The 55,073-nt window shown below is 68.8% G+C and carries 54 protein-coding genes (1 of these 54 running past the window's edge); 12 read left to right on the plus strand and 42 right to left on the minus strand.

Annotation, left to right across the window (positions count from 1 at the left end):
* Positions 1–5: 5 nt before the first annotated feature.
* A complete protein-coding gene (locus AC6LJ5_RS06520) occupies positions 6–464 on the plus strand; it encodes a VOC family protein (protein ID WP_498140108.1) in 459 nt (152 codons plus the stop codon).
* A gap of 9 nt (positions 465–473) precedes the next feature.
* On the opposite strand, the gene AC6LJ5_RS06525 is transcribed toward AC6LJ5_RS06520, so the two are convergent.
* The 3 genes from AC6LJ5_RS06525 to AC6LJ5_RS06535 form a co-directional block, all read right to left on the minus strand.
* Positions 474–998 (minus strand): DUF1993 domain-containing protein, encoded by a 525-nt coding sequence (locus AC6LJ5_RS06525; protein ID WP_498140071.1) that lies wholly within the window; start codon positions 996–998, stop codon positions 474–476.
* Between the two features lie 161 nt (positions 999–1,159).
* On the minus strand, positions 1,160–2,239 hold the full coding sequence (locus AC6LJ5_RS06530; RefSeq protein ID WP_103273732.1) for an extracellular catalytic domain type 1 short-chain-length polyhydroxyalkanoate depolymerase: 1,080 nt from the start codon (positions 2,237–2,239) through the stop codon (positions 1,160–1,162).
* A 127-nt stretch (positions 2,240–2,366) separates the two neighbouring features.
* On the minus strand, positions 2,367–2,555 hold the full coding sequence (locus AC6LJ5_RS06535; protein ID WP_103273731.1) for a hypothetical protein: 189 nt from the start codon (positions 2,553–2,555) through the stop codon (positions 2,367–2,369).
* 310 nt (positions 2,556–2,865) lie between these two features.
* On the opposite strand from AC6LJ5_RS06535, the gene trhA reads away from it, so the two are divergent.
* Complete coding sequence (trhA, locus tag AC6LJ5_RS06540; RefSeq protein ID WP_103273730.1) at positions 2,866–3,513, plus strand: PAQR family membrane homeostasis protein TrhA; 648 nt, start codon at positions 2,866–2,868, stop codon at positions 3,511–3,513.
* Between the two features lie 110 nt (positions 3,514–3,623).
* On the opposite strand, the gene AC6LJ5_RS06545 is transcribed toward trhA, so the two are convergent.
* Positions 3,624–4,391 (minus strand): AraC family transcriptional regulator, encoded by a 768-nt coding sequence (locus AC6LJ5_RS06545; RefSeq protein ID WP_392409027.1) that lies wholly within the window; start codon positions 4,389–4,391, stop codon positions 3,624–3,626.
* A 151-nt stretch (positions 4,392–4,542) separates the two neighbouring features.
* Between AC6LJ5_RS06545 and AC6LJ5_RS06550 the strand changes: the two genes are divergently transcribed.
* A complete protein-coding gene (locus AC6LJ5_RS06550) occupies positions 4,543–5,358 on the plus strand; it encodes a sulfite exporter TauE/SafE family protein (RefSeq protein WP_103273728.1) in 816 nt (271 codons plus the stop codon).
* A gap of 56 nt (positions 5,359–5,414) precedes the next feature.
* Here the strand turns inward: AC6LJ5_RS06550 and AC6LJ5_RS06555 are convergent, their stop codons facing one another.
* A complete protein-coding gene (locus AC6LJ5_RS06555) occupies positions 5,415–5,858 on the minus strand; it encodes a GNAT family N-acetyltransferase (RefSeq protein WP_103276409.1) in 444 nt (147 codons plus the stop codon).
* A gap of 295 nt (positions 5,859–6,153) precedes the next feature.
* Between AC6LJ5_RS06555 and AC6LJ5_RS06560 the strand changes: the two genes are divergently transcribed.
* Both AC6LJ5_RS06560 and AC6LJ5_RS06565 read left to right on the plus strand, forming a co-directional pair.
* Positions 6,154–6,552 carry a DUF4168 domain-containing protein gene (locus tag AC6LJ5_RS06560; protein WP_103273727.1) on the plus strand — a complete coding sequence of 133 codons (399 nt, stop codon included), beginning with the start codon at positions 6,154–6,156 and terminating at the stop codon, positions 6,550–6,552.
* Positions 6,553–6,650: 98 nt separating this feature from the next.
* Positions 6,651–7,355: a glutathione S-transferase family protein gene (locus AC6LJ5_RS06565; protein ID WP_392409028.1), complete on the plus strand. Its 705-nt coding sequence runs from the start codon at positions 6,651–6,653 to the stop codon at positions 7,353–7,355.
* Positions 7,356–7,386: 31 nt separating this feature from the next.
* Here AC6LJ5_RS06565 and AC6LJ5_RS06570 read toward each other — a convergent pair whose 3' ends face one another.
* The 6 genes from AC6LJ5_RS06570 to AC6LJ5_RS06595 all read right to left on the minus strand — a co-directional run bounded on the left by AC6LJ5_RS06570 (position 7,387) and on the right by AC6LJ5_RS06595 (position 13,453).
* Positions 7,387–8,148, minus strand: a complete 762-nt coding sequence (locus AC6LJ5_RS06570; protein ID WP_103273725.1) for an ABC transporter permease — start codon at positions 8,146–8,148, stop codon at positions 7,387–7,389.
* Positions 8,145–9,068, minus strand: a complete 924-nt coding sequence (locus AC6LJ5_RS06575) for an ABC transporter ATP-binding protein (RefSeq protein WP_498140072.1) — start codon at positions 9,066–9,068, stop codon at positions 8,145–8,147. Before AC6LJ5_RS06575 ends, AC6LJ5_RS06570 begins: the two co-directional genes overlap by 4 nt.
* A 168-nt stretch (positions 9,069–9,236) precedes the next feature.
* The gene (locus AC6LJ5_RS06580; RefSeq protein WP_103273723.1) at positions 9,237–10,166 is read right to left on the minus strand and encodes a dihydrodipicolinate synthase family protein; all 930 of its coding nucleotides are present in this window, start codon (positions 10,164–10,166) and stop codon (positions 9,237–9,239) included.
* 7 nt (positions 10,167–10,173) lie between these two features.
* Positions 10,174–11,346: an L-rhamnonate dehydratase gene (locus AC6LJ5_RS06585; protein ID WP_103273722.1), complete on the minus strand. Its 1,173-nt coding sequence runs from the start codon at positions 11,344–11,346 to the stop codon at positions 10,174–10,176.
* Positions 11,347–11,408: 62 nt separating this feature from the next.
* Positions 11,409–12,470, minus strand: coding sequence for a 4-hydroxythreonine-4-phosphate dehydrogenase PdxA (locus AC6LJ5_RS06590; protein ID WP_498140073.1), 1,062 nt, complete (start codon positions 12,468–12,470; stop codon positions 11,409–11,411).
* An 8-nt stretch (positions 12,471–12,478) separates the two neighbouring features.
* The gene (locus tag AC6LJ5_RS06595) at positions 12,479–13,453 is read right to left on the minus strand and encodes a Bug family tripartite tricarboxylate transporter substrate binding protein (protein ID WP_103273721.1); all 975 of its coding nucleotides are present in this window, start codon (positions 13,451–13,453) and stop codon (positions 12,479–12,481) included.
* A 135-nt stretch (positions 13,454–13,588) separates the two neighbouring features.
* Here AC6LJ5_RS06595 and AC6LJ5_RS06600 point away from each other — a divergent pair, with 135 nt between their 5' ends.
* Positions 13,589–14,524, plus strand: a complete 936-nt coding sequence (locus tag AC6LJ5_RS06600) for a LysR family transcriptional regulator (RefSeq protein WP_103273720.1) — start codon at positions 13,589–13,591, stop codon at positions 14,522–14,524.
* A 59-nt stretch (positions 14,525–14,583) separates the two neighbouring features.
* Here the strand turns inward: AC6LJ5_RS06600 and AC6LJ5_RS06605 are convergent, their stop codons facing one another.
* From AC6LJ5_RS06605 to AC6LJ5_RS06650, 10 genes are all read right to left on the minus strand, one after another.
* The gene (locus tag AC6LJ5_RS06605) at positions 14,584–14,820 is read right to left on the minus strand and encodes a hypothetical protein (protein ID WP_103273719.1); all 237 of its coding nucleotides are present in this window, start codon (positions 14,818–14,820) and stop codon (positions 14,584–14,586) included.
* Between the two features lie 42 nt (positions 14,821–14,862).
* Positions 14,863–15,066 (minus strand): FixH family protein, encoded by a 204-nt coding sequence (locus AC6LJ5_RS06610; protein ID WP_103273718.1) that lies wholly within the window; start codon positions 15,064–15,066, stop codon positions 14,863–14,865.
* Between the two features lie 38 nt (positions 15,067–15,104).
* Positions 15,105–16,598, minus strand: coding sequence for a cytochrome c oxidase accessory protein CcoG (ccoG, locus tag AC6LJ5_RS06615; RefSeq protein WP_392409031.1), 1,494 nt, complete (start codon positions 16,596–16,598; stop codon positions 15,105–15,107).
* Between the two features lie 169 nt (positions 16,599–16,767).
* Positions 16,768–17,718: a cytochrome-c oxidase, cbb3-type subunit III gene (gene ccoP, locus AC6LJ5_RS06620; protein ID WP_103273716.1), complete on the minus strand. Its 951-nt coding sequence runs from the start codon at positions 17,716–17,718 to the stop codon at positions 16,768–16,770.
* A complete protein-coding gene (locus tag AC6LJ5_RS06625; protein WP_103276407.1) occupies positions 17,715–17,891 on the minus strand; it encodes a cbb3-type cytochrome oxidase subunit 3 in 177 nt (58 codons plus the stop codon). The genes ccoP and AC6LJ5_RS06625 overlap by 4 nt, the downstream gene beginning before the upstream one ends.
* Complete coding sequence (gene ccoO, locus AC6LJ5_RS06630; protein WP_103273715.1) at positions 17,891–18,613, minus strand: cytochrome-c oxidase, cbb3-type subunit II; 723 nt, start codon at positions 18,611–18,613, stop codon at positions 17,891–17,893. Before ccoO ends, AC6LJ5_RS06625 begins: the two co-directional genes overlap by 1 nt.
* A gap of 10 nt (positions 18,614–18,623) precedes the next feature.
* On the minus strand, positions 18,624–20,108 hold the full coding sequence (gene ccoN / locus AC6LJ5_RS06635) for a cytochrome-c oxidase, cbb3-type subunit I (RefSeq protein WP_212313797.1): 1,485 nt from the start codon (positions 20,106–20,108) through the stop codon (positions 18,624–18,626).
* A 222-nt stretch (positions 20,109–20,330) separates the two neighbouring features.
* A complete protein-coding gene (gene ccoS, locus AC6LJ5_RS06640) occupies positions 20,331–20,492 on the minus strand; it encodes a cbb3-type cytochrome oxidase assembly protein CcoS (RefSeq protein WP_103273713.1) in 162 nt (53 codons plus the stop codon).
* Complete coding sequence (locus tag AC6LJ5_RS06645; RefSeq protein WP_103273712.1) at positions 20,489–21,457, minus strand: P-type ATPase actuator domain-containing protein; 969 nt, start codon at positions 21,455–21,457, stop codon at positions 20,489–20,491. The genes ccoS and AC6LJ5_RS06645 overlap by 4 nt, the downstream gene beginning before the upstream one ends.
* A 122-nt stretch (positions 21,458–21,579) precedes the next feature.
* Positions 21,580–22,848, minus strand: a complete 1,269-nt coding sequence (locus tag AC6LJ5_RS06650; protein ID WP_103273711.1) for an adenosylmethionine--8-amino-7-oxononanoate transaminase — start codon at positions 22,846–22,848, stop codon at positions 21,580–21,582.
* Between the two features lie 153 nt (positions 22,849–23,001).
* On the opposite strand from AC6LJ5_RS06650, the gene AC6LJ5_RS06655 reads away from it, so the two are divergent.
* Genes AC6LJ5_RS06655 through bioD form a run of 3 tightly spaced genes read left to right on the plus strand, consistent with a single transcriptional unit; the run spans position 23,002 to position 26,289 of the window.
* Positions 23,002–24,192 (plus strand): aminotransferase class I/II-fold pyridoxal phosphate-dependent enzyme, encoded by a 1,191-nt coding sequence (locus tag AC6LJ5_RS06655; RefSeq protein ID WP_392409033.1) that lies wholly within the window; start codon positions 23,002–23,004, stop codon positions 24,190–24,192.
* Between the two features lie 2 nt (positions 24,193–24,194).
* A complete protein-coding gene (locus tag AC6LJ5_RS06660) occupies positions 24,195–24,845 on the plus strand; it encodes an alpha/beta fold hydrolase (protein ID WP_498140074.1) in 651 nt (216 codons plus the stop codon).
* Position 24,846: 1 nt separating this feature from the next.
* On the plus strand, positions 24,847–26,289 hold the full coding sequence (gene bioD / locus AC6LJ5_RS06665) for a dethiobiotin synthase (RefSeq protein ID WP_498140075.1): 1,443 nt from the start codon (positions 24,847–24,849) through the stop codon (positions 26,287–26,289).
* Between the two features lie 49 nt (positions 26,290–26,338).
* Here bioD and AC6LJ5_RS06670 read toward each other — a convergent pair whose 3' ends face one another.
* The 6 genes from AC6LJ5_RS06670 to AC6LJ5_RS06695 form a co-directional block, all read right to left on the minus strand.
* A complete protein-coding gene (locus AC6LJ5_RS06670) occupies positions 26,339–27,214 on the minus strand; it encodes an SMP-30/gluconolactonase/LRE family protein (protein ID WP_103273707.1) in 876 nt (291 codons plus the stop codon).
* Positions 27,215–27,230: 16 nt separating this feature from the next.
* Positions 27,231–28,160 (minus strand): 3,5-dioxohexanoate:acetyl-CoA acetone transferase, encoded by a 930-nt coding sequence (kce, locus tag AC6LJ5_RS06675; RefSeq protein ID WP_212313783.1) that lies wholly within the window; start codon positions 28,158–28,160, stop codon positions 27,231–27,233.
* Positions 28,161–28,240: 80 nt separating this feature from the next.
* Positions 28,241–29,191, minus strand: coding sequence for a 3-hydroxyacyl-CoA dehydrogenase (locus AC6LJ5_RS06680; RefSeq protein WP_498140076.1), 951 nt, complete (start codon positions 29,189–29,191; stop codon positions 28,241–28,243).
* 68 nt (positions 29,192–29,259) lie between these two features.
* Positions 29,260–31,338, minus strand: a complete 2,079-nt coding sequence (locus tag AC6LJ5_RS06685) for an ABC transporter permease subunit (RefSeq protein ID WP_498140077.1) — start codon at positions 31,336–31,338, stop codon at positions 29,260–29,262.
* Positions 31,335–32,984 carry a sugar ABC transporter ATP-binding protein gene (locus AC6LJ5_RS06690; protein WP_498140078.1) on the minus strand — a complete coding sequence of 550 codons (1,650 nt, stop codon included), beginning with the start codon at positions 32,982–32,984 and terminating at the stop codon, positions 31,335–31,337. Before AC6LJ5_RS06690 ends, AC6LJ5_RS06685 begins: the two co-directional genes overlap by 4 nt.
* An 8-nt stretch (positions 32,985–32,992) precedes the next feature.
* Positions 32,993–34,120 (minus strand): sugar ABC transporter substrate-binding protein, encoded by a 1,128-nt coding sequence (locus AC6LJ5_RS06695; protein ID WP_498140079.1) that lies wholly within the window; start codon positions 34,118–34,120, stop codon positions 32,993–32,995.
* 341 nt (positions 34,121–34,461) lie between these two features.
* Here AC6LJ5_RS06695 and AC6LJ5_RS06700 point away from each other — a divergent pair, with 341 nt between their 5' ends.
* Positions 34,462–35,124, plus strand: coding sequence for a GntR family transcriptional regulator (locus AC6LJ5_RS06700; RefSeq protein ID WP_199770831.1), 663 nt, complete (start codon positions 34,462–34,464; stop codon positions 35,122–35,124).
* Between the two features lie 351 nt (positions 35,125–35,475).
* On the opposite strand, the gene aceA is transcribed toward AC6LJ5_RS06700, so the two are convergent.
* Positions 35,476–36,804 carry an isocitrate lyase gene (gene aceA / locus AC6LJ5_RS06705; protein ID WP_212321335.1) on the minus strand — a complete coding sequence of 443 codons (1,329 nt, stop codon included), beginning with the start codon at positions 36,802–36,804 and terminating at the stop codon, positions 35,476–35,478.
* A 339-nt stretch (positions 36,805–37,143) separates the two neighbouring features.
* On the opposite strand from aceA, the gene queF reads away from it, so the two are divergent.
* The gene (gene queF / locus AC6LJ5_RS06710) at positions 37,144–37,968 is read left to right on the plus strand and encodes an NADPH-dependent 7-cyano-7-deazaguanine reductase QueF (protein ID WP_103273700.1); all 825 of its coding nucleotides are present in this window, start codon (positions 37,144–37,146) and stop codon (positions 37,966–37,968) included.
* A gap of 77 nt (positions 37,969–38,045) precedes the next feature.
* On the opposite strand, the gene AC6LJ5_RS06715 is transcribed toward queF, so the two are convergent.
* The 14 genes from AC6LJ5_RS06715 to AC6LJ5_RS06780 all read right to left on the minus strand — a co-directional run bounded on the left by AC6LJ5_RS06715 (position 38,046) and on the right by AC6LJ5_RS06780 (position 54,810).
* Positions 38,046–39,053, minus strand: coding sequence for a cytochrome-c peroxidase (locus AC6LJ5_RS06715; RefSeq protein ID WP_498140080.1), 1,008 nt, complete (start codon positions 39,051–39,053; stop codon positions 38,046–38,048).
* Positions 39,054–39,131: 78 nt separating this feature from the next.
* Entirely contained in the window at positions 39,132–39,299 is a 168-nt protein-coding gene (locus tag AC6LJ5_RS06720) for a hypothetical protein (RefSeq protein WP_158658392.1), read from the minus strand.
* A 58-nt stretch (positions 39,300–39,357) separates the two neighbouring features.
* A complete protein-coding gene (locus AC6LJ5_RS06725) occupies positions 39,358–40,641 on the minus strand; it encodes an MFS transporter (protein WP_498140081.1) in 1,284 nt (427 codons plus the stop codon).
* A gap of 199 nt (positions 40,642–40,840) precedes the next feature.
* The gene (pgsA, locus tag AC6LJ5_RS06730) at positions 40,841–41,413 is read right to left on the minus strand and encodes a CDP-diacylglycerol--glycerol-3-phosphate 3-phosphatidyltransferase (RefSeq protein WP_103273697.1); all 573 of its coding nucleotides are present in this window, start codon (positions 41,411–41,413) and stop codon (positions 40,841–40,843) included.
* Between the two features lie 286 nt (positions 41,414–41,699).
* Positions 41,700–43,526: an excinuclease ABC subunit UvrC gene (gene uvrC / locus AC6LJ5_RS06735; RefSeq protein WP_212320769.1), complete on the minus strand. Its 1,827-nt coding sequence runs from the start codon at positions 43,524–43,526 to the stop codon at positions 41,700–41,702.
* Positions 43,489–44,550: a beta-N-acetylhexosaminidase gene (gene nagZ, locus AC6LJ5_RS06740; RefSeq protein WP_498140082.1), complete on the minus strand. Its 1,062-nt coding sequence runs from the start codon at positions 44,548–44,550 to the stop codon at positions 43,489–43,491. Before nagZ ends, uvrC begins: the two co-directional genes overlap by 38 nt.
* Positions 44,551–44,602: 52 nt before the next feature.
* Positions 44,603–45,064: a holo-ACP synthase gene (gene acpS / locus AC6LJ5_RS06745; RefSeq protein ID WP_498140083.1), complete on the minus strand. Its 462-nt coding sequence runs from the start codon at positions 45,062–45,064 to the stop codon at positions 44,603–44,605.
* Between the two features lie 60 nt (positions 45,065–45,124).
* Complete coding sequence (locus tag AC6LJ5_RS06750; protein ID WP_103273694.1) at positions 45,125–45,868, minus strand: pyridoxine 5'-phosphate synthase; 744 nt, start codon at positions 45,866–45,868, stop codon at positions 45,125–45,127.
* Complete coding sequence (locus AC6LJ5_RS06755) at positions 45,865–47,352, minus strand: efflux transporter outer membrane subunit (protein WP_498140084.1); 1,488 nt, start codon at positions 47,350–47,352, stop codon at positions 45,865–45,867. The genes AC6LJ5_RS06750 and AC6LJ5_RS06755 overlap by 4 nt, the downstream gene beginning before the upstream one ends.
* On the minus strand, positions 47,349–50,567 hold the full coding sequence (locus AC6LJ5_RS06760; RefSeq protein WP_498140085.1) for an efflux RND transporter permease subunit: 3,219 nt from the start codon (positions 50,565–50,567) through the stop codon (positions 47,349–47,351). Before AC6LJ5_RS06760 ends, AC6LJ5_RS06755 begins: the two co-directional genes overlap by 4 nt.
* A 67-nt stretch (positions 50,568–50,634) precedes the next feature.
* Positions 50,635–51,897 (minus strand): efflux RND transporter periplasmic adaptor subunit, encoded by a 1,263-nt coding sequence (locus AC6LJ5_RS06765; protein ID WP_498140086.1) that lies wholly within the window; start codon positions 51,895–51,897, stop codon positions 50,635–50,637.
* A 406-nt stretch (positions 51,898–52,303) separates the two neighbouring features.
* Entirely contained in the window at positions 52,304–52,627 is a 324-nt protein-coding gene (locus tag AC6LJ5_RS06770) for a helix-turn-helix domain-containing protein (protein ID WP_199771038.1), read from the minus strand.
* Positions 52,628–52,922: 295 nt separating this feature from the next.
* Positions 52,923–54,203, minus strand: a complete 1,281-nt coding sequence (locus AC6LJ5_RS06775; protein ID WP_498140087.1) for a patatin-like phospholipase family protein — start codon at positions 54,201–54,203, stop codon at positions 52,923–52,925.
* A gap of 10 nt (positions 54,204–54,213) precedes the next feature.
* On the minus strand, positions 54,214–54,810 hold the full coding sequence (locus tag AC6LJ5_RS06780; protein ID WP_498140088.1) for a DUF4136 domain-containing protein: 597 nt from the start codon (positions 54,808–54,810) through the stop codon (positions 54,214–54,216).
* A 153-nt stretch (positions 54,811–54,963) separates the two neighbouring features.
* Here AC6LJ5_RS06780 and AC6LJ5_RS06785 point away from each other — a divergent pair, with 153 nt between their 5' ends.
* Positions 54,964–55,073, plus strand: the start of a protein-coding gene (locus AC6LJ5_RS06785; RefSeq protein ID WP_103273689.1) for a TOBE domain-containing protein. It continues 685 nt past the right edge of the window; 110 of the gene's 795 nt are visible here — the first part of the coding sequence; it begins with the start codon at positions 54,964–54,966; its stop codon lies beyond the right edge, outside the window.

Genomic DNA, 55,073 nt, shown 5'->3' on the forward strand with positions numbered 1-55,073 from the left:
ACGCAATTCCCCCCGGCATGCACACGCTGACCCCGCACCTGGTCTGCGAAGGCGCATCCGACGCCATCGCCTTCTACAAGAAGGCCTTCAACGCCGAGGAGCTGGCGCGCCTGCCCGGCGCCGACGGCAAGCTGATGCACGCCATGCTGCGCATCGGCGACTCCACCATCATGCTGTGCGACGACTTCCCGCAATGGGGCAGTCTGGGGCCCAAGGCGCTCAAGGGCTCGCCGGTCTACCTGCACCTGTATGTCAAGGATGTGGACGCGGCCATGAAGCAGGCCGTGGACGCCGGCGCCCAGGTCACCATGCCGGTGGCCGACATGTTCTGGGGCGACCGTTACGGCCAGCTGGTGGATCCGTTCGGCCACCGCTGGTCCATGGCCACGCACAAGCTCGACCTGACGCCGGAGGAAATCCGCCAGAACATGGAAAAGATGGGCGGCTGCGGCGGCCCGAAGTAGCGGCCGCGCTCAGGCCGGGTTCAAGCCCGGATACGGCCCGAGAAAATCCAGCTTGCCGATCTTCACGCCCTGGTTGCGCAGGATGCCGTAGGCGGTGGCGACGTGGAAGTAGAAGTTCGGCAGCGCGAAGCTCAGCAGATAGGCGTCGCCCTGGAACTCGGGCTTGAAGTCGCCGAACGACAGCGTGACCTTGCGGCTTTCGGCGCCGTCGAAGGCCTGCGGCGCCAGGCCCTGCAGATAGGCGATGGTGTCGGCCACGCGCTGGCGCAGCTGCGCCAGCGTGGTTTCCTCGTCGGGAAACTTCGGCGCCTCGATCCGCGACAGACGCTGCGCGGCGAACTTGGACGCGTCGCTGGCGCGCTGGATCTGGCCAGACAAAGGATACATGTCCGGCGCCAGCCGGGCGTTGGCGAGTTCGGCGGGATCGATGCCGGCTTCGCGGGCATGCGACTCGGCTTTTTCCAGCAGCGCGGCCAGCACATTCAGGCCGCGGACGAATACAGGCACCGAAGCCTGGTAGAGAGAAAGGGACATGATGGGACGTTCCAACTGTGTGCTTGCGACCGCCCGCCGCGACGGCGGCGGGGCCTCGGGAATGCCGCGATCTTACCGTCGCCCGCGCCAACCTGGCCCGCGCCCGGCCTGGACATCACCATTCCCGATCCGCGAACAATAGCCGCTTGCGCCGGTCGCGGCTACAGGGCCGGCGGCGTGCCGCGCCGCTGTGCCTGGAAGAAGCGCCAGATCAGCGCCGATGCGTCCGGCCCGCCCCTGCTGTGGTATCTCACGGCCGGATCGCCGCCGCTCCAGGCATGCTCGACATGCGTGATCTCGCACAGCCGCACCACGGCGCGGCGGTCCTTCAGCATGTCGACCCGGCGATAGGATTTGTCCGTGCCCAGCCCCAGTACCCGCTCGACCGGAACATCCTGGGGGTGCAGGCCATTGAGCAGGCGGAACTGGTCGAACAGCTGGCGCGCGTTGCGCGGCGCCACGGCGGGATCGAGCTGGCCCTGCAGGATGATGGCCGGCATGCCCAGGCGCAGCGCGGCCGGATTGGCCACGCTTTCCAGCAGCGGACGCAGGGGCTTGAGCGCGCCCCGGCGCATGGTTTGCAGGCCCGCGGCGGCGCTGTGCGCGTCGCCCGTCACCGGGCCGGAATGCATGGCCAGCGCCGCCACCAGTTGCGGATGCCGCAGCGCCACAAGAGCCGCCATGCCGGCGCCCGCCGACAGGCCGGCGATGTACACGCGCGTCGGATCCAGGCCATGACGCCCCACTTCCGAGCGGACCAGCGCGGCGATCAGGTCGGCCTCGCCGCCGCCGTGCAGCGCGTCGGGCTGGAACCAGCGCCAGCAGCGCTGCACCTGCCGGGCCATGGACTGCTGCGGGTACAGCACCATGAAGCCGGCCGCGTCGGCCCACTGGTTCATGCGCGAACCCTGCGCGAACGACAGCGCGGTCTGGCGACAGCCGTGCAGCATGACCACCAGCGGCATGCCCTGGCGCGGCACGCCGGGCGGAATGTAGCGGGCGAAGGCGAGACGCCGGCCCAGGCCGTCGGTGAACTGGCGCGAGGCCTCCCAGCGGCCCAGGCCCAGCGAGGGCGAGGCGCCGTCGCGCGAGGCATTGGCGCTGCGCCTGGCCGCCGCCCGGCGCGACGCGGCGGCGCGCTTGCCGGAGGCGCCGGGCACGGCCAGGTTCAAGGCCGCGCGCTGGATCCTGCCGAGCTTTTTCGCGGCCTTGAAAAACAGAGTGGAAAAACTGCGCGCCATTGTCAGGCCTCGGCCAGTTGAACCTTGCTTGCCCCAAGACGACGTCCCGATACCACCTGGCCGCAGCTGCACGGCCCGCCGACTGCCTCATCCGCCGGGCGACGGATGCCGGATTTGCTGCGTGTGCTCAGTAACGGCCCGCCCGGGCCGACATCGCGGCGCCGCTGGTGAACAGCTCCAGACAGGACAGCAAGGCGATCGCGATGGTGACGATGGAGAGCGCCTTGACGATCTTGTTGGTGTCCGGCCGGGTCAGCATCGCGGTCATGCGCGTGACGATGTAAGCCCCAACCATAATGCCGATGACAGGAATCATAGGTGCCCCCCCCGGAACATGCGATAGCGTTTGATTGAGCGGGCGCCGAGCGCGCCGCCGCCGGAAACGGAAAAATCGGCCAGCAGCGGCGCCAGTCGCCTGTCCGGGCCGATTATTTGTGCGGATCAAATGTATCACACAGTAACCGCATGGAACCCATATCCGAAACGTAACCGACGGCCCCGCTTGCCGAAAATCAAGCCGATGGAACACGCCTCGCCGTTACAGGAGGCGGCGCTTGAGCCGCCGCCGCAAAACGCCTAAGGTGGGAGCCCCGATTCCCCACACTCCGCCACGGACGCTCCACCGCATGTTCCCCAACGACCGCCCCCAGACCCTGGGCGAAGAAATCGCCAACGCCGTCAGCCACGGCCTGGGCGCCGCCTGCGCGGTGGCCGCCGCCCCCATCCTGATCGTCGCCGCCACGCGCCAGGGCGACGCGGCCTTCATCGCCGGCGCCGCCATCTTCGCCGCGACCATGGTGCTGCTGTACCTGGCGTCCACCATCTACCACGCACTGCCGCTGAACCGCGCCAAGCGCCTGTTCAACGTGCTGGACCACTCGGCCATCTACCTGCTGATCGCCGGCACCTACACCCCCTTCGCGCTGGGCGCGCTGCGCGGACCCTGGGGCTGGACGTTGTTCGGCCTGGTCTGGGGCCTGGCCCTGCTGGGCGTGGGACTGAAGGCCAGCAAGCGGCTGAACCGCCCCGCCATTTCCACCGGGCTGTACCTGGCCATGGGCTGGCTGGTGCTGATCGCCGTCAACCCGCTGATCGAGCGCGTGCCCGAGGGCGGGCTGTGGTGGCTGGTGGCCGGCGGCCTGGCCTACACCGGCGGCGTGGTGTTCTTCGTGTTCGATTCGCGCTGGCGCTACGCGCATTTCGTCTGGCATCTGTTCGTGCTGGCCGGCACCGCCTGCCACTTCTTCGCCGTCCTCTGGTACGCCAAGGGTTGACATCCCCCCCGAAGCGCTCACGCGCCCCCCCAGGGGCATGCCTGCGGACCGGCAAAGCCGGCTCCGCGGCATCCCGCTGAAGCAGCACCTCCTGCGTGCTATGGAGGGTCCTAGTCGGTGCGCAGGTAGGCGGAGGGCGCCGCGCCCAGCACGCGCCTGAACATCGTTGAGAACGCGGCCGGGCCCTGGTAGCCGAAATCCAGCGCGATGACGGTGACGGGATCGCCCGCCGCCAGCCGCGCCAGCGCCAGCACCACGCAGGCGCGCTGACGCCATTGGGCGTAGGACATGCCGGTGTGCTCGCGGAAATGGCGGCTGAAGCTGCGCGGACTCATGTGCAGCCGCCCGGCCCAGTCCTGCGGCCGCGAGCGGATGTCCGGCGCCGCCATGAAGGCCTGGCACAACGCCCCCAGCCGCGCGTCGCGCGGCAGCGGGATGTGCAGCGGCAGCGCCGGCGCGCGGTCCACCTCGTGCAGCAGCAGTCGGGCCAGCGCGCCGTCGCGCCCTTCCCTGTCGTACTGCGCCGGCATGTCCACGGCCGCCAGCAGCAGCTGGCGCAACAGCGGCGACACCTCCACCACTTCGCAGGCCCGCGCGTCCGCGCGCGCCGCGCCCGGCTCGATGTAGGCGCTGCGCGTGCTGACCCCCAGCATCCGCACCTGGTGCGTGACGCCGGCCGGGATCCAGACGGCGCGCTGCGGCGGCACCACCCAGCCGCCATCCTCGCTCAGCACCAGCATGACGCCGGTGGCGCCGTACAGCAGCTGCGCGCGCCGGTGCGCGTGCGCGTCCAGCAGGTGTCCGGCCGGATAGTCGTTGCCGATGGCGACGAGCGCGCGGTCCAGGGCGTCATGCAGGTCGATATGGGTATTGCGCATGCGGGCGTCCTCCCGTCTGCCCGCAGCGGGCAGCCACGGAGGCTGTTCGGGAGTTGGCTGAAACTCGAATATTACTGTCTTCATTTCGAAAGCCGGCCAGGGCGGGCGCCGCTATCGTGATCCCATCATCATTCTTCGCAGGAATCGCGGCATGTTGTATCTGGTCCTGGCCCTGTTCGGCGTCCTCAGCGGCGTCACCACCGTGTTGTTCGGCTTCGGCGGCGGCTTCGTCGCCGTGCCGGTGCTGTATGCCGCCCTGCGGGCCGGCCACGCGGCCGACGATCCGGCCGCGCTGGCCGCCATGCACATCGCGGTGGCCACGTCCACCTGCGTCATGATCGTGAACGCCGCGGCCGCCACCCGGCGCCATCAGAAGGCCGGCAACATCCTGCGCGCCTATGTCTGGCCGCTGGCCGGCTACATCGCCGTGGGCGCGGCGCTGGGCGCGCTGGCGGCGATGCGGATCGACGGCGGACTGGTGCGCCTGGCCTTCATCGCCTACCTGGCCGTCACGCTGGCCGACTGCTTGCTGCGCCAGGGCTTCCTGGCGCATGACGGCGGCGGCCAGCCACGCCCGCTGGGCGGCGCGGCGACGGCGGGCGGCGGCCTGGCGATCGGCGCGGTGGCGGCCTTCCTGGGCGTGGGCGGCAGCGTGATGACGGTGCCGCTGCTGCGCCGGCGCGGCCTGCCGATGGCCCAGGCCGCGGCCATGGCCAATCCGCTGACGCTGCCCGTGGCCGTGGCCGGCACGCTGGCCTATGTCGTCGCCGCCCGCGACCTGCCCGCCGGTCTGGCGCCGTGGATGGCCGGCTATGTGGACCTGCCTGCCTTCGCCCTACTGTCACTGGGATCGCTGGTGGGCATCCGGCTGGGCGCGCCGCTGATCCCGCGCATCCCCGACCGCCTGCACGCCCGCGCCTATCTGGTGCTGCTGGCGCTGGTGCTGCTGGGCATGCTGCTGGCCTAGGAACGCCGGTCTGCCACGCCCTTGCCTTTCCGGCGACCGAAAACCTGCATGGCTCGCTAGCCGGCAACGGCCGGCGACGCCGCATAGACATCCGGGCGGTGCAGTTCCATGTAGCGTTCGGGATGCTCGGGCGCGGTGAAGCCCAGCGGCGCGTAGACGCCATGCGCGCTGGTCGTCACCAGCACGATGCGCCGCAACGCCGCCACAACCGGATCGTCGAACACGTGGCGCATCAGCTCGCGCGAATAGCCCCGGCCCCGGCAGTCCGGCAGCACGAACACATCGCACAGATAGGCGAAGGTGGCCTCGTCCGTCACCAGCCGCGCGAAGGCCACCTGGCGTCCGTCCAGGTAGGCGCCGTAACAGCGCGAGCCGGCCAGCGCGCGCTCCAGCGTGTCCCGGGGCATGCCGCGCGCCCAGGGCGTCTGGTCGCGCAGGAAGGCGTGGATCATGTCAACGTCGAGTTCGGACTTGTCGGTGGAAATGCGCAGCGCGCTCATGGACGGCATGGCCTCGGTTGGAAGGGACGGCCCCAGATTATGGCGCGGCCGCACACGCAAGGAAACATGGCGGCCAGCAGCGCCTACCAAATCGCGCAAAACGTTTCCGGCGTCGTCCCAGGGCGCGCCCTGGGACGGCGCCGCGACCTTGCGGTGGCTCGCCGACACAGGAAAACACATCGGGAAACTTGAGGCCGGCCGGCGTGCTTTGCCATCATGGACCCGTATCCATCGGGATGCCCCGACGGGGCTCCCCTTTGGCCTGCCACGCTTTACGCATTACAAGGAGGTCCCCATGCAGCGATCCCCCAGCACGTTCCTGTACGCCGCCCTGCTGTCCGCCGCCCTGGCCGCGCCGGTCCTGGCGCAGCAACAGCCTCCAGCCAGCCAGACGCCATCGCCGATGCAGGCGCCGGCCGTGCCGCAGCCGTCCGACCAGCAGCTGCAACGCTTTGCCTCGGCCTCGCAGAAGGTCTCGGGCGTCGTGGACGAATATCGGCCCAAGGTCGAATCGGCCAAGACCGACGAGGCCAAGCAGAAGCTGGTCAAGGAAGCCGACGAGAAAATGGTGCAGCTGGTGCGCGCCGACGGCCTGACCGTCGACGAATTCAACGGCATCAGCCGCGCCGTGCAGCAGGATCCGCAATTGCAGCAGCGCGTGTCCAAGCTCAATCCGTCCGGCAAGACGCGCTAGCCTGCTGTCCCGCCGATCCGCCATGCCGGCGGATCGGCGTAACGCGCTATCCTTGGGGCCGGGGATTTCCGTCCCGCCATCGCAAGGAGCGCATCGCCTTGAATCCCGATCTCACCCTGTACGACCTGGCCGGCGCCGACGCGTCGCTGCGGTTCAGCCCGCATTGCTGGAAGATCCACATGGCCCTGGCCCACAAGGGGCTGTCGGCCGCCACGGTGCCGTGGCGTTTCACGGACAAGGAAGAGATCGCGTTCTCCGGCCAGAAGCTGGTGCCGGTGCTGCTGCACGACGGCCAGGCGGTCAGCGATTCCTGGCGGATCGCCTGCCACCTGGAAGACGCCTTTCCCGACCGCCCCTCGCTGTTCGGCGGCGAGGCCGGCCGCAAGCTGAGCCTGTTCGTCAACAGCTGGAGCGACGCCACGCTGGTGCCCATCCTGGCCCGGCTGCTGCTGCCGTCCATCCACGCGCTGATCCACGAGAAGGACCGCGACTACTTCCGCGTCACGCGCGAAAAGCGCTTCGGCCCGCTGGAGGAGCTGCCGGCCGGCTATGCGGCGCAGATCGAGGCGCTGCGCGCCGCCCTGCAGCCGCTGCGCCTGACGCTGGCGCGCCAGCCCTACCTGGCCGGCGACGCGCCGGCCTATGCTGACTACGCGGTGTTCGGGATGTTCATGTGGGCGCGCTGCACCAGCGCGCAGGAACTGCTGGCGCCGGACGACGCCGTCCATGCCTGGCGCGAACGGCTGCTGGACGCGCACGGCGGCCTGGCCCGCGCCGCGCAGGCGGCCTCCACTCAGGCTTGAACGCAAGCCGCCCGATCCCGCACCGCCCGGCTCAGGTCTTGAGCCGGTACCCGGTCTTGAAGATCCAGCGCACGCAGACCAGGCACAGCGCCAGGAAGGCCAGCGTCATGCCGGCGCTGACGCCCACGCTGACATCGGCCACTCCGTAGAATGCCCAGCGGAATCCGCTGACCAGGTAGACCACGGGGTTCAGCAGCGTGACGCTCTGCCAGAACGGCGGCAGCATCTTGATGGAATAGAAGGTGCCGCCCAGGAAGGTCAGCGGCGTGATGATCATCAGCGGGATGATCTGCAGCTTCTCGAAGCCGTCGGCCCAGATGCCGATGATGAAGCCGAACAGACTGAACGTGACCGCCGTCAGCACCAGGAAGCCCAGCATCCAGAACGGATGCGCCACGCCGAAGGACACGAACAGCCGCGCCGTGGCCAGCATGATCAGGCCCAGCAGGATGGACTTGCTGGCGGCCGCCCCCACGTAGCCGGCCACGATCTCCACGTAGGAGATCGGCGCCGAGTGGATTTCATAGATGGTGCCGGTGAAGCGCGGCATGTAGATGCCGAACGAGGCGTTGGCGATGCTCTGCGTAAGCAGCGCCAGCATGATCATGCCGGGCACGATGAAGGCGCCGTAGCTGACGCCGTCGATCTCGACCATATGCGAGCCGATGGCCGAGCCGAACACGACGAAGTACAGCGCGGTGGAGATGACCGGCGAGGCCACGCTCTGCATCAGCGTGCGCCAGGCGCGCGCCATTTCGAACTTGTAGATGGCGAGGATGGCGTGGAAGTTCATGATTGCGCGTGCACCAGGCTGACGAAGATCTCCTCGAGCGAGCTTTCGGAGGTATTGAGGTCGGTGAATTCGACGCCGCGCTCGGCCAGGGCGCGCAGCAGCAGCGAGATATCGCCGCCGTCCTGCTTGCCGTAGGTATGGACCAGCTTGCGGCCGTCTTCGGCCAGCTCCAGCGCATAGGCCTCCAGACCGGGCGGCACGGCCGCCAGCGGCGTCTTCAGCGTCAGCGCCAGCCGGCGCTTGCCCAGTTTTTCCATCAACGCGTGCTTTTCCTCGACCAGGATGATCTCGCCCTTGCGGATCACGCCGACGCGATCGGCCATTTCCTGGGCTTCCTCGATGTAGTGCGTGGTGAGGATGATGGTCACGCCGTTCTCGCGCAGCCGCCGCACCATGTCCCACATGCCGCGCCGCAGCTCCACGTCCACGCCGGCGGTGGGCTCGTCCAGGAACAGGATCTGCGGCTCGTGCGACAGCGCCTTGGCGATCATGACGCGCCGCTTCATGCCGCCGGACAGCGCCATGATGCGGTTGTCCTTCTTGTCCCACAACGACAGGTCGCGCAGGATCTTCTCGATAAGGGCGGGATTGGCCGGCTCGCCGAACAGCCCGCGGCTGAACGACACCGTGTTCCACACGCTCTCGAAGGCGTCGGTGGAGATTTCCTGCGGCACCAGCCCGATCTTGGCGCGGGCCTTGCGGTAGTCGGCGACGATGTCATGGCCGTCGGCCAGCACCCGGCCCTCGGTGGCGTTGACGATGCCGCAGATGATGCTGATCAGCGTGGTCTTGCCCGCGCCGTTGGGCCCGAGCAGGGCGAAGATCTCTCCGCGCCGGATTTCCAGGTCCACGCCCTTGAGCGCCTGGAACCCGGATGCATATCGCTTGGACAAGCCCTGGACTGAAATGACCGGCTGCACGGACGCCCCGCTGGATGGTTTGGAACAGCGGGGATTTTACCTGCCGTGGGATACGACCTTGTCAGCGGGAGCGGAACGCTATGTTCGCGGCCGCTGGCCAATGGCGGGCGGCAAGGACCTGCCGGGCGGCCGCGGATCGGGCCGGCGCCGCCAGCCCGGCGCTTGCGTTCAACGCCCCCAGCGCAGCACCAGCGGGTCCAGCCTGCGCGCGATCGCCAGCAACTGCCGCCGCGTCTCGGGATGCAGCGGCGGCCAGGGCGCGCGCGGGGCGTCGCAGGCGATCACGCCGCCCTCCTTCATCAACGCCTTGGCGGCCAGGAAGCCGGCCTGGCGGTTCTCGTGGTTGATCAGCGGCAGCCAGCGCTGGTACTGCGCGTAGGCGGCCTCGACATCGCCACGGCGATGGGCTTCGATGATGGGCCGGATGCCGTCGGCATAGCCGCCGCCGGTCATGGATCCGGTCGCGCCGGCCTCCAGGTCGGCCAGCAGCGTGATGGCCTCCTCGCCGTCCCAGGGGCCCTCGACCGCCTCGCCGCCCAGCGCGATCAGCTCGCGCAGCTTGCCGGCGGCGCCGGCCGTTTCCATCTTGAAGTACGAGACCTGCTCGATCTCGCGCGCCATGCCGGCCAGGAAGGCGGGCGACAGCGGCGTGCCGGCGGCCGGCGCGTCCTGGATCATGATGGGAATGCCGATGCGGTCGGACACGCCCTGGTAGAAGGCGCGCACCTGCGCCTCGCCGAAGCGGAAGGTGGCGCCGTGGTACGGCGGCATGACCATGACCATGGCCGCGCCCATGTCCTGGGCGCGGCGGCTGCGCTCGGCGCAGACGCGGGTGCTGGCGTGCGTGGTGGTAACGATCACCGGCACGCGGCCGGCCACGTGTTCCAGCACCGCGCGGGTCAGGATCTCCCGCTCCTCGTCCGAGACCAGGAACTGCTCCGAGAAATTGGCCAGGATGCACAGCCCGTCCACGCCGGAATCGATCATGAAATCGACGCAACGCCGCTGGCTGGCGAGGTCCAGCGCGCCGTCCTCGCCGAAGGTGGTGGGAACGACGGGGAAGATGCCGCGATAGCGCGGGTTGGAAAGTCCGGGCATGGCGGCCTCACTCGGTGATGCGGAACTGGTCCAGGAACTCGGTCTTGAGCGTCAGCCCCAGGCCGGGCCTGGCGTCGTCCAGGTCGATGAAGCCGTTGCTGGCCGTGGGCTCGCCGTCAAAGATGTAATAGAACAGCTCGTTGCCGACCTCCACGTCGAACATGGGGAAATACTCGCTCATGGGCGAGGCCAGCGTGCTCATGGTCAGGTGATAGTTGTGCATCTGGCCGGCGTGCGGAATCACCGGCACGCTATGGGCCTCGCACAACGCATTGATCTTGTGCGCGGCGGTGATGCCGCCGACGCGGTTGGTGTCGTACTGCGCCACCGAGATGGCCTTGCGGTCCAGCAGCTGCTTGAAGCCATAGAGCGAGAATTCGTGCTCGCCGCCCGAAATGGGAATCGAGCCCATGCGGTTCAGCTCGGCGTAGCCGTCGATATCGTCCGCGATTACCGGCTCTTCCAGCCAGCGCGGCTCGAACTTCTCCAGCTTGGGCAGCATGCGCTTGGCGTATTCCAGGTTCCAGCCCATGTAGCACTCCAGCATCAGGTCGGTGTCGTAGCCGATCACCTCGCGCACGGCCTCGACCGATTTCAGGTTCTCGGCCACGCCGTGCTGCAGATGCGCCGGACCGTAGCCGAAGCGCATCTTGAATGCGCGAAAGCCCTGGTCCAGATAGGTCTGCGCCTCGCGCTGCATGGCGTCGAGATCGCCGCGATAGAGCTTGGAGTAGTAGCAGGGAATCTTCTCCTTGGTGCGCCCGCCCAGCAGCTTGAACACCGGCTTGCCCACGGACTTACCCAGGATGTCCCAGATGGCCAGGTCCACCGCCGAGATCGCCGCCATGGCCACGCCCTTGCGGCCCCAGGCGTGGGTGGCGCGATACATGCGCTGCCACAGGTACTCGTAGTCCCAGGGGTCGTGGCCGATGACCAGCGGCGCCAGGTACTGGTCGACGATGGCCTTGGCGATGCGCGGCGCCAGCGCCACGTTGCCCAGGCCCACGATGCCGTCGTCGGTCTCGATCTCGACCACGGTCCAGCCGTGGAAGCGGAAGGTGCTCATGGTTTCCTGCGGCGAATACAGCAGGTCCATGGCGTTGGAGCAGAAATTGCCTTGCGGCGGCACGGTCTTGCCGGTCCATTCGTAGACGCGGGCGCGCACGGATTTGATTTTCATGAGGGGATTCCTGAGGCGTGGGGAACGGCGCGCGGACCGCGCCGGAATGTCTGGATACCGGTTCAGGCCCGGGCGGCGCGCGCCGCGCGGTGCGAACGACCCATGCGGCAGGCCACGTTGAAGGCCTGCCATGTGGCCGCGTCGCTCGCCCTGCCCTGGCCGGCGATGTCGTAGGCGGTGCCATGCGCGGGCGTGGTGATGGGAATGGGCAGCCCGCCCTGCACCGTCACGCCGCGCGAGAAGCCCAGCAGCTTGATCGCGATCTGGCCCTGGTCGTGATACATGGTGACGATGGCCTGGAACTCGCCGGCCTGGGCCTTCAGGAAGATGGTGTCGGCCGGAAACGGCCCCTGCACCGGCAAGCCTTCCTGGTTCAGTTCGCGCACCGCCGGCGCGATGATGTCGACTTCCTCGCGGCCGCAGGTGCCGCCATCGCCGCCATGCGGGTTGAAGGCGGCCACGGCCACGCGCGGCTCGGGCACGCCGCTGGCCTGCAAGGCGCGGTGGATCAGCCGGGCGGCGTCCTTGATGCCGGCCACGCTCAGCGCGGCGGCCGCGTCCTTCAGCGGGATGTGCGAGGACACGCGCGAGGTCCACAGATCGCCGAGCGTGTTGAACTCGCAGAAGTAACCGGTCACGCCCAGGTATTGGGCGAAATGATGCAGTTCGTCGTCGTGGCGCAGGCCGCCCAGCTTCATGGCGTGCTTGTTCAGCGGCGCGAAGCAGATGGCGTCGACGTGGCCGGCCAGCGCCGCGTCCATGCAGGCGTCCAGCGCGCGCAGCACCGATGCGCCGCCGGCCGCGCCGGCCTGGCCCGGGCTGACGTCGCCGGGCCGCACCGTGTCCATCGCCAGCCAGGCGGCGCGGCCGGTGGCGGGCCGGCCGCGCGCGGCGGCGAAGCTGTCCACCGGATCGAGCGCCACGCGCACGCCGGCGATCCGCTGCCCCGCTTCCCACAGCCAGGGGTCGCCGATCAGCACGACGTTGGCCAGTTGCCCCGCCTCGGGCCGCGCCAGCAGGCGGGCGATCAGTTCCGGGCCGATGCCGGCCGGGTCGCCCAGCGTCAGGGCGACGACGGGCAGGTCCTGCGCCGGCTGGCCGGCGGTTCGATGCTGCGGATGCATGATGGTCTTCACTCGACGGAAATGTGGTTCTTCTTGATGATCGCGGCGTAGCGCTGGTTCTCGGCCTGATGGAAGCGGGCGAACTGTTCCTGGCTCATCGGGCTGACGTCGGCGCCGATGGCCTGCAGGCGCGCGCGGGTGTCGGACAGCGCCAGGATGGCGTTGACCTCGTCGTGCACGCGGCGCTGGATCGCGGCGGGCGTGCCGCTGGGCATGTAGATGCCATACCAGGCGCTCATCTCCACGCCGGGCACGCCGGCCTCGGCCATGGTGGGCACGTCGGGCAGCTGCGGATTGCGGGCGGCGCTCAAGACCGCCAGCGCCCGCACCTTGCCGCTCTTGATGTGCGGAATCACCGAGGACGCGGTCTCGAAGGCGATCTGCACCTGGCCGCCCATCAGGTCGACCATGGCCGGGCCGCTGCCGCGATAGGGAATGTGCGTGATCTGCACGCCGGTGGCGTCCTTGAACAGCTCGGCCGCGATGTGCTGGGTGCTGCCGGCGCCGCTGCTGGCGAAGTTGTACTCGCCCGGCTTGCCCTTGAGCAGCGCGATCAGTTCCTGCACCGTGCGCGCCGGCACCTGGTTGTTGACGACCAGGATGTTGGGCACCGCGCCCACGAACACCACCGGCGTCAGGTCGCGGTCGTTGTCATAGCCCAGCTTGAGCAGGTGCGGGGCGATGGCATGGGCGGTGGACACGCCCATCACCATGGTGTGCGCGTCTCCGGATTTGGCCGCGAGGTCGGCGGCCAGCGTGTTCGAGGCGCCCGGCTTGTTCTCCACCACCACGGTCTGGCCCAGCCTCGGACCCAGCTTGTCGGCCACCGCGCGCGCCATGGCGTCGGTGCCGCCGCCGGGGGCCGATCCCACCAGCAGCCGCAGCGGCTTGACGGGCCAGTTGGCGTCCTGCGCCAGGGATGGGCCCGATGCCGCCAGGCACAGGGCGCCCGCCGCGATCGCGGCCAGCAAACGGGTCTTCATGCTTGTCTCCTTGGGGGCTTTGCGCCATTCCGGGTTCGTGCCCGGCGGCTTGTTTTGATGCAGCCATCTTAGGGAGTCGATTCGTTTCCGTAAAATGAAACTTTGGCACCAACCGTTCACTCCAGGCGATCAATCATGGAACGAGCCCTGAATGCCCCCGCCCTGCTGGCGCGCCTGCGCATGCGGCAGATCGTGCTGCTGCTGGCCATCGAGGAACGCGGCACGCTGCGCGCGGCGGCGGCGGCGCTGAACATGACCCAGTCGGCCGCCAGCAAGATGCTGCACGAGCTGGAGCAGGCCATCGGCCAGCCGCTGTTCGAGCGGGTAGGCCGCGGCCTGGCGCTGACGGCGGCGGGCGATTGCGTGATGGGTTATTTCCGCGGCATGCGCGGCACGGTGTCCTCGCTGGCGCGCGAGCTGGAAGAGCTGCGGCTCGGCAGCGCGGGCAAGCTCTTCATCGGCAGCATCATGGCCGCCTCGCCCGGGCCGCTGACCGACGCACTGCTGCGGCTCAAGCAGACCTATCCGCTGCTGGCGGTGGAGATTTCGACGGGCACCAGCGACCTGCTGATCGGACGGCTGAACGAGGGCCGGCTGGATGTGGTGATCGGCCGCATGCTGACGCTGCCGCCGCGCGACTATGTGTTCCGCCCCATCGGCGACGAGGCGCTGTCGGTGATCGCGGCCGTCGACCACCCCCTGGCCGGACGCGCGCGCGTCAGTTTCGAGGCCTTGCGGGAGTATCCGTGGATCCTGCAGCCGCAGGGCAGCCCGATGCGCGACGTGATCGAGCAGGAGTTCCGCTCCCATGACGCGGCCACGCCGCCGGGCCTGATCGAATCGGCCTCCATCCTGACCACCACCAACCTGGCGATGAAGTCGACCATGCTGGGCGTGATTCCGGAGTCCGTGGCCAGCCGCTACGCGGCCCACGGCCTGCTGGCCATCCTGCCGTACCAGATCCGGCACGCGCTGACGGCGTTCGGCAGCATCGTGCCGCGCGACCGGCCGCTGAGCGCGCCGGCGCGTCATTTCGTCGAGCTGCTGCACGAGGCGGGCGCGGCGGCCTAGGCCGGCCCTGGAGCGTGTTCAGACCGGAAATGGATCCCGGGCCGCCCGCCCCGCCGCCATTACAGCTCGTCGTCTTCCCTGGGCTTGGGCATCAGATAGGCCGTGAGCGCGCTGGACAGCCCGGCCATCACCCACAGCACGAAGAAGGACACGGTGTAGAAGCCGGTGCGCCCGGTGGGCACGTGCCCGAATATGGCCACGTCCAGTGGGTCGATCAGCGCGAAGATCAGCGCGCTACAGGCTGCCGCCGCCAGGAACGACGGCCACAGGATCCACATCAACGATCTCAGGCCCATGCGTGCCCCTCCTTTGTCTTACGGGTTGGACCGGACGGCCGCCTAACGCGCCGCCCCCGCTCCCTGGTGCTCGATGACCAGCCCGCGCTTGACCAGCCCCTCTTCCTGGATGGGCTGGTTGCTGAACTGGGTGAAGGCGAAATACATGGTGATGAAGCAGCCCAGCATCGCCAGGAACGGGCCGGCCATCAGGAACCAGGGCCAGAATTCACGGTACCAGGGCTTGGCGATCGTGGCGGTAGTCATAGCGTGTCCTTTGATCCTTGCGCGGGTCCATGCCGCGCTCAGTTGGGAATGTAGAAGCTGGCGGGTTCGTCGGTCTCGATGCCGCGATTCTCGCCGTCCTGGGCGCGGGCGTGCAAGGTGATCGGGTGCGCGCCGGGCTTGCCGCCCGCGGGTACGCGGATCACCATCGGCACCAGCTTGTTGGCGGCGGCCTCGACCTCCACCACGTCCGACGCTTCCTGGCCGGCCAGCACCGCCAGTCCGGGCAGGCCCTCGGCCGACAGACGCAGGCGCAGCGGCGAGTCCGACGTATTGATGATCTGCAGGCGGTACACGTTCTCGATCAGTCCGCCGGCCACTTCGCGGCCCAGCACGCCACGATCGCGGATCACGTCCACGCGCAGGGGATTGCGCATGGCCAGCGAGGCGATGAAGGCGATGACCAGGATCAGGATCAGCGTGCCGTAGACCAGCACGCGCGGACGCAGCAGGTGCGAGCGGGCGCTCTTGGTCGACAGGCCGTCCAGCATGGCGCGCTCGGACGTATAGCGGATCAGGCCCGGCTCGTACTGCATCTTGTCCATCACCTGCTCGCAGGCGTCGATACAGGCGCCGCAGCCGATGCACATGTATTGCAGCCCTTCGCGGATGTCGATGCCGGTCGGACAGACCTGCACGCACAGGCTGCAATCGACGCAGTCGCCCAGGCCGGCGGCCTTGTGGTCGACCTTGCGCGAGCGGCCGCCTCTCGGATCGCCGCGACGCTTGTCATAGGTGACCACGAAGGTGTCCGGATCGACCATCACGCTCTGGAAGCGGGCGTAGGGGCACATGTACTTGCAGACCGACTCGCGCATGAAGCCGGCGTTGCCCCAGGTGGCGAATCCGTAGAACACCATCCAGAACCACTGCCAGGGACCAAGCTGCAAGGTGAACAGTTCATGTCCCAGTTCGCGGATGGGCGCGAAATAGCCGATGAAGGTCGAGCCGGTCCACCAGGCCAGCGCGATCCACAGGAAATGCTTGGTGATCTTCAACCGCGCCTTGTGCCAGGACCAGGGCGACTCGTCCAGGCGGATGCGGGCCACGCGGTCGCCTTCGACCTTGCGCTCGATCCACATGAAGATCTCGGTGTAGACGGTCTGCGGACAGGCGTAGCCGCAGAACAGCCGGCCGGCCACGGCGGTGAACAGGAACAGCGCCAGCGCCGAGATCACCAGCAGCACCGCCAGGTAGACCACGTCCTGCGGCCACAGCACCAGGCCGAACAGGTAGAACTTGCGCGCGCCCAGGTCGAACAGCACGGCCTGGCGGCCATTCCATTGCAGCCAGGGCAGGCCGTAGAAGATGAGCTGGGTCAGAAAGACGAAGGCGATGCGCCAGCGCGCGAACAGGCCGCTGACGGATCGCGGGTAGATCTTGCTGCGCACGCCGGCCAGGGTCTGTTCCAGCGTTTCCTGGCCGGGACGCGGCGGCCGCACATGCGGCCGCCAGGGCGGCGGATCGCCGCCGGGCGGCGTGCTGACGGTTGCGGTTGACCCATCGTTTTTCATCGCAGGGCCGCCCCAAGATGAAACGCGCCCCCCTCGGGGGGGCAGCAAGCGCACAACGCGCGCGCGGCGTGGGGGGTCATCTTCATTTGCTGCTCCGTACTCATCAAGTCCACGTCGCCTGAGAGAAACGCCGTTTCTCTCAGGCTCTATGCCACATACAGGTCCGCGATCAGCGGGCCGCCGTCTTCTCGGCCGCCTGCGGCTTGGCGTCCGGCTTGTTGGACAGGCCCCACACCCAGGCCGTCAGGATCTTGATCTGGTCGGGCGTCAGCACGTCCTCATGCGCGGGCATGCGGTTCTGGCGTCCTTCCAGGATGGTCTGCACGATGGTCGCTTCCGAGCTGCCATAGAGCCAGACTTCGTCCGTCAGGTTCGGCGCGCCCAGCGACTGATTGCCCTTGCCGTCGACACCGTGACAGGCCACGCAGTAGTTGGCGAACTCGCGCTTGCCGCGGAACACGCGCACCGGATCGGCGGTCAGGCCCGACAGCGAGCGCACGTATTGCGCGATATCGCCGGCCGTCTTGGGATCGATCACGCCCTTCCACGGGGGCATCACGCCGATGCGGCCCTTGGTGATGGTCTGCATGATGGCTTCGGGAGAGCCGCCGTGCAGCCAGTCGCCATCGGCCAGGTTGGGGAAGCTGGGGCCGCCCTTGGCGTCCGAGCCGTGGCACTGTGCGCAGGTGTTCAGGAACAGGCGCTGGCCGATCTCACGCGCGCCGGGGTCGGCGGCGATCTGCGGCACGGTCATGGTCTCGAAACGCGCATAGATGGGGCGCACCGCCTCGGCCAGCTTGGCCTGGTTGCGCGCCACTTCCTCGGCGCTGCTGTAGCCCAGCGAGCCCTTGTATTCGCCCAGGCCCGGCATGAAGAACAGGTAGCCCAGCGCGAACACGCAAGCCAGCAGGTACATCCAGGTCCACCAGCTGGGGACCGGGTTGTTCAGCTCGGTCAGGTCGCCGTCCCAGACATGGCCGGTGTCCTCGACCTGGCCGTTGGCCGGCTTGGTGCTGAGCCAGCGACGCTGCGTGTACAGCAGCCACACGCACCAGACCACGCCGCCCACGGCGACGACGGAGATGAAATACCCCCAGAAGCCATTGACGAAATCGCTCATGACCGATTCGCTCCATCTTGTTGTGCCGGCCCGAATTCATCGGGCAGCGCGAACGGCAGCATCGCCGATTCGCTGTTGGCGCTCTGGCGGCCGCGCGAGCAGGCCCACCAGACGATGCCGAAAAAGGTTGCCATCGAGATGGCGGTGACGATTGCGCTGATGTAGGCCATGATCAGCCTCCCGAGGCCGGCTGGGCGGCCGGCTGCCTGGCGGCGTCGACGGCCTTCTTGGCGGCTTCCTCGGCGGCGGCGGCCTTCTTGGCCTGCTGCGCCTTGCGCACGCCCACGCCCAGCCCTTGCAGGTAGGCCACCAGCGCGTCCTCTTCCGTCTTGCCCTCGATGGCCTTGGGCGCGGCGGCGATTTCCTCGTCGCTGTACGGCACGCCCACCAGGCGCAGGGCGCGCATGCGGTCCTGCACGTTCTGGCCGGTGATCGAGGTCTTCTCCAGCCACGGATAGGCCGGCATGTTGGACTCCGGCACCACCATGCGCGGGTTGCGCAGGTGGATGCGGTGCCACTCGTCGGAATAGCGCTCGCCCAGGCGCGCCAGGTCGGGACCCGTGCGCTTGGAACCCCACAGGAACGGATGGTCGAACACCGATTCCGAGGCCAGCGAGTACGAACCGTAGCGCTGCACTTCGGCCGCCAGCAGGCGCACCTGCTGGGAATGGCAGCCGACGCAGCCCTCGCGGATGTAGATGTCGCGGCCCATCAGGCGCAGGGGGCTGTAGGGCTCGACGCCCTCGGCCGCCTGCGTGGTGCTGTGCTGGAAGAACAGCGGGATGATCTGCACCAGGCCGGCGAAGGACACCACCAGGATGCTGGCGATGATCATCCAGCCGATGTTCTTCTCGAGCGTCTGGTGGGAAAAGAAGCCGTGTTGCTTGTTGGCCATGATGTCCTCGTCAAACGGTAGCCGGAGCGGCGGCGGTGACCGGCGTGCGCGCGGCTTGCGGATCGTCCTGGGGAATGGCGGGGTTGACCGCGGTCGCGCCGCGCACCGTCATCCAGACGTTCCACGCCATCACGAACACGCCCGACAGGAACAGGGTGCCGCCCAGCAGACGAATCAGGTAGTACGGAACGCGCGTCTTCAGTTCCTCGACGAAGCTGTAGACCAGGGTGCCGTCGGCGGCGGTGTCGCGCCACATCAGGCCCTGCTGCACGCCGGCGATCCACATGGCGGCGATGTACAGCACCACGCCGATGGTCGCGATCCAGAAGTGCAGTTCGATGGCCTTGACGCTGTGCATCTTCTCGCGGCCATAGAGGCGCGGGATCAGGTAGTACAGCGAGCCGAACGAGATCATGGCGACCCAGCCCAGCGCGCCGGAGTGCACGTGGCCGATGGTCCAGTCCGTGTAGTGCGACAACGCGTTGACCGTGCGGATCGACATCATCGAGCCTTCGAAGGTCGACATGCCGTAGAACGACAGCGCCGTGACCATGAACTTCAGGATCGGATCGGTGCGCAGCTTGTACCAGGCGCCCTGCAGCGTCATGATGCCGTTGATCATGCCGCCCCACGAAGGCGCCAGCAGGATCAGCGAGAAGGTCATGCCCAGCGACTGGGTCCAGTCCGGCAGCGAGGTGTACAGCAGATGGTGCGGGCCCGCCCACATGTACGTGAAGGCCAGCGCCCAGAAGTGGACGATGGACAGGCGGTACGAGTAGATCGGACGGCCGGCCTGCTTGGGCACGAAGTAGTACATCATGCCCAGGAAGCTGGTGGTCAGGAAGAAGCCCACGGCGTTATGGCCGTACCACCACTGCACCATGGCGTCCTGCACCCCGGCGTAGGCGGAGTACGACTTCCACATCGACACCGGCACTTCAAGGTTGTTGAAGATGTGCAGGATGGCGATGGTCAGGATGTACGAGCCGAAGAACCAGTTGGCCACGTAGATGTGCTTGGAGCGGCGCTTGATGATGGTGCCGAAGAACACGATGGCGTAGGCCACCCAGACCAGCGTGATCAGGATGTCGATGGGCCATTCGAGTTCCGCGTATTCCTTGCTGCTGGTGTAGCCCAGCGGCAGGGTGATCGCGGCGGCGACGATGACGATCTGCCATCCCCAGAAGGTGAACGCGGCCAGCGGGCCGCAGAACAGGCGGGTCTGACAGGTGCGCTGGACCACGTAGTACGACGTGGTGAACAGCGCGCTGCCGCCGAACGCGAAGATCACCGCGTTGGTGTGCAGCGGACGCAGCCGGCCATAGGTCAGCCAGGCGGTGTCGAAGTTCAACTGAGGCCAAATCAGCTGCGCGGCGAGCAGTACGCCCACAGCCATGCCGACGATTGCCCACACTACCGTCATGAGCGCGAATTGCCTCACGATCTTGTAGTTGAAGGTGTCGGCCTTGCTTGCGATTGCGGCGCAATCGTTCATCACCCTTCCCCTAAAAGAAACAAACAGTTCCAGGCTTCAATGATGGGGGGGCCGGGGTAAACCCGCGTTGATGTGGATCAAGTCCCTACTCGAGAAATGGGGAACGCGGCGCGCGGGCAACGGGTCAGAAGCAGCGGCTTCCGACCGGATCAGACATATCGGCGGCGGCGGATCTCAGGCCCCGGCGCCGACATCGCAGCGCGGACACCGAGCGGCGGCGGCCTAGCCCCGGCTGCCCGGCCCGCTGTCGTCGTCGCGCAGGATGGCCGTGCCGGCGCTGTCGGTGTCGTCGTACTGGCCGTTGAACACGGCCCACCACAGCGACACGCCGATCGCCAGCACGAACAGCAGCGACAGGGGCAGCAGCAGGTAGAGGATGGTCATGCGGATTCCGGCGCGCCAGCGGCCAATGCGCCGGACCAGTCGCGGCGCGACAGCCGCCAGGAGTTCCAGGCCACCGCCAGCGAGGACAGCAGCATGGTGATGGCCGCCAGCCAGGGCGTGACCCAGCCGACCAGCGCCAGCGGCGTCATCAGCAGATGCCATACAAGCGAGCCATGCAAGTTCTGGCGCGCCTTGCGGCCCGCCTCGTCCAGCAGCGCCTGCAAGGCCGCGTCGGGCATGGACGGATGCGCCGCCAGCGCGGCGTGCGCCGAGGCCATGGCCGTGGGCACGGCCATCGACATCGCGCAGGGACAGCTCATGACCAGCAGCGCCACCATCACCGGAATGCTGTGGGCCGGATCGATATAGGCCCAGGCCGCGGCGGCGGCCAGCGCCAGGAGCACCTGGATCATCACGAAGCGCGAGGCCAGCCGGTCGGCGCTGGCGCCCAGGCTCAGGCGGCGCGCTTCGACGCGGGAATGGCGCAGGCCGCCGGCCGAGCCGCCGTAGGATTGACGCGCGCACAGTTCCAGGTAGCGGGCGGTCAGCAGGAAGGCCACGAACATGGTCACGGAATCGAAATACACCTCGCCGTGTCCGGTATAGGTCGCGTGCACCGAGGGAATGAAGGCGGCCACGATGCCCAGCGCCACCGGCACGTCCATGCCGGCGCGGCCATGGCGCAGGTTGTCGCCGGCGTGGCGCCAGATCGGCCATGCCGAGTACAGCACCACGGGCACGGTCAGCGCGAAACTGGCCCAGTTCATCAGCACGATGGCCCAGTCCAGCGTCTCCAGGGCATCCGTGGGGATGCCGTCGTGGCGCAGGTAGCCGGGCCAGGCAAACATCATCACCTGCATCATGGCCAGCCAGGCCAGCGACAGGCGCACCAGCGCGTGCCGGCGCTGCTGGCGGTCGACGTCGGACAGGCCGGCGGGGACGGCGAAGATCGATTTGGCTCGCATGCGCCGATCTTAGCCAGCCGCCCGGTCCGGCGTCTTGACATGGATCAAGCGGCCGGACCGGATTTGCCGCCGGCCGGTCCGGCACCGGCGGCTGGCGAGCCGGCGGTCCGGGCATCGTCGGTTCAGGGCCGCTGACGGCGCAGCACGTCCGACACGGCGCCTGTCAGGACGGCCAGCTCGTCCGCCGCGATGGTCAGCGCCGGGGTCAGGTAGACCACGTTGCCGAACGGCCGCACCCAGACGCCGGCTTCGACCAGCCGCCGCTTGAGCGCTTCGCGGTCGGCGATGCCGTCCAGCTCCACCGCGCCGATCGCGCCCAGCACGCGCACGTCGCGCACCCAGGGCAGCTCGCGGCACGGCGCCAGCCCTTGCTCCAGCGCGGCGCAGATCGCCCGCGCCTGATCCAGCCTCGGCTCGCGCTCGAACAGGTCCAGCGAGGCATTCGCGGCGGCGCAGGCCAGCGCGTTGCCCATGAAGGTGGGACCGTGCATCAGCGCGTGCGACGGGTCATCGGACCAGAAGGCGTCGAATACCCGGTTGCTGGCGACCGTGGCGGCCAGCGGCAGCGTGCCGCCGGTCAACGCCTTGGACAGGGTGATGATGTCGGGACGCGCGCCGGCCTGTTCATAGGCGAACATCGTGCCGGTGCGGCCGAAGCCGGTGAAGATCTCGTCGTAGATCAGCAGCAGGCCGTGGCGGTCGGCCAGCCGGCGCAGGCGGCGCAGCACCTCGGGATCGTGCATCAGCATGCCGCCGGCGCCCTGCACCAGCGGCTCGACCAGGATCCCGGCCAGCTGCGGGCCCCGGCGCTCCAGGAAGGCGTCCAGCTCGACCTCGCCGGCCTCGTCGCGCGGCAGGGCGACGATGTCGTGCTCGGTCAGCATGCCCCGGAACAGGCTGTGCATGCCCTCTTCCGGATCGCAGACCGCCATGGTGCCGAAGGTGTCGCCGTGGTAGCCGCCCTTGAACGCCAGGAAGCGGCCACGCCCGCGCTCGCCCTGGTTGAGCCAGTATTGCAGCGCCATCTTCATGGCCACTTCCACCGCCACCGAGCCGGAATCCGTGTAGAAGACCCGGTCCAGACCCGGCCCCAGCAGCGCCGCCAGCCGCCGCGCCAGCGTCAGCGCCGGCTCGTGGGTCAGGCCGCCGAACATCACGTGCGGCATGGCGTCGAGCTGGGCGCGCACGGCCTGGGCGATGTGGGGATGGTTGTAACCGTGGCAGGCGGTCCACCAGGACGCCACCCCGTCTATCAGGCTGCGCCCGTCGGCCAGCTCCAGCCGGCTGCCGTGGCTGCGCACCACGGGCAGCGGCGGCGTGGCTGTCTTCATCTGGGCATAGGGCAGCCAGATGTGGGGCTGGCCCTGGGCCACCCAGTCGGGCGTGTGCATATATAGAGCTCCTGCAAAACCGGAGGCCCGGGCCAGGAAACTCCCGGTGGGCCGTCTGCCGGGGCGCCGGGCGGACGGCGGCGCCTCCACTACAATGGCCCGCATTCTACGGCCTGGCCGCCCCGCCGCGCCCGGCCGCCCCCGGATTTGCCGATGTCGAAGCTGGATTCCCTTTTCTCCTCCGAGCTCGCGCTCGCCGAGACGCGCCGCGTGCGCCGCCGCCTGCGCACCGCCGCCGCCGCCCCCGCCGGCCGCATCGTCCTGAACGGCGCGCCCATGCTGAACTTCTCCAGCAACGACTACCTGGGACTGGCGCGCCACCCGCTGCTGGTCGAGCGGGCGCGCGAATGGACCGCGCTGCGCGGCGCCGGCGCCCAGGCCTCGCGACTGGTCTGCGGCAACCTGGACCTGCACGAACAGGTCGAGGCCAAGCTGGCCCGGCTCAAGGGCGCCGAGGCCGCCCTGCTGCTGGCCTCGGGCTGGCAGGCCAACGCCGCCGTGCTGCCCGCGCTGCTGCGCGCCGCCGCCGGCCAGGGCGAGGTCCAGCTCTATGCCGACAAGCTCAACCACGCCAGCCTGCACCACGGCTGCCAGGCCGCCGGCGTGAAGCAGATCCGCTACCGCCACAACGACCTGGAACACCTGGAAAGCCTGCTGGCGGCCCGCGCCGAGCCCGGCCCCGGCGGCAAGCCGGCGGTGCGCTTCATCGTCACCGAAAGCGTGTTCAGCATGGACGGCGACCGGACCGACGTGGCCCGGCTGGGCGAGATCGCCGAACGCCACCACGCCTTCCTCTACCTGGACGAGGCGCACGCCACCGGCGTGCTGGGCGCCCAAGGCGCCGGCCTGTCCAGCCTGGCGCCGGGCCGGGTGGACCTGATCATGGGCACCTTCAGCAAGGCGCTGGGCGGCTTCGGCGCCTATGTGGCCGGCTCGCGCGTCATGTGCGACTACCTGGTCAACGCCTGCTCGGGCTTCATCTACACCACCGCGCTGCCGCCGGCCGTGCTGGGCGCGATGGACGCGGCGCTGGACCTGCTGCCGCGACTGGACGCTGAACGCTCGCGGCTGGCCGACAGCGCGCAAACGCTGCGCGCCGCGCTGGCGGGGCTGGGCGTGGACACGGGCGGATCCTCGACCCAGATCGTGCCCGCCATCGTCGGCGACGAAGCCCGCGCGCTGGCCCTGGCCGCCGGGCTGGAGCGGCGCGGCCTGCTGGCCGTGGCCATCCGCCCGCCCACGGTGCCCGCTGGCACCAGCCGGCTGCGGATCGCGCTCAGCGCCGCCCATGGCGAGGACGATCTCGCCCGCCTGATCGACGGCCTGACGGCCGAGCTGGCCTGACCATGCCGCAAGCCACGCTCTGGTTCGCGCACGGCTGGGCCTATGACGCGTCGTTCTGGGCGCCGCTGCGCGCGGCCCTGTCCGACTGGCCCCAGGTGGCCGACGACGCCGGCTATTTCGGCGTCCCCCGCCTGCCGGAAGTCTCCGGCCCGGTGATCGCCATCGGCCATTCACTGGGCGTACTTCGCCTGTTGCGCCAGCCGCCGCCCGGCTGCGCCGGCCTGGTCTGCATCAACGGCTTCGCGCGCTTCGGCGCCGGCCCGGACTTTCCCGAAGGCGTGGCGCCGCGCCTGCTCGACCGCATGCTGCGGCAGCTGGTCGCCCAGCCCCAGGCGGTGCTGCGCGATTTCCGCGCGCGCTGCGGCGACGACACGCCATCCGGCGCGCCCGACATGGCCGCGCTGGAACGCGGCCTGCTGGCGCTGCGCGACGAGGACCGGCGCGCCGGACTGGCGGCGCTGCCCATGCCGGCGCTGGCGCTGGCCGGCGCCGAGGATCCGGTCGTGCCGCCGGCCATGACCGGCGCGGCGCTGCCCGGCGTCGCGCTGCGCTGGCATGCGCGCGGCGGCCATTTGCTGCCGCGATCGGACCCGCAGTGGTGCGCCGGACACATCCGCGACTTCGCGCTCGGCCTGGCCGGCATCGGAGCCTGACATGAACGGCCGCGCACGCAACGCCGCCATCGGCGCGCGCTTCGGCCGCGCCGCCGCCCGCTACGAAGCGCATGCCCCGGCCCAGCGCGCCGCCGCGCGGCGCCTGGCCGAGGACATCGCCCGGCTGGACCTGCCGCCGCGCCCGCGCATCCTGGAGATCGGCTGCGGCACCGGACTGCTGACGCGCGAGCTGGCGCGCCGCCTGGGACCGGCCGACTGGACGCTCACCGACATATCCCCGGCCATGCTGGAGACCGCGCGGCTCGGTCCCGCGCCGCAAGGCAGCGTGCGCTACGCGGCGCTGGACGGGGAACATCCCGACGCCCTGCCCGGCGGCTACGACCTCATCTGCTCCAGCCTGGCGGTGCAGTGGTTCGGCGACCTGAACGCAGGGCTGGGCCGGCTGGCCGCGCTGCTGGCGCCGGGCGGCCATCTGGCCATCGCCACGCTGGCCGAGGACACCTTCGCCGAATGGCGTGCCGCCCACGCCCGCGCCGGCCTGGACGCCGGCACCCCGGCCTATCCCGCGCCCGGCGCCATCCGTCCGGCCATGGGCAATCTGGCCGGTGCCGTGCGCGCCGAACGGCTGGTACAACAGCATCGTGACGGCCTGCATTTCCTGCAAGACCTGAAAGGCATCGGCGCCACCGCCGCCGCGCCCGGCCACCAGCCGCTGGGCGCGGCGGCGCTGCGCCGCGTGCTGGCGACATTCAACGAACAAGGAGCCAGCGTGACCTATCACCTGGCCTATGGCATGTGGAAGAAAACCGACTCCCGCCGCGCCGGCGTCTTCGTGACCGGCACTGACACCGGCATCGGCAAGACCCTGGTCTCGGCCATCCTGGCGCGCGCCTGGAATGCCGATTACTGGAAGCCGGTGCAGACCGGCGTGGCCGAAGAACCCGGCGACACCGACACGGTGGCCGGGCTGGCGCAGCTGCCGCCCGAGCGCCTGCACCTGCCGGCCTACGTATTGCAGGCGCCGCTGTCGCCCTGGGCGGCCGCGCCGCTGGAAGACGCCGAGCTGGACGCCACCACCATCGTGCCGCCGGACACCGACGCGCCGCTGATCGTGGAAGGCGCCGGCGGCCTGTACGTGCCGATCGATGACCGGCACATGATGATCGACCTGATCGCGCGGCTGGGCATGCCCGTGGTGCTGGCCGCGCGCAGCGGCCTGGGCACCATCAACCACACGCTGCTCAGCCTGGAGGCGCTGCGCCGCCGAAGCGTCCCGGTGCTGGGCGTGGTCATGAGCGGCCCGCTGTCGCCCGGCAACAGGGAAGCCATCGAACGTTTTGGCGAAGTCCGCGTGCTGGCCGAGATCCCGCCGCTGGCGCGGGTGGACGCGGCTGCCGTGGCCGAGCTGGCGCGCGGCATCGCGCCGCTGGCCGACTGCCTGGCGGCGCTGGAAGGCAGCCCCGAGGGTGGTTCCGGCGGCTGAACCCGCCGCCGCGCCAAGGCGGGCCGGGGGCCCAAACCGCCCGGCCGCTTCAACCGCCGAAGCGCGGCTCGGGCAAGCCGCGCACGCCCAGCCCGTGCAACGCGAACAGGCTGCCGCGCGCCACGCCGTCCTGCGGAAAGCGCGGCAGCGGCGGCTTGGCCATGGACGTGACGTACAGCACGTCCAGCTCCGGGCCGCCGAACATCACGCTGGTGACTTTCTTGACCGGCATCTCGATGACGCGGTCCACGCTGCCGTCGGGCGCATAGCGCACCAGCTTGCCGTCGTAGACCTGGGCGTTCCACAGATAGCCCTCGGCGTCCACCGTGGAGCCGTCGGCCGCGCCGCCGCCGCTCATGTCCACGCGCGTGAAGGTGCGGCGGTTCGAGATCGCGCCGCTGGCTGGATCGCAGTCATAGGCCCAGATCTCGCCCGACCAGGTGTCGGCGAAATAGAAGGTCCTGCCGTCCGGGCTCCAGCAAGGGCCGTTCGACACCACGATGCCGGTGTCCAGCCGATGCAGCGACAGGTCCGGATCCAGCCGGTAGAGCGCGCCATTGGGCCCGGCTTCCTGCGTGTCCATGCTGCCGGCGTAGAAACGCCCCTGCCGGTCGACCTTGCCGTCGTTCAGCCGGTTGGCGGGCTTGTCGGGCTCGGGATCGACGATCAGCTCGACCTCGCCGCTGCGAAAATCCAGGAAGTGAAAGCCGCGCGCCAGCGACACCACCGCCCCGCCCTGCTTGCGCAGCGCCATTGAGCCGATCTTCTGCGGCACGTCCCAGGCGCGCAGCTCGCGGCCGTCGGCGGTGCAGCGGAATACCCGGCCGTCGAAACTGTCGATCCAGTACAGCCGCTGCTCGTCCACGTCCCACAAGGGCCCTTCGCCCAGCGTGGTCTTGACGTCGGCCAGAATCTCGATGCGCATGCCTGTCTCCTTTGATTCAGAACGCCACCTGGTCGCCGCCCTTGAGCTGCAGGATGCGGCGGGCATCCTCGGGCGTGGCGATCTGCAGGCCCAGGCCCTCGATGATCTGCCGCACCGAGCGCACCTGTTCGGCGTTCGACTGCGCCAGCCTGCCCTTGCCGGCCCACAGGCTGTCCTCCAGCCCCACCCGCACATTGCCGCCCATGGCGGCGGACTGCGCCGCGATGCGGAACTGGCTGGCGCCGGCGCCCAGCACCGACCAGCGGTAGTCCTTGCCGAACAGGCGGTCGGCGGTGCGGCGCATGTGGATCACGTCCTCGGGGTGCGTGCCGATGCCGCCCAGCAGGCCGAACACCGACTGCACGAAGAACGGCGCCTTGACCAGGCCCCGGTCGGCGAAGTGGGCCAGGTTGTACAGGTGGGCGATGTCGTAGCACTCGAATTCAAAGCGCGTGCCGTTGTCGTAGCAGGTGGACAGGATGTACTCGATGTCCTTGAAGCTGTTGCGGAAGATCAGGTCGCGCGTGGCCTCCAGGTGCTCGCGTTCCCACTCGAACTGGAACTCGGTGTACTTGTTCAGCAGGTGGTACAGGCCGAAGTTGATCGAGCCCATGTTCAGCGAGGCGACCTCGGGCTTGAACTGCGCGGCGGGCCGGACGCGTTCCTCGACCCGCATGTAGGGGCTGCCGCCGGAGGTGATGTTGATGACCGCGTTGGTGCCCTGCTTGACCTGCGGCAGGAAGCGCGCGAAGGCTTCCGGCGTCTGGTCCGGCTTGCCGTTCTCGGGGTTGCGCGCGTGCAGGTGCAGGATGGCGGCGCCCGCTTCGGCGGCGGCGATGGCCTCGCGCGCGATGTGCTCCGGCTGAATCGGCAGGTGCGGCGACATCGACGGCGTGTGGATCGCGCCGGTGATGGCGCAGGTGATGATGACTTTTTCCTGGGACATGCTTCTGCTCCAAGCTTGGAAGATGCGCGGGCCGGCGGCCGGCGCGATGGGGAATCAACAATCGGAAAGGGGAATGGGGTTCAAGGCAGCTCCCGCCCCTGGCGCAGCCGCTCCTTGTGCGCGGCCAGTTCCATCAGGCGCAGGTCGCGCCAGATCTGGCGCTGGGCCAGCCCGTCGGCGGGCAGATGCTCGCGGCGCTGCGCCTCGACGCGGTCCAGCGTGGCGCCGCTCCAAGGCACGCGCCGGGTCATGGACTCGAACATCTCGGCGTACATGCCTTCGTAGCGTTCGGCGTAGTCGCGCACGCCGGCCGGGGCGTTCAGGTCGATGGTCTCGAACGGGCCCATGAAGGCCCAGCGCAGCGCCAAACCGTCGCGGATGCAGGTGTCCACGTCCTCGACGCCGGCGTAGCCGTCGGCCACCAGCCGGAACGCCTCGTGCAGCAGCGCGCCCTGCAGCCGGTTGACGACGAAGCCGTCGATCTCGCGCCGCATCACGATGGGCTGCTGGCCGGCCTCGGCCAGCAGGCTGCGCGCGCGCTCGACGCAGGCCGCGTCGGTCCAGGGCGCCGGCACGATTTCCACGGCCGGCACCAGGTACGGCGGATTGATTGGATGCGCCACCAGGCAACGCGCGCGGCCAGGCAGGTCGGCCGTGAAATGCGAGGGCAGCAGCGCCGAGGTCGAGCTGGCCAGGATCGCGCCGGCCGGCGCCAGACGATCCAGTTCGGCATAGACGCGACGCTTGCTGTCCAGGCGTTCGGGCGTGCTTTCCTGCACGTAGTCGGTGTCCCGCAGCGCGTCCTCCATGCGCCCGACGGGCTCCAGCGCCGCCAGCAGCTGGTCCACCGTGCGCCCGCGCAACAGGCCCGCCTGCGCCAGGCCCGGCGCCACCTCGCGCGCGAAGGCCAGCGCCTGCTCGACCTGCCCGGGCTGGCTGTCCCACAGGCGGACACGGTGCCCGCCGCGCGCATACACCAGGGCCCATGCCCGGCCGATCAGGCCCGCGCCGATGATTGCCACATTCGCCATGCTGCTCTCTCTCCCGCGGCTCGCGCCGCCTGATGGCGGGCCGCGCAAGGCGGCCCGGTCCGAATCCGCTATGCGCGCCGCTCGCGCAGCGCGATCACCGCGCCCAGCACCACCAGCCCGTACAGGATGGCGCGGGTCGCGTAAGGCAGGTTGCTGCCGGCCAGCAGCGTCTGCAACGCCGTCAGCAGCAGCACGCCCGCCAGCATGCCCAGATAATGTCCGCGTCCGCCCGTGATCAGGCCGCCGCCCACCACCACCGCCGCGATCGACGGCAGCAGGTAGTCATCGCCCATGCCCAGGCTGGCCTGGCCGGAAAAACCCGTCAGCAGGATGCCGGCCAGCGCGGCGCACAGGCCCGACAGCACATAGGCGCAGACCAGCGTGCGCCCCACCGGCACGCCCGCCAGCCGCGCCGCGCGCACGCTGTTGCCGACCGCGTACACGCGCCGGCCGAAGGCCGTGTGCGACAGCAGCAGCACCGCCAGCACGGCGAACAGCGCCATCGCCGGCACCACCGGCGTCACGCCCAGCACCTGCCCCGTCATGAAGCCGCGCAGCAGCGGCGGCGCGAAGCCCGCCGGCGTGCCGCCCGAGTACAGCAGCGACAGACCTTGCAAGATGCCGTTGACGGCCAGCGTGGCGACGATGGGCGACAGCCCCAGCGCCGCCACGGCCAGGCCGTTGACCAGCCCGATCAGACCGCCGACCAGCAACACCGCCGCCAGCGCGCCCGGCATGGCCGCGTCCATGCCCTGCGTCATGCCCGCGAACAGGATGCCCGACAGGCCGATGGTCCAGGGCAGCGACAGGTCCAGCCCGCCGGTCAGGATCACCGCGCCCTGCCCCAGCGCCAGGATGGCCAGGAAGCTGGACAGCACGATCAGCGCGTTCCAGTAGCCCCAATGCGTGAGCGAACGGCCCAGGGTCCATTGGGTGACGACCAGCACCAGCAGCAGGCAGACCACGGCCGGCAAGGCGTAGCGCAGGGTCTGGGCGTGACGGACGGCGAAGCCCGGCCGGGGTGAGAGGTCGACTCCGGCCTCCGGCAGCGCCAGCCGCCGGTCCGGCCCGCCCAGCTGGCGCGGCAGCATGCCGGCGCGCCATGCGCGCCAGCGCGCCGCCGCCGCGCGCAGCTGGAGCGCCAGCGTCGAGTCGCGGCTGGCGGCGGCGGCCAACGCCGCCGCGATCAGGATCAGGCCTTCGGCCACCGTCGAGAAATAGGCAGACACGTTCAACACCAGCAGGATGTTGACGACGATCATCAGGATGTAGGCGCCGAACACCGAGCCCATGGGCCCGCCCCGGCCGCCGCCCAGCCGCGTGCCGCCCACCACCACGGCCGCGAACAGCGACAGCAGCAGCGGATTGCCCACCAGCGGATCGCCCGAGCCGGTCTGCGCGCTGAGGAACACGCCGGCCAGCCCGTACAGCCCGCCGGCCACGACATAGGCCAGGAAGCGCGTCGCGTCGACCCGCAGTCCTGCGGCCCGCGCCGATTCGGCGTCGCTGCCGACGGCGTACAAGGCCACCCCGGCGCGGGTGCGCTTGAACCAGGCCCAGGCCAGTCCCAGCGTCGCCAGCAGCGCCAGCGGCATGGGCACGAGGCCGGGCACGGCGTCGCCCATGTAGAACTCGGCCAGCGCCGGCGCCACCGCGCCGCCGGGCTTGTCCATGATCAGCAGCGTCGCGCCCTGCAGGATGAACATGGTGGACAGCGTCACCACGATGGGCTGCAGCCGCAGCACGGCGACGAAGAAACCGTTGAACGCGCCCGCCGCCATGCCAATGGCGATGCCCGCCGCCGTCAGCGCCAGCGGCGAGGCCGATGCGCCGCCCGCCAGCCCCAGCGCCAGCGCCACATTGACCAGCGAGATCACCGCGCCGGCCGACAGGTCGAAGCCGCCAGTCAGGATCACCAGCGTCGCGCCCATGGCGGCGATCGCCAGCGTGGCGCCGCCGCTGGCCAGGAAGGACAGGTCGAAATAGCTCAGGCCGCCATTGCCCAGCGCCGCCACCGTGGCCAGCAGCAGCGCGAACACGGCGATGGCGGTGACGAGGCCGCGATGCCGGCTCCAGCCCGCGCCGGCGCGGCGGTCTTGCGATACGCGACGCAGCATGGGCGCGCTCCCGGTCAGGTCTGTATTCATGCGGCGCTCCTGCCGGACTCGGATCCGCCCAGCGCGGCGCGCATGATGCCCGCCTCGGTCAACGCCTCGCCCGCCAGCTCGGTCTGCACGCGGCCGCCGTACAGCACCAGCGCGCGGTCGCACAGGTGCACGATTTCGGGGATCTCGGTGGAATGGAACAGGATCGCGCCGCCCGCCTCGACATAGCGGCGCATCAGCAGGTACAGCTCGTGCTTGGTGCCCACGTCGATGCCGCGCGTGGGATCGAACAGCAGCAGGATGCGGCTTTGCGCCACCAGCCATTTGGCGATGGCGATCTTCTGCTGATTGCCGCCCGAGAACGCGCCGGCCGGCGTCCAGTCCGCGCGCCGGTCCACCTGCACCTGCGCGAAGGCGCGCGCCACGGCGGCGCCTTCGGCCCGGGCGCTCAGCACGCCGCAGCGCGCGAAGCGCGCGGCCACCGGCAGCGTGGCGTTGGCGCGGCCATCCAGCTTCAGGAACAGGCCCTCGGTCTTGCGATCCTCGGGCACCATGCCGATGCCGATGTTCGGCCGGATCGCGTCGGCGGGCGAACCCAGCGCGACCTCGCGCCCGTCCACCAGGATCTGGCCCGCCCTTGGCGGCGCCATGCCGAAGCAGGCGTTGAACAGGTCCTGCTGGCCCATGCCCTGCAGGCCGGCCACGCCCAGGATCTCGCCTTGCCGCAGCACGAAGTCCACGCCGCGCGCGCGGCCGGCGTCCAGCCCGCGCGCCTCCAGCACCGGCGGCCGCGTCTCGGTCGGCGGTTCCGCGCGCGGCGGAAACGCCTGCGACAGGCTGCGGCCGATAATGCGCTCGATCACCTCGTCGTCGCTCAAGGCGTCGGCCGGGCCGCTGGATATGTGCTTGCCGTTGCGCAGGATGGTCAGGCGGTCGCAGAACTCGCGCACCTCGCGCATGCGGTGCGAGATGAACACCACGGTCACGCCCTGGCGCTTGAGCTGCCCGATGATGCCGCCGAGCCAGTCCACGTCGCGCCCGGTCAGCGTGGACGTGGGCTCGTCCAGCAGCAGGATGCGCGGCTGGCGCCACAGCGCCCGCGCGATCTCGACCTTCTGGCGCTGCGCCAGCTCCAGCGCGCCGGCCTCGGCCCGCAGGTCCACCTCGAACGCCAGGCCGCGCAGATGCGCGTCCACGCGCTCCGCCGCGCGGCGGCGCGCGATCATGCCCAGCGGTCCTTGCGGCGCATAGGGCAGCAGCATGTTGTCCAGCACGCTCAGGTCCGGCACCAGCGTCATTTCCTGGAACGCGGTCTGGATGCCCAGCGCGTGCGCCGCGCGCGGCGAGCGCAGCGCGGCCGGGCTGCCGTGCACCCACAGCCGGCCCGCGCTGGGCTCGACCAGCCCCGACAGCAGCTTGACGATGGTGGACTTGCCCGCGCCGTTCTCGCCCAGCAGCGCATGCACGGAGCCGGGCAGGATGTCGAACGACACGTCGTCCACCGCCACCGTGGCGCCATAGGCCTTGCGCAGGCCCTGCGCGCGCACCGCCGGCGCCTGCGCGGCGCCACCGTCCGCGCAACCAGCAGCCGCCACGCCATCGGGATGCCGCGGATCCAGCTCCGCCGGTCCGCAGGCATGCCCCCTCGAGGGGGCAGCGCGCAGCGCTTCGGGGGTGGGCCCGTTCACTGGCTTACTCATTTTTCAGGTTGAGCGGACAGCGCGGCGTTCAGCCCGACCTCCGGCGTGTCGGCCGAAAAGATCGACGCGAACCAGCCCGGGTTCTGCACCACGGACGGCTTGAACGCGTTGCAGCCCGCCTTCATCTCCGCCCAACTGCCCTCCTGGCAAAGCTTGATGGTGTCGTTGGTGACCAGCGGCAACGGCAGCGTGACGCGCTTGGGCACGTCCTTGCCTTCCAGCGCCTGCACCGCCAGCTTCAGCGCCAGCGCGCCCGAGTACGGTGGCGAGGCGTAGGAAATGCGCGGCGCGCCCATGGGCGCGTAGCTGCCCGTCGCGCCGTCGACCGTCGTGCCGGCCGGCAGCATCTGCACGCGGCCGCCGTTGGAGCCCTCGCCCGCGCAGGGCAGCAACTGGCCGGGCTTGCGGCCCGCTTCCAGCTGCATGGCGTTGGCGGTGTAGCAGCCCACCTGCATCCACAGCCCGTCGATATCGTTCCAGCTGCGCGTGGCCAGCAGCTTGGACAGCTCGGTGCGCGCCACGGCCTGGCTCCACATGCCCACGGCCTCGCCCACCACCTTGATGTCCGGATACTTGGCGAACACCTTCTTCGCGGCGTCGGTGCGCTGCGTGTCGACCGAGGTGCCCGGCACGCCGGTCACCATCACCACCCGGCCCTTGCCGCCCAGCTTGTCGGCCAGCCATTGCGCCGTGACGCGCCCGGCCTCTTCCTGGTCGATGGTGACGTTGTGCGCGCAGGGCTCGGTGATCTCGCCGTCGTAGGCGAACACCAGCACCTTCTTGGCGCAAGCGCTGCGCACCACCTGATTCAGCGCGGTGGGCGAGATGGGAAAGATGACGATGGCCTTGGCGCCAGCCTGCACCATGGCGTTGATCTGCTGGATCTGCTTCTGCGCATTGGGACCGGCCACCTGCACCTGCAGGTCGATCTTGTTGGCCAGCGAGGGATGCGCCGCCATCGCCTTGACCATGTTCGAGGCCTCCGCCTGCCAGTCGTTGCCGACGTAGCTCATGCTGAGGAACACCTTGGCCCTGGCGGGCTGCGCCTGCGCGCCCGCCAGCGCGGGCAACAGGCCGGCTGCTGCCAGGGCGCAGGCCGCCCCATTCTTGATCCACCGATGCATTTGCTTGTCTCCTGGCCGGAACGGTTGGTTATCGCGGTATTGCGATGGACAACGTCTGGTTGCGCGGCGGGTCCAGGCTGTTCCTGGATCGGGGCGCCTGATCCCGGCCGGCCCGGTCCGGCCGGGGCGGGATCGGGCACGTCGGGCAGCAGGTTTTCACGCATGCCGGAACTCTTGCGGCTCCGGTCGGGTTAAGCTTGTTGTAGGACCAATCTTATCTGTGATCACAGATCATGAAAAATAATAGTACGACTGCAAATCCGGCCACGCAACCGTTGGAATCTCAGGGTTCTCCCTCGCGCACGTCACGTTTCGGCGCCGAGGCCGACCTGGACGGGAAGATGGAAAAGATCGTCCGCCAGACGCTGTCGGACCAGGTCTACGGCGACCTGAAGGAGCTTCTGCAGGCCGGGGAAATGGAGCCCGGCCAGCGCTTCACGCTGCGCGGACTGGCCGCGGCCATCGGCACCAGCGCCATGCCGGTGCGCGAAGCCGTCACCCGGCTGGCGGCCGAACAGGCTCTGGAAGTGCTGCCCAACCGCGCGATCCGCGTGCCGCTGATGACGCGCGAGCGCTTCCTGGAACTGCGCACCATCCGCCTGCAGCTGGAATGCCTGGCTATCGAGGCCGCCGCCGACAAGCGCGACGACAACGAACTGGCCGAGATCCAGCGCCACGAACAGGAATTCCTGCAGGCCCGCGCCCAGCCCGACTCACGCGCGGCGGTACGCGCCAACAAGAACCTGCATTTCGCCATCTACCGCAGCGCGCGCATGCCGGCGCTGCTGCAGATCATCGAGAGCCTGTGGCTGCAGATCGGGCCGGTGCTGAACTACGACCTGGCCAGCAGCGCCGCGCGCCTGAGCCAGGGCGAGGCCCATCTGCACCACCGCGCCATGGTCGCCGCCATCGAGAACCGCGATCCCGCCGCCGCGCGCCAGGCGCTGCATGCGGACCTGCTGAGCGCCAGCGAGTACATCCTGGCGCGGGAGTTGTTGCCGTGAACAAGCGACGTTACGCATCCACTGGCGAATCAGCCCATAGAGACGCAGACAAGCTGCGCTTGCGGGAAATATTGCTTGCCGGGCAGGCTTCAGAGCCAGCTACCCCTGCCAACGCCGACTATTTCGCCATGCTGCGCACCCGCGTCCAGCAAAGCGTAGAAAACCGCTGTCCGACCAGCATGCTCCCTCGCCGCCCCCGCTGACCCCGGTTTGCTCTCAAGCAGATTGGGGGTTGGAACACTGCCAAAAAAAGAGGGTGCCCGCAGGCACCCTTAATCCACCCTACAACAGCTACTACAAACTACGGTTACAGCAAACTCGGGAAGCGCGGGCCTCGCGGCCCGGGCCTCGTCAGGCGACCAGCTTGGCCTTGCCGGCGGCGCCGTGTTCGAACTGGGCTTCCTCGGTCGAGCCGGTCAGCGCGGTGGTCGAGGACTGGCCGCCCTCGATGGTCTGGGTCACGGCGTCGAAGTAGCCGGTGCCGACTTCGCGCTGGTGCTTGACCGCGGTGAAACCGATCTCGGCGGCGGCGAATTCCTTCTGCTGCAGTTCCACGAAGGCGCTCATCTGGCGGCGGGCATAGCCGTGGGCCAGTTCGAACATGCCGTAGTTCAGCGCGTGGAAGCCGGCCAGCGTGATGAACTGGAACTTGTAGCCCATGGCGCCCAGCTCGCGCTGGAACTTGGCGATAGTGGCGTCGTCCAGGTTCTTCTTCCAGTTGAACGAGGGCGAGCAGTTGTAGGCCAGCAGCTTGCCCGGGAACTGGCGATGGATGGCCTCGGCGAACTTGCGGGCGTATTCCAGGTTCGGCGTGGACGTTTCGCACCAGATCAGATCGGCATAGGGCGCATAGGCCAGGCCGCGCGAGATCGCCTGGTCGATGCCGGCGCGGGTGCGGAAGAAGCCTTCCACGGTGCGCTCGCCGGTGATGAACGGGCGGTCGTTGTCGTCCACGTCGCTGGTCACCAGATCGGCGGCGTCGGCGTCGGTGCGGGCCAGCAGCACGGTCGGCGTGCCCATCACGTCGGCGGCCAGGCGGGCCGAGACCAGCTTGGACACGGCCTCGCGGGTCGGCACCAGCACCTTGCCGCCCATGTGGCCGCACTTCTTGACCGAGGCCAGCTGGTCTTCGAAGTGCACGCCCGAGGCGCCCGCTTCGATCATGCCCTTCATCAGTTCGAAGGCGTTGAGCACGCCGCCGAAGCCGGCTTCGGCGTCGGCCACGATGGGCGCGAAGTAGTCGATGTAGCCTTCATCGCCGGGATTCTTGCCTTCCATCCACTGGACCTGGTCGCAGCGGGTCAGCGAGTTGTTGATGCGGCGGACCACCTGCGGCACCGAGTTGGCCGGGTACAGCGACTGGTCGGGATACATCTCGCCGGCCAGGTTGGCGTCGCCCGCCACCTGCCAGCCCGACAGGTAGATGGCCTTCAGGCCGGCCTTGACCTGCTGCATGGCCTGGTTGCCGGTCAGCGCGCCAAGCGAGTTCACGAACGGTTCGCTGTGCAGCAGTTCCCACAGGCGGGTCGAACCGCGGCGGGCCAGCGTGTGCTCGACGGCGACCGAACCGCGCAGACGGATCACATCCTCGGCGCTGTAGGCGCGCTTGATGCCCTGCCAGCGGGCGTTCTCGGCCCAGTCCTTCTGCAGATTGCGGATTTCGGTTTCGCGGGTGCTCATGGTGATGCTCCTGGTCAGTAGTGGGAAAGACTTTCAAGGATGGGTCCGGAGGAATTTCGCGGCCCGGGCATTGCGTGAATCGTTGGAGAAAGTCTATTCCTGTGCTGCGGAGCAATGTGGCCAGATATCTTATATAAGACGAAAAAGTTATTTCTTTAATATCAACAACTTGAAAGTTCAATTTTGCATTACGGAACGCTATCGCCATCTGTGAAATGCCTTCCCGCTGCTGCGCAACACGAACTTTCACATGACGAAGACGGCATTTCACAATGCAAAAAAATGCGCATTTCAAAGCGCCTAAAATGCGTCCATTCCCCTGTAGATCCCAATCCATCCATGACGCTGTCTCACGGCCCGCTGGGCCAGAGCGTGGCCTACGCCTCGCAATACGATCCCTCGCTGCTGTTCCCCATCGCCCGCTCGCACAACCGCGCCGCGCTGGACCTGCATGCCGGCGCCCTGCCCTTCGCCGGCGTCGACCTGTGGAACGCCTATGAACTGTCGTGGCTGGACGCCAAGGGCAAGCCGCGCGTGGCCATGGCCACCTTCTCGGTGCCGGCGGACAGCCCCAATATCATCGAGTCCAAGTCGTTCAAGCTCTACCTGAACTCGTTCAACCAGACCCGGCTGGTCAATTCCGCTGCGCTGCGCGGCCGGCTGGAGCGCGACCTGAGCGCGGCCGCCGGCGCGCCGGTGGGCCTGGACTTCATCCTGCCGCAGCGTTTCGGCGAACTGCGCATGGGCGAACTGGACGGCATCTATATAGACAAGCTGGACATCGAGATCGACACCTACGAGCCCGCGCCCGAGCTGCTGCGCACACGGCCCGGCGATGCCGTCGAGGAGACGCTGTGCTCGCGGCTGCTGAAATCGAACTGCCCGGTCACCGGCCAGCCCGACTGGGCCAGCGTGCAGATCCGCTATCGCGGCGCGCCGATAGACCGCGAAGCGCTGCTGCGCTACGTGATCTCGTTCCGCCAGCACGCGGAATTCCACGAGCACTGCGTGGAGCGCATCTACACCGACATCATGGCGGCCTGCCGGCCCGAGCTGCTGACGGTCTATGCGCGCTATACGCGCCGTGGCGGGCTGGACATCAACCCGTGGCGCAGCAACTTCGAGGCGGCCCCGCCGCCCGACGTGCGCACGGTGCGCCAATAAGGCAAACCGCCGGCGCGCCCGGCCGGCGGAATGCGGCGGCGCAGCCCCATCGAGGACTGCGCGCGCCTGGCCATGGCCTACTTCGTGAAGGGCTGCGGCCTCGGCGTATCGTCCGCCGAGGGCGGCAGGATCGGATACTGGAACACCGGCTGGTCGCCCGTCAGCGTCTTCAGGAAGGCCACGATCTGGGCGTTCTCCTCCTTCGTGAAGGTGCGGCCCAGTTGCAGCCGGCCCATCACGTCCACCGCCTGCGTCAGCGTGGCGGCTTCGCCATCATGGAAGTAGGGATAGGTCAGCTCGACGTTGCGCAGCGTGGGCACCTTGAAATTGAAGCGGTCGGCGTCCTTGCCGGTCACCGCCGAGCGCCCCTCGGCCTTGTTGTCGGTCTTGTAGGGCTCGACCACGCCCATCTTCTGGAACGAGTTGCCGCCCACCGCCGCGCCGTTGTGGCAGGCCACGCAGCCGCTGTTCTTGAATAGCTGGTAGCCGGCCAGTTCCTGCACGGTCAGCGCCTTCTTGTCGCCGCGCAGCCACTTGTCGAAGCGCGCGTTCGGCGTTACCAGCGTTTCCTCGAACGCGGCCAGCGCGCCGGTCACTTCCTCGATGGTGATGACATCCTTGCCGAACACCTGCTTGAACTCGGCCTTGTAGCCAGGGATGGAATTGAGCACCTGCACCGCCAGCTCGTGCGAGGACGCCATTTCCATGGGGTTGGCGATGGGGCCGCCGGCCTGCTCGCTCAGATCCTTGGCGCGGCCGTCCCAGAACTGCGCGATGCTCAGGCTGGAATTGAGCACTGTCGGCGAGTTGATGCCGCCTTGCTGCCAATTGTGGCCGATGGAGCCCTTGATGTTGTCCGAGCCGCCCATGCCCAGGTTGTGGCAGGAATTACAGGAGATGGCGCCGGACTTGGACAGGCGCGGATCGAAGAACAGCTTCTTGCCCAGCTCCACCTTGGCGGGATCCTTGATCACCGCGGCCTCGATCGGCTGTATCGGCTCCTGCGCGGCGGTCGTCGCCGTGGCCGGACTGGCCCACAGCCCCGCGAGCAGTCCTGCGGCGAGCCATACGCTTTGCTTACTCATGTTGCTTACTCCCGTTGAATGACCTCTCTGCTTATGAGGTATTACAGCGATGAAGGCCCCGGCGCTGCTTGCGGCCGGTCAAGCCTGCAAGCCGGTCGCGCGCCAGCCACGCGCGGCGTTGACCAGACGCAAGCACGCGAAGGCGAAAGGGGGAATGAGCAGATGCGCGCGCCAGATGCGGCGCAGAACGAAGAGGAAGGCGAATAGAAAGGCCGGTCGGACGGCCGGCAGGAGCGTCGCGGCCATTGTGCCGGCGCTCAGGCCCACGGCGATCCGCCAGACGGATCGCCGTGAACGACGCGCCTCAGGACCGCGCGGGCGCGGCCGCCACCGGATCGGCGCGGCGCGCCTGCACCGCGATCCACTGGGCCAGCAGCGCCGCGACGGCGAAAGCCACGCCCGCGCCCACCCACGGCCCCTGGCGCAGGCCCGCGTCCAGCAGCAGGCCGAAGGCCAGCGGCCCCAGGGCCGAGCCCACGTCCATGCCCGAATACACCAGGCCATAGACCGAGCCGGTGGCGCCCTTGGGCGTCACGCGGCGGATCAGCATGTCGCGCGACGGCGCCGCCACGCCGGAGCAAAAGCCCGCCAGCCCCACCACCGGCGCGGCCAGCGCGGCGGGCACCAGGCCCAGCGCCAGCACCACCAGCGTCAGACCGGCCAGGATCAGCGCCACCATCACGGTGCGCTCGGTGCGCGGATTGGCCGACACCAGGAAGCCTCCCGCCGCCATGCCCACGGCGGACGCGATCATGTAGCCGGACAGCGCCGAACTGGCGGCGACCTTGGACAGGTCATAGAGCTGGCCCAGCAAGGGAATGGTGTAGTTCTGCACCGAGGACAGCGCGATCGAGGTGAAAGCGAAGAACAGGAAGGCGCCCCACAGCGCCGGCTTGGACAGCAAGGTCGCCAGGGTCGCGAGCACGCCCTGCTGCGCCGCCGGCGGCCGCGCGCCGGTCTTGGCCGCGTCGGCCTCGGCCGCCGCCGGGCCGCCGATCAGATCGCGCCCCAACACGGCCAGCAACAGCACCAGCGCCACCAGCCCGGCGGCGCAGTAGGCCGCCACGCGCCAGTCGGCCAGCAGCGTGATGCTGGTCATGAACACCGGCGTCAGCGCCCAGCCCAGATTGCCGGTCAGGCCGTGCGCCGAGAACGCATGGCCCAGGCGCGGAGCCGTGACGCGATGGTTGATGATGGAATAGTCGGCCGGATGGAACACCGAATTGCCGATGCCGCCCACCACGGTGGCGGCCATCAGCATGGCGTAGCCATTGGCCGAGCCGATCAGCAGCCCCGACACCACGAAGCAGCTCAGGCCGAACCACAGCACCGGCCGCGCGCCGATGCGGTCCACCACGAATCCGGAAGACGCCTGGCCGATGCCGGACACCACATAGAAGGTGGACACCAGCAGGCCCAGCCGGGCGAAATCCAGCCCGAAGGCATTGCCCAGCGAGACGTAGAGCGACGGCAGGACGAGCTGGAAGAAGTGCGAACTGGCGTGGATCACGCCGATCAGGAGGATGATCTGCCAGTCGCGGCGCCGGACGGCGGCGTCCGAGGCCAGGGAATTTGCTGCGCTGTTCATTGCGATGGGCCGCGCGAGGCGGCGATGGCGGCCGCCGGCTGCGGGCGGCTCGCGGGTTGTCTCCGGCGGCGCCGCGGATGACGGCGCCGGTCTCTCGGCGAATGCGGCGCGGCGGCCGTGCCGGTCTGCCGGCATCGCTCTTGGAATACGACGGCGGCCCCGGGCGCGAGCCAGGCCGCCATTACGTTAACACGTTAGTTTACTTGGCCTTTTCGCGGATCGCCGGCCAGGCGCGCTGCAGGTAGTACAGCATGGACCAGACCGTCAGCACCGCCGCGACGATGATCAGCAGGTCGCCCAGCAGCTTGGTGCTCACGCCCATGACCGGCTGGTTGTACAGCAGGCAGGGAATCGCCACCATTTGCGCCGCGGTCTTGAACTTGCCCAGCCGGTGCACCGCCACGCTGGCGCTGGCGCCGATCTGGGCCATCCATTCGCGCAGCGCGGAAATCGTGATCTCGCGGCCGATGATGATCAGGGAAATGAAGGCGTCGACGCGGCTCAGGTCCAGCAGCACGATGAGCGCGGCGCAGACCATCAGCTTGTCGGCCACCGGATCGAGGAAGGCGCCGAACGCCGAGGTCTGGTTCCAGCGGCGGGCCAGCCAGCCATCGAACCAATCGGTCAACGCGGCGATGATGAAGGCCCAGGCGGCCAGCGTGTCGCGCGTGGTGACCGCCATCCAGCTGTCGGGCAGGTAGAACAGCCCGACGACCAGCGGAATCATGGCGATGCGCAGCCATGTCAGGATTATGGGTACGTTAATTGGCATAGTATCCGTATGCTACATCAAGGGTCCACCCCCGACGCGCCTGCGGCGCTTCCCCCTCAAGGGGGCGCCACTGCGGACCGGCAAAGCCGGCTCCGCGTGGCCCGGATTGTGGGGCACCAGCGGCTTGCGTCGCTCGGCTTGTGCGGCCCGGCTCGGCTGTTGCGTGGCGCGGCAGCGTTGCAGACAGGCTGTATTGGCTGGCCTGAAAGCCTGCTTTCCACGCTGCGCGGTCGGTTTTCCCTGTGCGACGGGTTTGAACAAGGTGGGGATATGTAGCACGGAAGTGCTACCGCAAGGCTTCATAAATGCGGATGGCGAGGTCTTGGGAGATGCCGTCGACCGAGGCCAGGTCTTCGATGCTGGCCGAGGCCACGCCTGAAAAACCGCCGAAGCGGGCCAGCAGGCGCTGGCGGCGGCGGGCGCCGATGCCTTCGATTTCTTCCAGGCGCGACACGTTGCGGGCCTTGGCGCGGCGGGCGCGCATGCCGGTGATGGCGAAGCGGTGCGCCTCGTCGCGCACCTGCGCGATCAGCATCAGCGCGGCCGATTCGCCGCCTAGCGCCACGGGCGGGCGGCCGTCGGCGAAGACCAGGGTTTCCAGGCCGACCTTGCGCCCTTCCCCCTTGGCCACGCCGACCAGGGTCTGGATGTCCAGGCCCAGCTCGGCGAACACCTGCCGCGCGACTTCCACCTGGCCCTTGCCGCCGTCGATCAGCACCAGGCCCGGCATCTGCGCCTCGCCGTCGGCCACCTTGGCGAAGCGGCGCGACAGCACCTGGCGCATGGCGGCGTAGTCGTCGCCCGGCGTGATGCCGGCGATGTTGTAGCGGCGGTAGAGCGAGGGCTGCACGTCATGGTGCTCGAACACCACGCAGGACGCCTGGGTGGCTTCGCCGGCCGTGTGGCTGATGTCGAAGCACTCGATGCGCAGCGCGTCCAGCGCGGCCTCGTCGGTGTCCAGGTCCAGCGCCTCGGCCAGGGCCAGGGTGCGGGCGGCGCGCGCGCCGGATTCGGTCAGCGCCCGCGCCAGCGCCATGTCGGCGTTCTTGCCAGCCTGCTCCAGCCAGGCGCGGCGCGCGCCCTGCGGCCGCGTCAGCACCCGCGCGGGACGGCCGCCGGCCTGTTCGGCCAGCAGGTCCACCAGCTCGGGATCGGGCAAGGCGTGCGAACACACCAGCACCGGGGGCAGCGCGTTGTCGGCGTAGTGCTGGGCGACGAAGGCTTCCAGCACCTGGGGCGCGGCCTCGCCTTCGGCGTGCGATGGGAAAAACGGCTTGTCGCCCAGATGGCGGCCACCGCGCACCATGGCCAGGTTGACACAGACCTTGCCGCCGGCGATGGCCACCGCGATGATGTCCGTGTCCTCGCCGCTGGTGCTTTCCATGGTCTGCTGGTGCAGCACACGCGCCAGCGAGCCCATCTGGTCGCGCAGCGCTGCCGCCTCCTCGAAGCGCAGCTCGCTGGCGGCCTGCTGCATGCGCGACTCGATCTCGCCCATGACGTCCTTGGCCTCGCCGTTCAGGAAGCGCGCGGCGCGCTGCACGTCGCGCGCGTAATCCTCGGCGCCGATCACGCCCACGCAGGGCGCCGAGCAGCGCCCGATCTGATGCAGCAGACAGGGCCGCGAACGGTTGGCGAAGACCGAGTCCTCGCAGGTGCGCAGGCGAAAGACCTTCTGCAGGATCTGGATGGTTTCGCGCACCGCCCAGGCGTTGGGAAACGGGCCGAAGAACTGGCCGCGCTTGTTGGTGGCGCCACGATAGTAGGCGATGCGCGGCCACTCATGGCCCGTGATGAGCAGGTACGGATAGGACTTGTCGTCGCGGAACAGGATGTTGTAGCGCGGCTTCAGGGTCTTGATGAGGTTGTTTTCCAGGATCAGCGCCTCGGCCTCCGAGCGCGTGACCGTGACCTCCAGCCGCGCCACCTTCGCCACCATCTGGGCGATGCGCGGGCTGGACAGGGTCTTCTGGAAATACGACGAGACGCGCTTCTTCAGGTCGCGCGCCTTGCCGACATACATGACCTCGCCGGCCGCATCCAGGTGCCGGTACACGCCCGGCAGATGCGGCAGGTCAGCCAGGAACGATTTGAGATTGAAGTCGTCGGGCATTCTGGTAACGGCTTTCGGCCTGCAGGGTGTCCCAGTCCGGCGCGTCGAAGCGCGGCATCAGGCGGTGGATGCGCTCGACCGACTCGGGCGGGTGCTTGAACGACAGCCGCGACAGCAGCTCGTCGGCCAGGTCCGGCCGGTTGCACACCAGCACCATGTCGCAGCCCGCGCCCAGCGCCGCGTTGGCGCGGTCCAGGATGTCGCCGGCCACCGAGGCGCCTTCCATGGTCAGGTCGTCGGAGAACACCACCCCGTCGTAGCCCAGGCGCTTGCGCAGGATGTCCTGCACCCAGCGCCTGGAGAAGCCGGCGGGATGCTTGTCGACCTTGGGATAGATGACGTGCGCCGGCATGACCGAGGGCAGCACGGCGTCGCCCAGCCAGGCATAGGGCGCGGCGTCGTCGCGCAGGATGTCGGCCAGCGGGCGCGGGTCGACCGGGATCTCGTGGTGCGAATCGGCCTGCACATAACCGTGGCCGGGGAAATGCTTGCCGCAGGCCGACATGCCGGCCAGCGACAGGCCCTGGATCAGCGCGCGCGACAGCATGGCGACCACGCGCGGATCGGCGTGGAAGGCGCGGTTGCCGATCACCTTGCTGACGCCGTAGTCCAGGTCCAGCACCGGCGTGAAGCTCATGTCCACGCCGCAGGCGCGCAGCTCGGCGGCCAGCACGTAGCCGGCCTCGGTGGCCAGGCGCATGGCGTTCAGCGGATCGCGGTCCCACAGCTCGCCCAGCGCGCGCATCGGCGGCAGCGGCGTGAAGCCGTCCTCGCGGAAGCGCTGCACGCGGCCGCCCTCATGATCCACCAGGATCAGCAGCGGCTCCTTGCGCGCCTTGTGGATCTGGCGCGTCAGGCGGGTCAGCTGGGCGCGGCTCTCGAAATTGCGCGCGAACAGGATCACGCCGCCCACCAGCGGGTGGCGCAGGCGCTTCTTTTCTTCCTTGGTGAGCGTGAATCCCGCCACATCGACCATCACGGGGCCGGGAGGCAGGACCGCTTTCTTGGATGATTTCTTGGTCATCGGGCAGTCCTTTTCGTTGCATCAGGCGGGCCCGAGGATACGGGCGCCGCGGTCAGGGCTTGCTTTCGACCACCACGTAGGCGGCGGCCATGTCGGTTTCGTCGGTAATCGACACATGCGCGGCGCCGAAGCGCGCCGCATACCATTGTTGCAGCTCCGGCGCGATGACGAGCACCGGCCGCCCGCCCGGCGCGTTCAGGGTCTGCACCCGACGCCAGGTCATGGGCATGCGCATGCCCAGGCCGATGGCCTTGGAAAAGGCTTCCTTGGCGGCGAAGCGCGTGGCCAGGAAGCGCACGCCGCGCACCGGGTCGCGGGCGCGGCGCGCATGGAACTTGCGCAGTTCCTCCACGCCCAGGATCTTCTCGGCGAAGCGGTCGCCGTGGCGCGCCAGCGCGCGCTCGATGCGGTCGATGCGCAACAGGTCCATGCCGATGCCGGCGATGGTCCCCGCCTTCGGGGCGGACGGGACTGGCGGCGTGGCGGCTGCGGGATCGGAGGCGGCGTCGGACATGGGCATGAGCGCGGCGGCGGGTTCAGGTACGGGGCGTCGTGCAGGCCTCGCGGCCACGGATCAGCGGCCGCGCAGCGCTTCCAGGCGCGCCTGCACCATCAGCGCCTTCATGTCGCGCACCGCCTTTTCCCAGCCGTCGAACACCGCCTGCGCCACGATGGCGTGGCCGATGTTCAATTCGGCGATCCCGTCCACCGCCGCCACCGGACCCACATTGCCGTAGTGCAGGCCGTGGCCCGCATTCACGCGCAGTCCGTGGCGCAGGCCCTCGGCCACCGCCACGCGGATGCGCGTCAGCTCGGCCCGGGCCGTGGCCTCGTCCTGCGCTTCGGCATAGGCGCCGGTGTGCAGCTCGACCACGGGCGCGCCGGCCTGGGCGGCGGCCGCGATCTGCGCCGGCTCGGGATCGATGAACAGCGACACCCGGATGCCGGACTCGGCCAGCAGGCCGACGGCGTCGGTCACGGCGGCCAGCGCGCCGGCCACTTCCAGGCCGCCCTCGGTGGTCAGCTCGGTGCGTTTTTCGGGCACCAGGCAGACGTCGCTGGGCTTGACGGCACAGGCGATCTCCAGCATTTCGGCCGTGATCGCGCACTCCAGGTTCATGCGCGTGCGCAGCAGCGGGCGCAGCGCGTAGACATCCTTGTCCTGAATGTGGCGGCGGTCCTCGCGCAGGTGCAGCGTGATCAGGTCGGCCCCGGCGTCCTCCGCCCGCAGGGCGGCGGCGACCGGGTCCGGATAAACCGTGTGACGCTGCTGGCGCAGCGTGGCCACGTGATCGATATTTACACCAAGTTCTATCATTGCGTCCTAGTCGTTTCCTGCCAGCCGCCGCCCAGGGCCTTGTACAGTTCCACGCGGTTGATCAATGCGGCCAACCCCGTCTGCACCAGGGAAATCTGGGCATTGAAAAAGTCCACTTGCGCCGTCTGCACCTGCAGATAGCTGTCGACGCCGTTGGTATAGCGCAGGTTCGACAGTTCCAGCGTGCGCGCCGAGGAATCCTGCAGGCCGCGCTGGGCATCCAGCTGGGCGCTGTAGGTAGCCTCGCCGGCCAGCGCGTCCGAGACTTCGCGGAACGCCTGCTGGATGGTTTTCTCATACTGCGCCACCGCAATATTATCGCGCGCCTTGGCCAGGTTCAGCCCTTCGCGGATACTGCCGCCGGCGAACAGCGGCGTGGTGATCGACGGCGAGAAGCTCCAGTACCCCTGCCCGCCCTTGAAAAGATCGGACAGCGAGGGGCTGGCCGCCCCCAGCAGGCCGGTCAGGGAGATGGTCGGGAAGAACGCCGCGCGCGCCGCGCCGATATTGGCATTGGCCGACTTGAGCTGGTGCTCGGCGGCGACGATGTCGGGCCGGCGCTCCAGCAGGTCGGACGGCAGCCCCGCCGGCACGGTGGCCAGCAGCTGCTCGCGGCCGAACGCGGCCGGCGCGGGCAGGTCCTCGGGCAAGGGCGCGCCCACCAGCACCACCAGCGCGTTGACGGCTTGCGCGCGCGCGCGGGCCAGCTCGGCCAGGCTGGACGAGGCCGAATCCAGCAAGGTCTTGGCCTGATTCAAGTCCAGCTCGGACGACACACCGCCGTCGAAGCGGCGCTTGACCAGGTTGTAGGACTCCTGGCGCGAGGCCAGCGTGCGCTGGGTCAGGTCCATCTGGACCTCGGCCGCGCACAGGTTGAAATAGGCCTGCGCGACCGAGCCCACCAGCGTGATGTGCACGCTCTTCTGCGCCTGCTCGGTCGACAGGTACTGCTGGTACGCCGCCTCGGACAGGCTGCGCAACCGGCCGAACAGGTCGATCTCGAACGTGGTCAGGCCGATGCCGGCCTGGTAGCTGCTGCTGATCGAGCCAGCGCCCGGCGCCCGCATGTTGGCGGGCAGGTGCTGGCGCTGGCCCTGGATGCCGGCGCCGATGCTGGGCCACTGCGCGCCGCGCTGCACGCCGTACTGCGCGCGCGCCTCTTCGACGCGCTGCACGGCCACGCGCAGGTCGCGGTTGTTGGCCAGCGACAGCTCGATCAGGCGCTGCAGGCGCGGATCGCGGAAGAACTCGCGCCAGCCGATGTCGGCGGCCGGCGTGCCGGCCTGCGGCTCCACCGAGGCCGCCGGCTGCGTGCCCAGCGAGGTCGGCTTGGCGTAGGCGCCGTACTGCACCTTGGGCTGGTCCGGCCAGTTGCCGGACACCGGCGCGTCGGGACGCTTGTAATCGGGCGCCAGCGAGCAGCCGGCCAACGCCACCGCCACGAAGGCGGACAAGGCGGTCTGTTTGTACATCAGGGCTTTCATACCTTGCCCTCCTGGCCACCATGGGGTTGAGCGGGTAGTTGCGCGCCGGAAGCCTCGGCGGCCTTCCTGGCGGCCTGTTCTTCCTCGAACGCCTTCAGTTCGGCGCCCAGCAGGCGGGGCTTGGTCTTGAACAGGCCCAGCACCACCACGAAGAAGGTCGGCACGAACATCACGGCGAAAGGCGTGGCGGCAAGCATGCCGCCCAGCACGCCCAGGCCCACCGCGCGCTGGCTGGCGGCGCCGGCGCCGGTGGCCATGGCCAGCGGCACCACGCCCAGGATGAAGGCCAGCGAGGTCATCAGGATGGGCCGGAACCGCAATCGCGCGGCCTCGACCGCCGCCTCGTAGAGCCCCATGCCGCGCGCGTACTGGTCCTTGGCGAATTCCACGATCAGGATGGCGTTCTTGGCCGCCAACCCGATCACGGTCACCATGCCCACCTGGAAGTACACGTCGTTGGACATGCCCAGCGCGCTGACCAGCGCCACCGCGCCCAGCATGCCCAGCGGCACCACCAGCATGACCGACAGCGGGATGGCCCAGCTTTCATACAGCGCGGCCAGCACCAGGAACACGACCAGCAGCGACAGGCCCATCAGGATCGGGGCCTGGTTGCCGGCCTGGCGTTCCTGGTAGGACAGGCCGTTCCACTCGAAGCCGTAGCCCGGCGGCAGCTGCGCCACCAGGCGCTCCATCTCGGCCATGGCATCGCCGGTGGTATAGCCCGGCGCGGCATTGCCGCCGATACGGATCGACTCATAGCTGTTGTAGCGCACCACCTGGACCGGACCCTGCTTCCATTCGGCCGTGACGAAGGACGACAGCGGCACCATGCCGCCCTGCAGGTTGCGGGCGTTCAGCGCCAGCACATCCTTGAGCTGCATGCGGTACGGCGCGTCGGCCTGCACCCAGATGTTCTGCATCCGGCCCAGGTTGGGAAACTTGCTCAGGTAGGCCGAGCCGACGGCGGTGGAGATCAATGCCGCAGCCTCGTTGAAGTCCACGCCCAGCGCGGCCGCCTTGTCGCGGTCGATGTTCAGGCTGAGCTGCGTGCCCGGTCCCAGGCCGGTGATGCGGACCTGCGACAGCACCGGGCTCTGCATCGCCAGGCCCATCAGCTGGCCGGTGGCCGCGGCCAGCGCCTCGGTTCCGGCCGCGCCGCGATCCTGCAGGCGGAAGTCGAAGCCGGTGGCGTTGCCCAGCGCGGAGATGGCCGGCGGCACCAGGGTGAACACCATGGCGTCGTGGATGCCCATCAGCTGCTGCTGGAAGGCGTTGAAGGCGATGGCGCCCGCGGAATCCTCGCTGCCCTTGCGCTTGCTGAAATCCTTGAGCGTGGTGAAGGCAATGGCGGCGTTCAGGCCGTTGCCGTTGAAGCTGTACCCCTGGATCGCAATGACGTTCTCGACCGCCGGGATCTTCATGAAGTAGTCCTCGACCTGCTTGAGCACGTCGACGGTCCGGTTGGCCGTGGCGCCTGTCGGCAGCTCGATGTTGCTGACCACGTAGCCCTGGTCTTCCTCAGGCAGGAACGACGACGGCAGGCGCAGGAACAGCCAGCCCAGCAGCACGACCAGCAGCACGAAGGCCAGCATCATGCGGCCGCCCTTGTGCAGGACGCGCGCCACCCAGTTCTGGTAGCCGTGCGTGGTGGCATCGAACTTGCGGTTGAACCAGCCGAAGAAGCCCTTCTTTTCCTCATGGTGACCCTTGGGGATGGGCTTGAGGATGGTGGCGCACAGCGCCGGGGTGAAGGTCAGCGCCAGCAGAGCCGAGAAGAAGATCGACACGGCCATGGCCACCGAGAACTGGCGGTAGATCACGCCCACCGACCCGCCCATGAAGGCCAGCGGCAGGAACACCGTCACCAGCACCAGCGTGATGCCGACGATGGCGCCGCTGATCTGGGGCATGGCTTTCTTGGTGGCCTCCTTGGGCGGCAGGCCCTCGGTGGCCATGATGCGCTCCACGTTCTCGACCACCACGATGGCATCGTCCACCAGGATCCCGATGGCCAACACCATGGCGAACATGGTCAATACGTTGATGGAGAAGCCCAGCCCCAGCATCACCGCGAATGTCCCCAGCATGGCCACCGGCACCACCAGCGCCGGGATCAGGGTATAGCGCACGTTCTGCAGGAACAGGTACATCACCAGGAACACCAGCACCATGGCTTCCACCAGGGTGTGCAGCACCTGCTCGATCGACACCTTCACGTAGGGCGCGGTGTCATAGGGAATGGAATACGTGATGTTGCCCGGGAAATACTTGGCCAGCTCGTCCATCTGCTTGCGCACGCCCTGGGCCGTGGCCAGCGCGTTGGCGTTGGGCGACAGCACGACGGCGAAGGCGGCCGTGGGCTTGCCGTTCAGGCGGGCGCCGAACTGGTAGTTGTCGGCGCCGACCTCGATGCGCGCCACGTCGCGCAGCAGCACCTTGGAACCGTCGGTATTGGCGCGCAGCACGATCTTGCCGAAGCCCTCGATCGTGGACAGCTGGCCGTTGGCGGTCACGGTGGCGGTGATGCGCTGCGAATCCGGGTTAGGCGGCGAACCGACGCTGCCGCCCGAGATCAGGACGTTCTGCGCGGAAATCGCCTGATTGACCTCGGCCATGCTCAGGTTGAAACCGACCAGCTTGGCGGGATCGACCCAGATGCGCATGGCGCGCGGCGCCGCGAACAGCTGGAACTGCCCGACGCCGGGCACGCGCGAGATCGGGTTCTGGATATTGCGGGCGATGTAGTCGGCCAGCGCGGTCTGGTCCAGCGAACCATCGGTGGACGACACCGTCACCACGAGCAGGAAGCCCGTGCTGGTCTGCTCGTACTTCAGGCCCTGCTGCTGCACGGCGGTGGGCAGTTGCGCGATCACGTTGGACACGCGGTTCTGCACGTCCACCTGCGCCAGATCGGGGTCGCGGCCGGGCGCGAAGGTGGCGGTGATGGTCGAGGTGCCGTAGGAATCGCTGACCGATTCGTAGTACAGCAGGCCCTTGGCGCCGTTGAGCTTGTCCTCGATGATGGAGGTCACCGACTGAGCCACCTCCTTGGCGGACGCGCCCGGATAGGTGGCCGTGATGGTGATGGCGGGCGGCGCCACGTTCGGGTACTGCGACACCGGCATGCTGGGGATTGCCAGCACACCCGCAAGCAGGATGAACAGGGCGACGACCCAGGCGAAAATTGGTCTTTCAATAAAGAATTGCGGCATGTGGGCGGACTCTGAAAGCGATGCTCACTGAAGGGGAACGCGGCGCCTGATAGGCGCCGCGAGCCGCTTAGGACTTCTGGCCTGCGGCCGGGTCTTGCTTGGCAGGCTCCTGCTTGGCGGGCGCGCCCTCGGCCGGCTTGGCCGGCTGCTGCGCAGCAGGCTGGCCGGCGGGCGCGGCGCCCGGCTGGCCGCCGGCCTTCCACGGGCTGGCTTGCACCGGCGCGCCGGGGCGGATCTTCTGGAAGCCCTCGACCACCACCGTGTCGCCGGCCTTCAGGCCGCTGGTGACGATCCAGTTGGTCTTGACGGCGCCGCCGGTGGTCACCGGCACCTGCTCGACCTTGTTTTCCTTGTTGACCAGCATCAGGCTCTGGGCGCCGTCGGGCGTGCGCTGCAGCGCCTGCTGCGGCACCAGCAGCGCCTTGTCGTCCACGCCCTGCTCCAGCCTCACGCGCACATACATGCCCGGCAACAGCACGTTCTCCGGGTTCGGCACCTCGGCGCGCAGGTTGACCTGGCCGGTGGTCGGGTCAACCGTGATGCCGGTGAACAGCAGCTTGCCCGGGTGCGGATACTCGGAACCGTCCTCCAGCACCACCGTGGCGCGGGCGGCGTCCTTGCCGACCTGCTGCAGCTTGCCGCTGGCGAAGGCGCGACGCAGCGCCGCCAGATCCGTGGTGGACTGGTTGAAGTCGATATAGATGGGGTCGAGCTGCTGCACCGTGGCCATCTGCGTGGCCGAGGTGCCCTCGACCAGCGCGCCCTCGGTGACCAGCGGCTTGCCGATGCGTCCGGTGATGGGCGAGGTCACGTCGGTGTAGCCGAGGTTGATCGAGGCGTTGTCCTGCGCGGCCTTGGCGGCGGCCACGGCGGCCTCGGCCTGGCGGTACGACGCCACGGCGTTGTCGTATTCCTGCTTGCTGACCGCGTTGGCCTTGACCAGCGGCGCGTAGCGATCGGCCAGCACCTTGGCGCTGAACAGATTGGCCTGCGCCTGCTTGAGCTGGGCGGTGGCTTGATCGTAGGCCGCCTTGTACGGCGCCGGATCGATCTTGAAGAGCAGTTGCTTCTCCTGGACGTCGCCGCCCTGCTCGAAAGCGATCTTCTGGACGATGCCGGTCACCCGCGCGCGGATCTGCGCATCGCGGACCGCATCGACACGGCCGGGCAGCTCCGCCACGATCGGCGTGCGCTCGGGCTGGACCGTGATGACGCTGACCTGGGGCATGCCGGGGTTCATTTGCGGGTGCTCGCCGCACCCCGCCAACAGCAGCGCCAGCGCGCCACCCGAAAGAGCCAGACCTGAAACACGTTTAGGCGAAAACCGCATCGAAACCCCCGCGTAGTATGCCGCGTCAAGTAAGCAAGATCGTCAGGCGCCTGCGTGCAGCCATGGCCAATGCAAGATCCGCGCCGGGGCGGGCGCCTGAATAGCCCAATAATGTAACTCAGTTATCAGGCGATCCAAGGGTTTTCGAGGGGGATTTGGCGTGGTTGCGCAGCGACGGACGCCAAATTTGGCGCCGCGCCACACTATATGGAGAGGAGTTCGCCACAAAAATAGGGTCCGATCAGGCGGACGCCTTGAAGTCAGGGGCGGGACGCATTGCGGCGAGAAACGGGATACGCGAGGCGGACAGCACGTCTCGCCGCGGATCGCGGATCGCGGATGGCGGATCGCCAATGTCCCTGCGCACACAGGCGCGGGCCGCGAGCCGCGTGCGCCCTCTGGCCTGTCAGGGTTCGGCGAATTCCCGGAGCTTGCCCAGGAAGACGTAGCCGATGCCGTGCACGGTATGCAGCGGCAACTGGTCGCCGGCATCGCCCACCTTGCGGCGCAGCCGGCAGATGGCGACATTCAGCGTGCGCATCTTGGTGTGCTGCCGCATGGCCACCAGCTCGGACCGCAACAGCTCGCGCCGCGGGTTGCGCAACAGACACAGGAAGCAAGCGCGCTCGAGTTCGGACAGGTCGAGGCGGCCGCCACGGGGCGTAAGCAGCGTCCAGCCGCCGTAGCGCAGCGTCCACCAGCCTTCCAGCCTGTCGCTGGCGGCTATCAGACCATCGACGGGGACGCCTTGGACGGCATGGACCGGCGCGGCCAGGGGCGCGCCGGAGGCGGACAGAACGGGCTCGGATTGGGCGGTAACGATCACGGCTGGCTCTCCACCGGACTCGGCACCGCGCAATCCGCGGTTTCCGGGCGCCGGAAACAAAAAATGCAACTTGTTCGAGAGACTAACGGGCCTGCAAGCCGGATTTCCTCTTGCTACGCCAGGATCAGACTAATCCCTTTAAATTCAGTTCATATCGGCTGAAGATCCTATCTTTTCCCCATCCTGCCCGCCCCCTCGATCAATGCCGCTTGCCGTTGCGATGGATGTCGTGGGCGACAAAACAACTGTCCTCGGTCGGACGGTCCAGCACGCCCGGCCGGGCCAGGGTCAGGCGGATGTCCGACAGGCCGGACTCCCAGTGCTCGCGCATGGCCTCGGTGCCGAACTCGTAGTCCTTGGAATAGCGCTCGCGGTGCTTGGACTCGTAGATCAGGTTGACGATGTTGGTCGCCGGCGTGTGCGACAGCCGGCGCAGCTCTTCCAGGTCGGCCGCGCCGCGCTCGGATTCGGGCAGGCGCGCCAGCAGCTTCTGCAGGCCGTGGCGCAGCTTGAGCACCCGGCGCAACTGGTCGGTCACCAGGCGGGTCCGGCTGGAATACTGGATGTCCTTCTGCCGCTCGGCCACTTCTTCCAGCGAGGTGGGCAGGCCGCCGCGCGCCGGCCACAGGTCCACCTGGAAGGCCAGCGTGTCGCGCATGTTCTCCGCGCCCACCACCTGGGCCAGCGGGGTGTTGGACACCACGCCCCCGTCCCAGTAATGCTCGCCATCGATTTCCACGGACGGGAAGCCCGGCGGCAATGCGCCGGAGGCCATGACGTGCTCGGGGCCCAGCCGGTCCTTGCGGCTGTCGAAATAGGCGAAGTTGCCGGTCCGCACGTTGACCACGCCGAAGCTGGCGCGCACCTTGCCCGCGTTCAGCAGGTCGAAGTCGACGAACTGGCGCAGCGTATCGGCCAGCGCAGACGTGTCGTAGAAGCTGGTGGAAGCCGCCCCCTGCCCATGCAACAGGTAGGGCGGCGGAAAGCGCGGCTTGAAGAAACCAGGCTGACCGGACACCAGCGCATGGAAGGCGGACAGCTGGCCGTTCATGGCCGGCGAGCCGAAGCCGAACGGAATGCCCTCGAACATGCCGGCCAGCGTATCGCCCCAAGGCAGGGCGGCGAAGCCGGTCGGCCGGCAGATCGTCTCCCAGAACCCGCGCAGCCGCGCCACGCGCTCGTCCTCGGGCGAGCCGGCGATGATGGCGGCGTTGATCGAACCGATGGAAATGCCCGCCACCCAGTTGGGGCGGATGCCGGCCTCATGCAGGCCCTGGTACACCCCGGCCTGGTAGGCCCCCAGGGCGCCGCCGCCCTGCAGCACCAGGGCGACCGTGTCGTAGGACTGCACGCCGCCGGAGTCCGCGGCGGCGCGGCCCGGGCTGTCGGCGTCGGCCGGGGCGGTCTTGGACGTGCGGCGCGGACTGTCGGTATCGGCCGGGGCGGCCTGGCGCTTGCGGGACGGGCGTGCCGTGCTCATGCGGGACTCCTCAAGGCTTGGACTTGTCCGGTCCCTGCGGCGCGGCCACGCCGGCGCGGAACGGATATTTCGAGAACACTTGGGCGACGGCTTTTTCCACGCTCTGCTGCGACGCGGCCATCTCGGGGTTGCGCACCTCGCCCACGGCCACGCCTTCCCACACCAGCTGCTTGCGGCGCGCGTCGACCAGGTCGATGTTCAGCGTGCCCTCCGTGTATTGATAGACGGTGTCGCCCCAGCCATAGCCGGGCCAGCCGCCATAGAAGCCGCTGCGATAGCCGTAATAAGGACCGATGGCCGGCGGCGCCTGGGTGACCAGGGTCTTCTGCTGCAGCTTGCCGTTGAAATTGATCAGCAGGTCCGGATCGGCGGTGTTATAGACGTAGCCGCGCATTTCCATCTGGCCGCGCGTGGCGTCCTTCAGGCGCTCGGTCAGCAGACTGCTGTAGCCGGCCTTGTCCGTGCCCAGCGGGCTCATGTAGCCGAAGGTGCGATAGCGCGAGAAATCCGCCTTCTGGTCATAGTCGCTGCGTATCGATGGTCCGGTGGCGCAGGCCGACAGCAGCGCCGCCAGGCAGCCCGCGGCCAGCAGGGTTGGGGCTTTCATGATCCAGTCTCCAGGAATCCGAGGCCAGCACATAGTGCCGCGAAGCCCGCAAAGTTTCAATGACGCCTCTCATTCCCATCGCGCCGTCGCCGCCGGGGCCGACCGTCCATTACACTGCAAGCCTTCAATCGGAACTGAACGGACCTCACCGCCATGTTGGAACTCGACGGCTCGATCTGGCTGCGCTCCGGCGCCCAGACCTGGGGCGGCAAGAACCGCATCGACCTGCTCGCCCAGATCGACGCCACCGGCTCGATCACCGC

The organism is Achromobacter sp. 1011791174 (assembly GCF_059760925.1).

Excerpts from the sequence above, each read along its gene's own strand:
- AC6LJ5_RS06525 (WP_498140071.1), bottom strand. The coding sequence starts at position 998 with ATGTCCCTTTCTCTCTACCAGGCTTCGGTGCCTGTATTCGTCCGCGGC.
- AC6LJ5_RS06530 (WP_103273732.1), bottom strand. The coding sequence starts at position 2,239 with ATGGCGCGCAGTTTTTCCACTCTGTTTTTCAAGGCCGCGAAAAAGCTC.
- AC6LJ5_RS06535 (WP_103273731.1), bottom strand. The coding sequence starts at position 2,555 with ATGATTCCTGTCATCGGCATTATGGTTGGGGCTTACATCGTCACGCGC.
- trhA (WP_103273730.1), top strand. The coding sequence starts at position 2,866 with ATGTTCCCCAACGACCGCCCCCAGACCCTGGGCGAAGAAATCGCCAAC.
- AC6LJ5_RS06545 (WP_392409027.1), bottom strand. The coding sequence starts at position 4,391 with ATGCGCAATACCCATATCGACCTGCATGACGCCCTGGACCGCGCGCTC.
- AC6LJ5_RS06550 (WP_103273728.1), top strand. The coding sequence starts at position 4,543 with ATGTTGTATCTGGTCCTGGCCCTGTTCGGCGTCCTCAGCGGCGTCACC.
- AC6LJ5_RS06555 (WP_103276409.1), bottom strand. The coding sequence starts at position 5,858 with ATGAGCGCGCTGCGCATTTCCACCGACAAGTCCGAACTCGACGTTGAC.
- AC6LJ5_RS06560 (WP_103273727.1), top strand. The coding sequence starts at position 6,154 with ATGCAGCGATCCCCCAGCACGTTCCTGTACGCCGCCCTGCTGTCCGCC.
- AC6LJ5_RS06570 (WP_103273725.1), bottom strand. The coding sequence starts at position 8,148 with ATGAACTTCCACGCCATCCTCGCCATCTACAAGTTCGAAATGGCGCGC.
- AC6LJ5_RS06580 (WP_103273723.1), bottom strand. The coding sequence starts at position 10,166 with ATGCCCGGACTTTCCAACCCGCGCTATCGCGGCATCTTCCCCGTCGTT.
- AC6LJ5_RS06585 (WP_103273722.1), bottom strand. The coding sequence starts at position 11,346 with ATGAAAATCAAATCCGTGCGCGCCCGCGTCTACGAATGGACCGGCAAG.
- AC6LJ5_RS06590 (WP_498140073.1), bottom strand. The coding sequence starts at position 12,470 with ATGCATCCGCAGCATCGAACCGCCGGCCAGCCGGCGCAGGACCTGCCC.
- AC6LJ5_RS06595 (WP_103273721.1), bottom strand. The coding sequence starts at position 13,453 with ATGAAGACCCGTTTGCTGGCCGCGATCGCGGCGGGCGCCCTGTGCCTG.
- AC6LJ5_RS06600 (WP_103273720.1), top strand. The coding sequence starts at position 13,589 with ATGGAACGAGCCCTGAATGCCCCCGCCCTGCTGGCGCGCCTGCGCATG.
- AC6LJ5_RS06605 (WP_103273719.1), bottom strand. The coding sequence starts at position 14,820 with ATGGGCCTGAGATCGTTGATGTGGATCCTGTGGCCGTCGTTCCTGGCG.
- AC6LJ5_RS06610 (WP_103273718.1), bottom strand. The coding sequence starts at position 15,066 with ATGACTACCGCCACGATCGCCAAGCCCTGGTACCGTGAATTCTGGCCC.
- ccoG (WP_392409031.1), bottom strand. The coding sequence starts at position 16,598 with ATGAAAAACGATGGGTCAACCGCAACCGTCAGCACGCCGCCCGGCGGC.
- ccoP (WP_103273716.1), bottom strand. The coding sequence starts at position 17,718 with ATGAGCGATTTCGTCAATGGCTTCTGGGGGTATTTCATCTCCGTCGTC.
- ccoO (WP_103273715.1), bottom strand. The coding sequence starts at position 18,613 with ATGGCCAACAAGCAACACGGCTTCTTTTCCCACCAGACGCTCGAGAAG.
- ccoN (WP_212313797.1), bottom strand. The coding sequence starts at position 20,108 with ATGAACGATTGCGCCGCAATCGCAAGCAAGGCCGACACCTTCAACTAC.
- ccoS (WP_103273713.1), bottom strand. The coding sequence starts at position 20,492 with ATGACCATCCTCTACCTGCTGCTGCCCCTGTCGCTGCTGTTCGTGCTG.
- AC6LJ5_RS06645 (WP_103273712.1), bottom strand. The coding sequence starts at position 21,457 with ATGCGAGCCAAATCGATCTTCGCCGTCCCCGCCGGCCTGTCCGACGTC.
- AC6LJ5_RS06650 (WP_103273711.1), bottom strand. The coding sequence starts at position 22,848 with ATGCACACGCCCGACTGGGTGGCCCAGGGCCAGCCCCACATCTGGCTG.
- AC6LJ5_RS06655 (WP_392409033.1), top strand. The coding sequence starts at position 23,002 with ATGTCGAAGCTGGATTCCCTTTTCTCCTCCGAGCTCGCGCTCGCCGAG.
- AC6LJ5_RS06660 (WP_498140074.1), top strand. The coding sequence starts at position 24,195 with ATGCCGCAAGCCACGCTCTGGTTCGCGCACGGCTGGGCCTATGACGCG.
- bioD (WP_498140075.1), top strand. The coding sequence starts at position 24,847 with ATGAACGGCCGCGCACGCAACGCCGCCATCGGCGCGCGCTTCGGCCGC.
- AC6LJ5_RS06670 (WP_103273707.1), bottom strand. The coding sequence starts at position 27,214 with ATGCGCATCGAGATTCTGGCCGACGTCAAGACCACGCTGGGCGAAGGG.
- kce (WP_212313783.1), bottom strand. The coding sequence starts at position 28,160 with ATGTCCCAGGAAAAAGTCATCATCACCTGCGCCATCACCGGCGCGATC.
- AC6LJ5_RS06680 (WP_498140076.1), bottom strand. The coding sequence starts at position 29,191 with ATGGCGAATGTGGCAATCATCGGCGCGGGCCTGATCGGCCGGGCATGG.
- AC6LJ5_RS06685 (WP_498140077.1), bottom strand. The coding sequence starts at position 31,338 with ATGAATACAGACCTGACCGGGAGCGCGCCCATGCTGCGTCGCGTATCG.
- AC6LJ5_RS06695 (WP_498140079.1), bottom strand. The coding sequence starts at position 34,120 with ATGCATCGGTGGATCAAGAATGGGGCGGCCTGCGCCCTGGCAGCAGCC.
- AC6LJ5_RS06700 (WP_199770831.1), top strand. The coding sequence starts at position 34,462 with ATGGAAAAGATCGTCCGCCAGACGCTGTCGGACCAGGTCTACGGCGAC.
- aceA (WP_212321335.1), bottom strand. The coding sequence starts at position 36,804 with ATGAGCACCCGCGAAACCGAAATCCGCAATCTGCAGAAGGACTGGGCC.
- queF (WP_103273700.1), top strand. The coding sequence starts at position 37,144 with ATGACGCTGTCTCACGGCCCGCTGGGCCAGAGCGTGGCCTACGCCTCG.
- AC6LJ5_RS06715 (WP_498140080.1), bottom strand. The coding sequence starts at position 39,053 with ATGAGTAAGCAAAGCGTATGGCTCGCCGCAGGACTGCTCGCGGGGCTG.
- AC6LJ5_RS06720 (WP_158658392.1), bottom strand. The coding sequence starts at position 39,299 with ATGGCCGCGACGCTCCTGCCGGCCGTCCGACCGGCCTTTCTATTCGCC.
- AC6LJ5_RS06725 (WP_498140081.1), bottom strand. The coding sequence starts at position 40,641 with ATGAACAGCGCAGCAAATTCCCTGGCCTCGGACGCCGCCGTCCGGCGC.
- pgsA (WP_103273697.1), bottom strand. The coding sequence starts at position 41,413 with ATGCCAATTAACGTACCCATAATCCTGACATGGCTGCGCATCGCCATG.
- uvrC (WP_212320769.1), bottom strand. The coding sequence starts at position 43,526 with ATGCCCGACGACTTCAATCTCAAATCGTTCCTGGCTGACCTGCCGCAT.
- nagZ (WP_498140082.1), bottom strand. The coding sequence starts at position 44,550 with ATGACCAAGAAATCATCCAAGAAAGCGGTCCTGCCTCCCGGCCCCGTG.
- acpS (WP_498140083.1), bottom strand. The coding sequence starts at position 45,064 with ATGTCCGACGCCGCCTCCGATCCCGCAGCCGCCACGCCGCCAGTCCCG.
- AC6LJ5_RS06750 (WP_103273694.1), bottom strand. The coding sequence starts at position 45,868 with ATGATAGAACTTGGTGTAAATATCGATCACGTGGCCACGCTGCGCCAG.
- AC6LJ5_RS06755 (WP_498140084.1), bottom strand. The coding sequence starts at position 47,352 with ATGAAAGCCCTGATGTACAAACAGACCGCCTTGTCCGCCTTCGTGGCG.
- AC6LJ5_RS06760 (WP_498140085.1), bottom strand. The coding sequence starts at position 50,567 with ATGCCGCAATTCTTTATTGAAAGACCAATTTTCGCCTGGGTCGTCGCC.
- AC6LJ5_RS06765 (WP_498140086.1), bottom strand. The coding sequence starts at position 51,897 with ATGCGGTTTTCGCCTAAACGTGTTTCAGGTCTGGCTCTTTCGGGTGGC.
- AC6LJ5_RS06775 (WP_498140087.1), bottom strand. The coding sequence starts at position 54,203 with ATGAGCACGGCACGCCCGTCCCGCAAGCGCCAGGCCGCCCCGGCCGAT.
- AC6LJ5_RS06780 (WP_498140088.1), bottom strand. The coding sequence starts at position 54,810 with ATGAAAGCCCCAACCCTGCTGGCCGCGGGCTGCCTGGCGGCGCTGCTG.